The following is a 57260-nucleotide window of genomic DNA, read 5'->3' on the forward strand; positions in this document are numbered from 1 at the left end:
ATGGCACCGCGCTCCGAGTTCGAGAAAACCCGGTCACCAGGTCGACGATGCCACTTCATAGTCGACAGCGAGACCGTAGTGGTCGCTGACGATCTCCGTCCCGACGTCGAACACGCGCCTGCACGACGTCGCCAGCAGTGTCGGCCCTGCGGTTGCGCATCGGACCATGACGTGATCGATGCCGTGGAACGGCCAGTCGGGCTCCTGCCGGTAGGGATTCAACGACGAATACGTCGTCAGCGGTTCGTGAGGGCGGACTGCTTCCCAGGCGTTGCGATAACAGACGCTGAAACCATCGATGACATGCCGACCGGTGAGGAAACGGACGCTGTCGGCATCGGCCTCGGCGTCCAGGTCACCTGCAATGACGACGTGACCGGGTGACTCCTTCACCAACTCCTCCAACTTGCGAGCCACCGCTGCTGCTTGAAGGCAGCGCTCAAGTTCATGGTCGAGCTGATAATCGGGAAAGTGATGTGCCACCCAGATCCGGCCGAGTGGGTGAGGCGCCAGAATCTCGGTGATGAGACACGTGCAGGCGAAATCCCCCGTTCGATCGGTCAGGTTGAGGTCGACCTCGACAACGCGTCCGAAAGGCCAGCGGGAGGCAGTCGTGATCCCTTGGCCTTGGGGTGCGCCCGGTCGGCCCGATTCTCGCTCCTGCCCGTCGGCGATATGGAACTGCTCACCGAGCATCCTCAGCGCTTGATGCGTGCCGGGCGCATGGACCGTTTCCTGCAACGTCAAGATGTCCGGCGCGAGCTGCTCGACGCAATCACGGAACCTGGCCTCGCGCTCCCTCCAGTCGCCCCGGGTTCCCCAAGTGTTGAGTGTCAGGATTCGCATCCACCTATGATGCCCTCCGGCCCAGCACAAGTGACCGCGAGGCAATCACCAAGACCACCGACGGGCTGCTGTTGCGGGCCGGCCCCGACACCGTCGACCTGACAGCCCTCGCCTCCCGGCTGACCGAGCAATACCCCCTCAACGAACGTCCGTTGACGCTCACCTGCGACAGCACCGCCCCCGCACACGCACGCGGAAACCCCGACGAATACGAACGGCTGCTGCGCAACCCAACGACAACGCCGGCGACCTGGCCCACCGTCACCGAGGCACCCGACCCCCTCACCCCGGCCGACATCTGGTCCGTACCAGCGTCTTGACTCCCCCTTACTTCACTCCTTAAATCAACAGGCGAACGCTTTCACCTCCACCTCGGTCGGCCCCTTTCGTGCCCGACCGCCCAGGAAGGACTGAGACGTGACCTCCCATCGCCTGCTTCGCAGATGTCTGCTCGCCGCTCTGTCCGCCACGCTGGTCGCCTCCGCCGCGACGGGCGTGGCTCGCGCGGAACCATCGGATGTCGCCGCCGCCGCGGTGACGTTCTCCGACACCTTCGACGGCGCTGCGGGTAGCGCGGTCAACTCGTCGAGGTGGACGCTGGAGACCGGTGACAACGTCAACAATCATGAGCGCCAGTACTACACATCCGGTACCAACAACGCCGCCCTGGACGGCCAGGGCCACCTGGTGATCACGGCAAAGAAGGAGAACCCGGCCAACTACCAGTGCTGGTACGGCACATGCCAGTACACCTCGGCCCGGCTGAACACCTCGGGGAAGTTCAGCGCCCAGTACGGGCACGTCGAGGCGCGGATGAAGATCCCGCGTGGCCAGGGCATGTGGCCGGCCTTCTGGATGCTCGGCACGGACATCGGGTCGGTCGGCTGGCCCAACTCGGGTGAGATCGACGTGATGGAGAACGTCGGCTTCGAGCCCTCCACGGTCCACGGCACCCTCCACGGCCCCGGATACTCCGGGTCGGCCGGTGTAGGCGCCGGCTACTCGCTGCCCGGCGGTCAGGCCTTCGCGGACGCGTTCCACACCTTCGCAGTCGACTGGGCGCCCAACTCGATCAAGTGGTCGGTCGACGGCGTCGTCTACCAGACACGCACACCCGCCGACGTGAGTGGCAAGACCTGGGCCTTCAACAAGCCGTTCTTCCTGATCCTCAACCTGGCGGTCGGCGGCTACTGGCCGGGCGACCCCAACAGTTCCACGGCCTTCCCCGCCCAACTGGTGGTGGACTCGGTGACGGTGACCACGGGCGACGCGCCCACCGGCGGCGCGATCAGGGGCCTCGCGGGCAAGTGTGTCGACGTCGCCGCGGCGAACTCCGCCAACGGCACCCCCGTACAGCTCTACGACTGCAACGGCACCTCGGCCCAGAACTGGACCGTCGGCTCCGACGGCACGATCCGCGCGCTCGGCAAATGCCTGGACGTGACCGGCGGAGGCACCGCGGACGGCACCACGGTCCAGCTCTACGACTGCAACGGGACGGCCGCGCAGAAATGGGCGGTCAGCTCAGCGAACGACATCGTCAACCCACAGGCCAACAAGTGCCTGGACGTGACCGGCAACAGTTCGGCCAACGGCACTCGGCTTCAGATCTGGACCTGCTCGGGCGGCGCCAACCAGAAATGGACCGTGGGCTGACCCGCGCCCGGTGACGCTCCGCCACCGCTTGCCAAGATCTGCGCCAGAGGCGCAACACGTCCGTGGCTACGCGGATCGCGATCCACACCTGGTGGGGTCCCCGCGGTGCGATCGGCCGATCGCAGACGCCGCATCGATGCACGGCGATGACTCCCCACCGCCGTGCATCGAGGTGCGCCGGTAGGGGGAGATCTCCGCGGCGTGCCGGACCGCGGAGGTCAAGCCTGCATCCATGTACAGCCCGATCAGCCCGATCAGCCCGATCAGCCCGATCAGCCCGACGCCGACCATCCGCCCGACGCGGCGACCGCGCCTGAGGGCATGCTCAGTCCTGCTCCTCGACGATGCGCTTCAGCACGCTCGTCGCTCCCATGCCGTTGGGCCAGCCGGAGTAGAACGCCAGGTGCAGCAGGGCCTCCCGCAGCTCCTCGTCGGTGACGCCGTTCTGGCGGGCATAGCCGAGGTGGAACTGCAGCTGGTCCATCTTCCCGAGCGCGGTCAGCGCGGAGATGGTGACGAGGCTGCGGTCGCGCTTGGACAGGCCCTCGCGCTCCCAGACCTCGTCGAAGAGGACCCGGTCGGTGTAATGGACCATCCCCGGAGCGAAGTCGCCGAACGCGTTCTTCCCGCCGGTCCATCCGGTGCCTGTGTTCTCAGCCATGATCTCTCCCTGCCTGCGTCGACGTCCGTCGGCCGCTCTCCGAAGGTGCGATGTCAATGACACCGCCGCACCTGCAGGGCGAGGGAGTCCCTGGTGAAGGACGTACTGGCAGGGCATCCCTCACCGGCGCTCAGCGCCTTAGCGTGGGACACATGGACGCCAGGAACGAAGCACGGGAATTCCGCGTGTCCCGTCGAGCGAACCTCACTCCCGAGCGGGCCGCACCACCGGTCTCCGGGCACCGGAGCATGGCGGGCCTGCGCCGCGGCGAGGTGGCGATGCTCGCGGACATGAGCCGGGAGTGCTGCGCCAAGATCGAGCGCGGCCACCTGGCCGGCGTCTCCGATGCCGTGCTGGAGTCGGTGGCCCGGCCGCTGCGGCTGGACGACGCCGAGCGCGAGCACCTCTTCGACGTCGCCCGGGCTGTCAATGGCGCGGCCCGGCCCGTGCGCAGGCGCAGGCCGAAGAAGCGGGTGCCCAGGGACCGCCTGACTCGTGCGCTGGACACCATCGACCACGGGCCGACGTCCACCACGCGGCCACCCGATCACGATCCAAGAGGGATGACCATGCACACCAGAACACTCGGACAAGGCCTGGAGGTCTCCGCGATCGGGCTCGGCGCGATGGGCATGTCCCAGAGCTACGGGCCCAACCCCGGCAGCCGCGACGACATGATCGCGGTACTGCGCTCCGCGGTCGACGAGAAAGTGACCTTCTTCGACACCGCCGAGGTCTACGGACCCTACGTGAACGAGGAGCTGGTCGGCGAGGCGCTGGAGCCGGTCCGCGACCAGGTCGTGATCGCCACCAAGTTCGGATGGGACATCCAGAACGGCCGGAGCGTCGGCCTCAACAGCCGTCCCGCGCAGATCCGCCGCGTCGCGGAGGAGTCCCTGAAGCGGCTCCGTACCGACGCGATCGACCTGTTCTACCAGCACCGCGTCGACCCCGATGTACCGATCGAGGACGTCGCCGGGACGGTCGGCGAGCTGATCGCCGAGGGGAAAGTCAGGCACTTCGGGCTCTCCGAGGCTTCGGCCGCCACGATCCGCGCCGCACACGCCGTCCACCCGGTGACCGCGGTCCAGAGCGAGTACTCACTCTGGACCCGGGATCCCGAGGCCGAGGTGCTGCCCACGCTCGCCGAGCTCGGCATCGGGTTCGTGCCGTTCAGCCCCCTCGGCAAGGGCTTCCTCACCGGCACCGTCGACACATCCACGACCTTCGCCGACGGAGACATCCGCCGCCGGGTCCCGCGCTTCGAAGAGGAGAACAGGGCCGCGAACCAGGCTCTCGTCGACCACGTCCGGCAGCTCGCCGGCGTGAAGGGTGCGACGCCGGGTCAGATCGCCCTGGCCTGGCTGCTCGCGCAGCAGCCGTGGATCGTGCCCATCCCCGGCACCCGCCGCACGGCCCGAATCCAGGAGAACAACGCCGCCACGGCCCTCGCGCTGTCCGCGGACGAGGTCGCCGACCTCGACAGCCTGGCCCAGCGGGTCGGCGTCAGCGGCGACCGCTACAACGCCGAGCACATGGCCTATGTCAACCGCTAGGGCGGACGCTCGGAAACAGAAGGAAAGAACGAAATGACTGTCAACGGATTTGACCAGATCTTCCCGCTCGGGGAGAAGAACGACGCCTTCGCACAGTACTTCATCGGCCAGAGCTACCTGGCACCGCTCGCCTCGGGGAGCGTCCCCGTCAGCAATGTCTCCTTCGAGCCGGGCTGCCGCAACAACTGGCACATCCACCACGGCACGGGCGGTGGCGGAGACCAGATCCTGCTGTGCACGGCGGGCAGCGGCTGGTACCAGGCCGAAGGCGCGGACCCCGTCAGCATGGAGCCGGGAACGGTGATCCGTGTTCCGGCGGGCACGAAGCACTGGCACGGCGCGAAGGCCGACTCGTGGTTCTCCCACGTCGCCCTCATCACCCCGGGCGAAGACGTCAGCAACGAATGGCTCGAGCCCGTCACCGACGAGGCGTACGGCGAGCTGCCGAGGAACGGAGCGAACGCATGACCATCCTGGACGAGACCTACACCCTCTCCAACAGCGTCGAGATCCCCAAGCTGGGGCTCGGCACCTGGTTCATCGACGACGTTAAGGCGGCTGCCGCGGTCCGCGCAGCCGTGGAGATCGGCTACCGCAACATCGACACCGCGCAGGCCTACGGCAATGAGCGCGGCGTCGGCGAAGGCGTGCGCACCGCCGGCGTGCCCCGCGACGAGCTGTTCGTCTCGACCAAACTCGCAGCGGAGATCAAGGACTACGACCAGGCGGCCGACGCGATCGACAGGTCACTGGAGAAACTCGGGATCGAGTACATCGACCTGATGCTCATCCACAGTCCGCAGCCCTGGGACGATTTCCGCGGCGGCGACTACGCCAAGGGCAACCGCGAAGCATGGCGCGCGCTCGAAGAGGCGCATCAGGCCGGCACGATCCGCTCCATCGGGGTGTCCAACTTCCAGCAGCAGGACCTGGAGAACATCCTGCAGGGCGCGACCGTCGTGCCGCACGTGAACCAGTTGCTCGTCCACGCCGGCAACACTCCCTCAGAACTCCTGGCCTACTGCGAGGGCAAGCAGATCCTCGTCGAGGCATACTCGCCGATCGCGCACGGAGCCATCCTGCAGAACGCCGAGGTCCAGGCGATGGCAGAGAAGTACGGTGTGTCCGTCCCGCAGCTGTGCATCCGATACACCCTGCAGCTGGGCACGGTGTCGCTGCCCAAGACGGCGAACCCCGAGCACATGCGCTCCAATGCCGCGGTCGACTTCGAGATCTCCGGCGCTGACATGGACGCCCTGCGCAACCTGCGCGACGTGGACTACGGCGAACACAGCGCGTTCCCCGTCTACAGCGGCAAGTGACGCCGGACGAGCGCCGCCCATGAGTCACACCACGGCGGGGATGAGGTGGGGCAGTGTGCTTCGAACCCGGTGACGCGGACCGTGCCGACGGAGATCATCGACAGCGCGCGGAGAGCGGCGGCACGGGACGCGGCACTTCGGGGAACGGCGTCCTGACCACTTGAACCGGCGCCGCCGGTATCCGCTCAAGAACCCCGCCCGCGAAGACGTCGTAGAGCGGCAGCGTCTCCAGATGGACGTAGCCGATGTGACAGTCGCAGACCGCCAGAGGGCATGCCCGGGGCGCGAGCGCCGCGCGCCAGGAACCGTCGTACAGGTTGCCCAGCTCGGCCGGGACGAAGTGACAGCGGCGCACCGTGCCCTCGCCGTCCACCGAGACGACCGAGGAACCGGTCCGGCAGGGCAGTCCGGCCGAGCGGTGCGGGTGCCTGCTGTACGGGAAGAGGGGGTCGACGGCCGTCCAGGCCGCGGCCTCCTCGTCCGTGTACGTGCGGCCCTCCGCCGCGTTCACCCACAGGTACACCTCGGACGGCAGCGCCTTGCGCAGTGCGCGGGCCTGCGCCAGATGCTCCGGGAAGCCGACCACGCCGACGCTGAACCGCACACCCTGCCGCGCCAACTCCCGCGTCTTGCCGAGGAACCGCTCGTAGGGCGTCTGTCCCGGGTGGAACGTGCACCACAGGGCCAGCGTGTCCAGGTCGGCGTCGGCGAGCCACTCGGTGCGGCAGCTCAGATTGGTCTGGATGGCGACGCGTGCGACGTGCTCGTGGTGCGAGAGCTCGACCATCGCTCTGCGATACCAGGAGCGCACCAGCCCTTCGCCCCACGGCGTGAACAGGACGGACAACCGGTCCTCGTGCTGCCCGGCCGCCCAGCCGGTGAACCGTTCCAGAGCCGCGCGGTCCGCCCGCAACTGCGCCGTGGAGTCGCGGCGCTTGGCGAACGGGCAGTACGGACAGTCGTAGTCGCACGAGGACAGCGGCCCCCGGTACAGGAGTGTCAGATCCATCGGCCGTTCACCTCGGTTCGTAGGCGGCCATCGCGGCGCGCACCTCGGGGGAGAACAGCTCAGGACCGAGCGCGTCCGAGTGCGCCAGCCCCTCCGGCGTCAGCCGCAGCCGCGCCCCGTCGTCGTACGGCTCCAGCCAGCCGCGCGCGGCGAACACGGCGAGTTCGGCCGGGAAGTCGTCGAACGGGCCCGCGTCGAACCGCATCCGGTAGTCGTTCAGCGGCATGCCCTCGGCCTGCAGCAGCGACTGCAGCAGATGACGGCGGCGCGCCTCTCGCCCGTCGACGCGGCGCCCGTGCCGCGCCCGCGCGAACTCCTCGGACGGGGTGGCCGTGTAGTCGTCGATGATCGCGCGGATCTCCCGCATGTCGACGGCGTACTCGAAGGAGTAGTGCAGCGACGAGGTGTACGAGCGGGCGCCGCAGCCCAGGCCGATCATGCCGTCGGTCTGGCAGGCGTAGTCGTCCGGGCCTTGCACGGGGGCGTCCGCGCGCCGGAACATACGCATCGACACCTGCTCGTAGCCGTGCTCCATTAGGTGGTCGCGGCCTTGGCGGTACAGGCGAAGGCGCTGTTCGTCCCAGGCCTCGTCGGTGAGAGGGGCGGCGCTGCGGCCCAGGCCGGTCAGCGGCCGGACGTAGAGCGGGTAGAGGTACAGCTCCTCGGGACGCCAGGCGAGCGCCGCGTCGAGGGAGGTGCGCCAGCTCGCCGGGGTCTGGCCGTCGATGCCGTAGATCAGGTCGATGTTCAGGACCGGGATGTCCGTGTCCCGGATGCGGGTGAGTGCCGCCTCCACGTCCGCGCGGCGCTGCGGCCGGACAGCGGCGCGGGCCTCCGCGTCGACGAAACTCTGCACGCCGATGCTGAGGCGGGTCGTGCCGCGCTCGGCGAGGACCGCGAGCCGGTCCGCGGTGGCCGTCGCGGGGGAGGTCTCCACGGACAGTGGCACCGCCCTGAGGTCCGCGCCCGTCCGGAGCTCCGCGATGTCGCAGAGTCGTGCCAGCTCGTCCGCGTCGAGGAAGGTGGGGGTGCCGCCGCCGAACGCCGCGTTGGCGAACCGCACGTCCGGACCGTCGCCGAGCGCCTCGCGCACCGCCACGGCCTGGCGCTCCAGGGCGTCCAGATAGCGACCCGTCAGTTCGTCCGGGGCGCCGATGCGCGTGAACAGATTGCAGAAGCCGCAGCGGACCTCGCAGAACGGTATGTGGAGATAGAGGGAGAGTGCGCCCTTGGGCTCGTCGCGCCACAGGTCGCGCAGCGCGGGACGCTCGGGCAGCGGCCGGTAGGCGGTCTTGTGCGGGTACGCGTAGACGTAACTCTGGTACGGGCGTGAGGTGTTGACGGGGCCGGGCCCGATGTGTCCGGCCGCTTCGGCGGTGGTGGCGGTCATGCGGTCGGCTCCAGGAAGAAGTGGGCGTAGGGCACGGTCCAGACCGCTTCGTGGCCGAGGCGGTGGCCGGTGTAGCCGTCGTCCCCGTAGGTCGTGCCGTGGTCGGAGCAGACGATGGCGAAGCAGCGGCGGCGCGCGCTCATCGCCGCGAACAGCCGCCCCACGTGCCGGTCGATGTACTCCAGAGCGGCGGCATGGGTCTCGCGGGTGTCGCCCGACGCGCGCGCGCCGCCCGGCAGGTGGAACCAGTTGGGCTGGTGCAGAGCCGCCGCGTTCACGAACAGGAACAGCTTTCGCTCGTGCGGGAGTTCGGCGACGACCCGCTCCGCGCGCGCGACCTGCATTTCGAACGACGTGGGTGAGGCGACCCCGAACTCGGGCTCCCAGTGACTCTCCTGGAACAGGCCCGGCAGGACGTTCCCCAGGGCGCCCTGTCGGTTGAAGAAGCCGACGCCGCCGACGCACACGGTCCGGTAGCCGGCGGCGGCCAGACCCGACACCAGGTCCGGGGTGTCGAAGACATAGGTGCGGCCCGCCGTGGTCTCACTGCCCGCGAACCGCGCCGCGAACAGCCGCGGGTGCGGGCCGGGCGTCGCGGGGGTCGGCAGGAAACCGGCGAACATCGCTTGGTGGGAGGCGTACGTGAAGCTGCCCGGCGCATGCCGCTTCTCCCAGGCGCCGCCCGGCAGATGACGTGCCAGATGGGGGATGCGGCCCGCCGCGGCCAGCTCGACCGCCACGTCGTGGCGCAGCGTGTCGAGGGTGAGCAGCAGGAGGTCGTCGCGGCCCACGACCTCGTTCATGTCGGGATCGGCCGTCGCGCCGCTCGTGTCGGTCGCAGCAGTCGGTGCAGTCGGTGCAGTCGGTGCAGTCGGTGCAGTCGGTGCGGCCGGTGCGGCCGGTGCGGTCGGCGGTGGCGAGGTGGTGTCAGGTACGGGCATCGGGGGTCCTTGCGAGCGGGTGTGCGGCGGCGGGAGCCCACCGGTGCGGAGCGCCGAAAACGGCCGGGGCCCGCGCGGGGTGCTCCGTGTCGGGGAAATGACGGAGCACGGCGGCGACCTGGGCCGCGTAGGTGTCCTCTCCCTCGGCGCCGCTGCCGGGCAGCCCGGTCAGGCGCGGCAGCAGATCGCCGAAGGCGTTGACCTCGCCGACGGTGAAGCGCCGCCAGCCCACGGAGGGCAGCAGGTCGACGCCGACGCAGAGGGTGCGGGGGAAGCAAGCGGCGGCGCGTTCGCACAGGTCGAGGGCGTGCGCCCAGGACGCGCCCGCGGCGTGCCGGGCGGCGGCCCACTCGCCGCGCAGCCCGCCGAGATGGAGGTTCGTGAGAGGGGTCCGGCTGGTGCGCACGACGGCGTGCGTGGCGCGGCCGGCGACCACGACGACGCGCAGGTCGGCCGCGCGTCCGTGCAGCGACGCCTTCGGCAGCCAGCGTTCGATGTGCAGCCCGTCCGGGGCCAGCGCGTCCACGATCGCCGCGATGACGCACTCGCGCGTGTAGCGCCGTACCCGCAGGGAGTTGTGCAGTGCGCCGTCCGCCAGTTCCACGGATGTGGTGGCGCGGATCCGGCCGGGTCCGGCCGTCTCCACGGCGAGTACGCCGGAGGCCGAGGAGCCGTGGGCCGGTTTGACGAACACCCGGGGCATCCTGTGCTCCGCCATCAGCGCCCGCACGTCGTCCCAGCCGCGCACCTCGGCGGCGCCGCCGGACGTGGGGGAGGCCGGGACGGCCACCCCCGCGTCGGCGAGGACACGATGGCAGCTGCGCTTGTCGAAGAGCACGGCGACGTCGTCGGGATCGTCGAGCCGGACTCCACCGTCGAGCGAACGCACGGCGGCCAGGAACCGCCGGTACCACCGGGCGCCGCCTTCGACGCGCGTCGGATCGGACACACCCCGCAGAATGCGCTCGACCTCCTTGTCCTCGCCCGCCGAGTCGATCCGCACGATCTCGTCGTCGGCGAACGAGGCCCCGCCGTCGCGCAGTACGTCGCGCCACGCGACCACGCGCGGCGCCGGCAGTCCGGCGTCCCGTACGGCGGCCGTGAACAGGTCCACCCGGCGGTTCCCGGGGTTGCCGACGACCGCGAGACGCAACGGGGCGGGGTGGGGTGCGGACACGGCCGCCGTGTCCCGCGCGCCGTCCGGCCCCGCCGGTGTGGGCCGCCCGGTCATTCGCCGACCGAGACGTACCGCCACACGGTGTCCCCGTCCTGGTCCTCGTCCGCGTCGTCGGCGTCGAGGTCGACCTCGACGCCCGCGGGCACCAGGGAGTCCAGGAAACGCTGACGCAGCCCGTCACTCAGGTAGTTGTGACGCAGGTCGAGCTTGCTCAGGTGCGTGAGCGGCTGGCCGGCGAGGAGCGCGGTGGCGCCGTCGTCGGTGAGGACGCCCATCGACAGGTCGAGCGTGTCGAGCCGGGCCACCACCGGGGCGGCGGCCACGGCCGCCGCGATCTCGTCCTGGATCTCGCTGTTGCACAGGGCCAGGTGCTTCAGCGACGGCAGCCGACTGCCCGTCAGGAGGGGCTCGACGTCGGCGACGGTGGAGTCACCGCCATAGTCCGAGGTGCCCAGCCACAGGGCAAGACGGGTCAGGGCGGGCAGGTCGCTCGCCGCGATGCCGCGCACCACCTCGGCGGGCAGACCGCCCGTCTCCACGGTCAGGGAGCGCAACCGCTCGTGGCGCACCGCGGGGAACGCCAGGCTGGTGCCGCCGCGCACCGCGAACTCCGTCAGCTCCGGGAACCCGTTCAGCAGCGGGGTCACGTCGCCCTGCGTGATCCAGGAGATCTCGCACTCCTCGAAGACCATGTCGCCCAGGAACAGCGCGCGCAACGCCGTCAGCCGGTCCCGCGCCTCGAGGAGCGCAGCGACGATCTCCTCCGGCCCGTTCTCGTACGGGTCGCTCCACGAGCCGACCACGATCGCCTTGACGCGGCCGAGGTCCACCGCCTTGGCGAACCGGGCGAACGCCTCCGGCCACGCCTCCTCGCTGTCGTACGACTCGACGGAGATCCGCCACGCGACGGAGTCTGCGGCGGGCAGCGTCGCCGCCTGCTTCGCGTCCGCCGCCGGAAAGTCGAAGGTGGGCAGGCCGTACAGCTCCTGCAAGTGGTTCCCGATGGCCATGTCCGCCCCGTTCCCGATCTGTTCGCGCCGTCCGCGATCTCCGCTGGAACTGAAGTTGTACCAACCGGCACTGACAACGGCCGCCCCGGGGGCGCCCGGCCGCCGTTGTCAGACCCTGCGCCTACCGTCGGCAACGACGCGGTCGCACTCGGCGGACCGCGGGACGGGAGAACCATGTACCGGCAGGGAGACGTGCTGATAGTGCCGCTCGCGGAGGGTGCGGTGCCCCCGCACGTCGCGGACGCCCCGGACGAGCCGCGGGACGCCCGCGGGCGCCTGGTGCTCGCGCTGGGCGAGGTCACGGGCCACGCCCACGCGGTCGTCGGCCCCGGCCGGCTGGTGCGTGAGCCGGGCCCGTTCGGGCCGCTGCTCCTCCAACTGCCCGACGGCGGACGGGTGGTGCACGAGGAGCACGCGGCGATACCGCTGCCCAAGGGCTGGTTCCGAGTGATCCGGCAGCGCGAGTACGTGCCGGGTTCGGTGCGGATCGTGGCGGACTGAGCGGTCGGGACGCGGCGGGGCGGGACAAGTACAGGTACAGGACGACGAGTGAGCGCGGACGGGGAGATGCGGGGGATGAGCGACACGATGAGGGCACAGCAGATGACGTCAACGGCGGGGACGGGCGCACCGGTCGGGGCGGGGGCGCAGGAGGATTCGGGGAACGCCGCGGCGGACCTGGCGCACTGGCGGGCGGTCGCCGCCGCCACCGGACCCGCCGACCGGGAAGCGGCCGAGGCCGGTGTGCGGCGCGCCTATCGCCGGGTGGGGCTTGCCGAGCCCACGCGCATCCTGTGGGCGGACTCGCCACGCGCTGCCGTGGTGCTGCTCGTGCAGCTGGCCGAGGCGGGAGAACAGGGCGCATGTGTAAGGGATTTGGTGCGTAACGGGCCTTGGGCACAGGCCCGTGAGCGGTTGCACACGCGGCTCGGCCCCGGCGGCTGGGGCGCGCACTGGAGCGCCACGGGAGGCCGCCTGTGGGACACCACGCAGATGCTGGTCGACCGCATCAGAACGGGCATCGTGGAGGAACTGGCCGCGCCGTCCCGCACGGTCGCGGGCGCCCGGGACCGGAGGAGCGAGACGGCGATCCGGCTGATGCTCCTGGACGCGGTGCTCGGCCAGCACGAGGCCGCTTGGCTGAGCGCTTTCGGTTCGTCCGGCGCGGGGCCGGACTCCCGCCTCGACGGGTTGGCGCAGGTCGCCCGGTCGGCCGGCTGGTGGTGGCCGTACGAGCGGGTGGCCGTGGTCTGCGAGCGGCCCACGGAGCTGCACCGCGACGAGGCCGGCCGCCTCGACAGCGCCACCGGACCCGCCCTGGCCTTCCCCGACGGATTCGCGCTGCACGCCTGGCGCGGCATGCCGGTGCCCGCCGACTTCCTGGCCGGGCTCGCCGGGCTGACCCCGCAGCGCATCCGCGACGAGGCGAACGCGGAACTGCGCCGTGTGATGCTGGAGCACTTCGGCTACGACCGCTATCTGACGGAGTCCGGCGCGGAGCCCGTGCACCGGGACGCCACCGGTGTCCTGTGGCGGGTCCAGCTCCCCGGCGACGAGGACGTGGTGATGGTCGAGGTCGTCAACTCCACCCCGGAGCCCGACGGCACCCACCGCACCTACTGGCTGCGCGTGCCGCCGCGCACCAGAACCGCGCGCGAGGGCGTCGCCTGGACGTTCGGGCTACAAGCCGACGCGTACGAGCCGCAGCGCGAGACGTGAGCGGCGGGCGGAAGAGGGGAGGGTCGAACCTTCTGGTGCCACTGGCGAGCCGCGCTACCTGTCAGTCCATTCGTCACTGTTCCACAGGACGGGCATGGCTCCGACGGGTTCGAACCGGATGTCCGGGTCGTTGCTGTGGACCAGGGCGAAGAAGCGGTGGTGTCGTACCGAGGCCCTGCGGGCCTGGGCGGCGATGATCTCCAACACGATGTGGGCCGTTCTGGGCCACGCGGCGGCGAAGCGTTCGTAATCCGTGAAGGCCAACACGAGTCCGGCGCCTTGGAGGGTGTCGTCGTAGCCGCCGTAGCAGGCGACGTCGCCGAGGCAGTCGTTGAGGGCGTCCAGGTTGCGGCCGTAGTAGTCGGGGAAATGGAGCGCGGCGGCGATCGCACGGTGCATCTCCTGTTCCGTGGTCCACTGGCCTGCCGCGAGGTGCACGACGCGGAAACCGAGTCCTTCAAGCTCTGTCACGGCCTGTGTGAGGAGTCGTCGGCGCCAGAAGAGAGTGACGAACGTGTCGTGCATGTACTCGATGCCGGGGAACCGGTGGGTTGCGGTGGTTGACGCCGCATCGTGCGCCACGTCGCCTCTATAGGCGTCGAGGAGACGGAAGAACTCGTCGACGGGAGTTGAGCCGTCGGGGGTGCTGTGCTCGATGGTGGCTGCCCAACCGAGCGCGCTGCTGCCGTCGAGGCGTGTCGCGAGCCATTGGCTGAAGGCTCCGCCGGGCCAGAAGTCGCAGGGCTCTTCGATGGAGTGCGCGCCGAGGGCTACCTGGTAGCCGATCAGCATGGACTGCAGATGATGCAGCGACCCTCCGAGCAGCCAAACACCGGGCCGCAGGCGGATCTGGTCAAGGAAGTCGTACACATCTGAGCAGTCCTGCCAGTGCTTGGCAGTGATGTCTCGGCTGTCTCCGGTCGGCATGAAGTGACTCTACGGTGCGAACGGGTGCCGTCGTCTTCGAAGGGGTGGGTTCTTTGCGATCAAGTGCGCGCCTGGCAGGCAGGGTTGATGCGGTTTCTTCCAGGGCCGCGATCTCCTCGTCGGAGGCGCCGGGTCTCAGGGCCGCGTACGACGGCGGGGCGTACTCGGCCAGCCATGCCACGATCTGGCCCCACACCCGGGTGACTCGTGCAGCTGCCGGTGTGTCAGTAGTCATGAGCGTCACGCTGGCATTGCACCCCGACCCATCACACAGCGGGGCCCGCACGGTGGTGAGTGGCTAGGTCCGTCCTGGCCTTGCATCATGACCGCACTCCGCAACGGAAGGAGGATCAGAGCTGGTGGGAACGAGCGGTATGTGTCTGTCGGGCTGCGCCAGGACGGCGTGGGACGATCGCGGGTGGGTCGCTGACGTGGGTGAGCGCCACGAGGGCGGTGTGGTCGGGGGAGAGGGAGCAGGCGGGGTCGGTGCGGGCGGCATCGCCGGTGAGTGCGAAGGCCTGGCAGCGGCAGCCGCCGAAGTCTTCGGTCTTGCGGTCGCAGGTGCGGCACGGCGTAGGCATCCACTCTGTGCCGCGGTAGCGGGTGAAGGCGGGGGAGTCCTCCCAGATCCATCTCAGGGAGTGGTCCCGCACGTTCGGCGCGTCGAGGTCGGGGATGGATGCCGCGGCGGGGCAGGGCAGTACCGTGCCGTCGGGTGTGACGGTGAGGGAAACCGCTCCCCAGCCGCCCATGCACGGCTTGGGCGTTCCGGTGAAGTAGTCGGGTTCCACCCAGGTGATGTCCAGTGCGGTGTCGGCTCGCTCGTGCCAGTGCGCGATTGTCGTGCGGGCGCGGGCGAGTTGGCCGCGGGTGGGCATGAGGGCGGTCCGGTTGAGCAGGCCCCAGCCGTAGAACTGGGTGTTCGCGAGTTCGATCCGGTCGGCTTCCCAGGCCACGGCGAGTCGCAGGAGGTCGTCGAGTGCGTCGAGGTTGTGCCGGTGCAGGACCACGTTGATGCCGAGCGGCAGGCCGCGTTCCCTGACCAGGCGGGCGGCTGCGCGCTTGGCCTCGAAGGAGCGGCGGCCGCCGATCTCGTCGGACGTGACGGGGTCGGCGTGTTGGACGGAGAGCTGCACGCTGTGCAGGCCGGCGTCGACCAGTGCGTCGAGCCGCTTCGCCGTCAGGCCGACGCCGCTGGTCACCAACTGCGTGTACAGGCCTACGCGGACGGCAGCCTGGGTGATGTCCTCCAGGTCCCGGCGGAGCAGGGGCTCGCCGCCGGACAGGTGGGTGTGCAGCACGCCGAGCTCTGCCGCCTGGGCGAAGACAGCGGCCCACTGCTCGTCCGCCAGCTCGTGGGAGCGGCGGGTCAGCTCGAGCGGGTTGGAGCAGTAGCCGCAGTGCAGAGGGCAGGAGTGGGTGAGCTCGGACAGCAGCGCCCACGGCGGTGCAGGGGTGTTCATCGCAGGCAGCCTTCCGTGCGCAGCCGTTCCAGGAACGAGGCGATCTCACGTTGTGCGCGCCCCGCGCCGGCCTCGGCAGTGAACGTTTCGGCGATCTCCGCCACGGTCCGCCGGCCGTCGCAGCGCTCCAGCACGGCGCGGCCCGTGCCGTGCAGCACGATGACGCGCTCGGGCAGCAGCAGGACGTCGACCCGCCGCGTGGGGTCGTGGCGCAGCACCGCGGCCGAGTGCACTCGCGGGCGCCAGGGCCCGGAGCCGTTCATCGGACGTCCTCCGGCCCGGTCCCGGCCCCTTGCACGCTGTCGAGCAGGCTCCACAGCACCTCGCACTTGAAGGAGACGGCGTCCAGGGCTTGTTGCTGCTGTTCACGTGTGGTGGCCCACTGTGTGACCCAGGACAGTGCCTCACTGCCGTCCCTGCGCCCCTGAGGGACACGGCTTTGGAAGTAGGCCAGACCGTCCGCCTCGATCCATGGGTAGTGGACGGGGAAAGTGTCGAGCCGGGTCAGCATGATGGAGGGCGCGCACAGTTCCGTCAGGGACGAGGCGACCGCCTCGAGGGCGCTCTTGTTGCGGCAGAAGTTGACATAGCCGTCCACGGCCAGGCGCACCCCGGGCAACAGGTGCCGGTGCGAGGTGAGTTCCTCGCGGGAGAGGCCGACGGCGTCGCCGAGGCGCAGCCAGCGTTCGAGTCCGCCTTCGCCGTCCGTGGTTCCGTCGTGGTCCTGGATGCGCCGGATCCAGGAGCGCCGGTGGGCGGGCGAGGGCAGCTTGCTGAGAATCAGTGCGTCCTTGACGGGGATGCCGCACTGGTAGTAAAAGCGGTTGGCGACCCAGGTGCGCAGTTCGGCAGGGCCCAGTTCACCGCGGTGCATGCGCTGGTTGAACGGGTGCCGGTCGTGGTACCGCGCCGCGACCAGGCTGCGCAGGCGCAGCTCCAGTCCGGCCGCGTCCCAGGGCTGAGCATCCGGCCCGCGATCGCTCGACGGAAGGCCGGTAGCGCGTAGGGCGGTCGTGGTCACAGCGTCACCACCATTCTTTCCTCGGCTACGCGCAGACCGAGAGCCGCGAGCCGGTCGTGTGCGCGGGCCTGCGGATCGCCCAGCGCGTTGGTGTTGTTGAGGTGGGTGTACAGGATCTGTGCGTGGGTGTGGCGAAGGCGGGGTGCCGTGCCTCCGGGTCCTTCGATGGGCAGGTGTCCCATCTCGGAGGCTGTGCGCTGTGAGATGCCGGTGCGCCGGGGCTCGTCCTCGTCGAGGAACGTGCCGTCGAGCAGGACGCAGTCGGATCCGGCGACCGCGTCGTCGAGGCGGTCGCTCCAGGCGGCGATCGCCGGAGCGTACAGGGCGCTCGTGCCCGTTGCGGGGTCGCGCACCTTCAGTGCGGAACTCCAGGCCGGGTGGGATGCCTCGTCGGCCGCGTAGCGCGGTCGTTTGTCCGACAGTGGCACGGTGCTCACCTCCAGGCCCGCGATCTCGGCCGGTCGGCCGACACCGGCCGCAGGGAGGTCGTGCCAGGCCAGTGTGGTGTAGGGGGAGAGGATGCCGGTGAGGGGCAGTCGTGCGGTGAGTGCCTTGTATACGGGTTCGGTGCACCAGATGTCGATGCGGGCGGCCTCGCGCAGCCGCAACAGGCCCAGGGTGTGGTCGAGTTCGGCGTCGGTGAGTACGACGCGGACCACGGGGGTGCGGCCGTGACCGGCGGCCGGCCGCAGGCTGGGATGGCTTTCCAGTTGCTCGGCGACGTCGGGGGAGGCGTTGGCGAGGAACCAGGTGTCGGGCCGGGGGCCGTGGAAGGCGAGGGAGTCGTGCAGGCGTCGGCGCGAGGGGTGCCGGCGTGCCCCGGCGCAACCGGGGCACGCACAGTTCCACTGGGGGAGGCCGCCGCCCGCTGCGGTTCCGAGGACGCGCAGCAGCACGGCGGGCGCCTACTTCTTGGTCAGGGCGTAGGCGGTGATCTCCATCGCCGTGTCGACGACGGTGAAGTCCGGTGCCTGCCAGCCGGTGGGCTCGGCGGGCTGTGCCTGGGTCTCGGGTGTGGGGAGGGTCTGCTCCTGCATGGTGACTGCCTTTCTGTGGAGTGAATGCCGGTTGTCCCGGCCGGTGCCGGGCGGCTTCGGGGTGTGCGCGCCGTGGTCGGGGGCTACTTGCAGAAGGGCGCCTTGCCCATGGCGGACTCGATGCCGCCCAGGAGGAGCTTCTGGAATTCGGCGGCGCCGGGGAAGGAGCCGTCGGTGGTGAAGTCCTTGGCGTCGTGGCCGAGGGTGGTGAGCCAGGCGCGGCCGCCGTCGTAGTACTGGCACCAGGCGACGGGATGGTTGTTGCCGTGGCCGGGGTGGTTGTAGTTGCCGGTCACGCCTTTGGCCAGGGTGGACTCGTCGACCTTTGCCAGGACGCGCACCTTGGTGGGGGCGGGCACGAGGTTGTACCACTCGTCGGAGATGGACCAGGTGGGTGGCAGCTTCTTGGTGGAGGTGTCCTTGCGGTTGACCGTGTGTACGGTGCCGGGCTGGTTGGCGCCGTGGTCGTAGAAGTTCGCGTTGCCCAGCAGGCCCTCGTACCAGGGCCAGTTGTACTCGGTGCCGAAGGCGTTGTGGACGCCGACGAAGCCGCCGCCGCCGCGGATGTACTGGCGCAGTGAGGTCTGGGCGGCGTCGTCGAGGGCGTCGCGGCTCGTGGAGTAGAAGATGACCGCGTTGTATTTGAACAGGGTTGCCGGTGAGGCGAGTTGGCCGGCGTCCTCGGTGTAGTCGACCTGGAAGCCGTTGTCGGATCCCATTTTGAGCAGGCCCTTTTGGACGGTGTTGGCGTCGGTCAGGGGCGGGTTCATGCCGGGCGTCAGGGCGGGGCCGAGGTTGGCGTGGCGCGGTCCCGCGGTGCGGGTGTAGAGCAGCACCTTGTAGCCCTTGGACGTGTCGAAGTTGCCCCAGCCGTGGTAGCAGCGTGCGTCGGTGCCCCGGCACACGCCGTAGTCCGGGTCGCCGAGTTCCTCGGCGCCCTGGCCGATGCGGCCCTGGGCGACACTGAGGGTGCCGGTGGCGAGCAGGGCGATGGTGATGCCGAGTGTGCCGGCGGCGCCGCTCAGGGCTGCGGTCAGGGGGCGGATGCGGCGTCTTTGGCCAACAGGTGTCGTCATGTCGGTGTCCTCGCGAAGCGTGGTGGCGGGGTGAGGTGCTGCCGGGGTCCGTGCCTGCCGGAGGCGGCCCTCGGGGCGGGGGAGGGGCCCGTCACGTGACGACGATCTTGCCGGTGCTCTGCGGGGCGACCGGGTCGTTGTAGAAGTACTCGCCCGGGGTGTTGAAGGTGTAGGTGAAGGATCGGCCCGGCATGAGCAGCCCGGTGTCGAACTCGGCCTCGAAGAACGAGACGGCGCCGTGCGCGGACTTGTTGTCGGCCGGGTTGGTGAAGGTGACCGTGGTGCCCTTGGCGATGTTCAGGTGCTGGGGTGCCATGGCGTTCTGGGACACGAGGCTCTCAGTGGTGCCCGGAGCGTTCTTGGTGCTGTCCCAGGTCCGGCCCAGGGTGATGGTGTTGTTCGCGGTGTCGCCGCTGACGGCGGCGGCGCGGATCTGGTTGCGCCGGGAGGGCGGGGTCGGCGCGGCGGCGGGCTTGACCTTGCCGCCGAGTTTGAAGGCCCAGAGGTGGTCGCCCTTGGGGATGTCCGGGTAGGGCAGTCCGTTGCCGCCGGCGAGGACGGCGAGGTACTGCTCGCCGTCGATCTCGTAGGTGAGCGGGCTGGTGTTGACGCCGGCACCGCACTGCCACGTCCACAGTTCACTGCCGTCGCGGTCGTCGAGCGCGGTGAGTACGCCGTCGGGCCGGCCCTGGAAGAGGAGGCCGCCGGCGGTGCTGAGGATGCCGTTGCCGTGGGCGAGGGACCAGTCGCCCTCCTGGCGCCAGGCGACGGTGTTGGTACGGGGGTCGACGGCGGCGAGGCCTCCGGCGAAGTACTCGCCCAGCGGGCGGGCGGTGTTGACGCGGCCCCCGTGGGTGTTGGAGTACGCGGAGTTGATCAGTCCGTAGCCGACGTAGACCAGACCGGTGCGGTGGCTGAAGGAGGGGAAGGACCAGTCGGCGCCGCCGCCCGCGCCGGGGAAGATGATCGTGGCGCGGTCCCAGTGCGCCTCGAACAGACCACCGGTGGGATAGAAGGGGACGGGCCGGGTGGCCTTGTCCAGGCGGGGTTCGGTGTCGACGAAGGGCTCGCCGCCGGGGAACGGCTGGGTGGGGGAGGTCTTCTGCGCGGCGTGCTGGGGGACCGGGCGCTCCTCCATGCCGTGGATCGGCTTCCCGTCGGCCCGGTCCAGGATGTAGTACATGCCGGTCTTGCTGCCGTAGACCACGACGCGCTTCTTCTTGCCCTTGATCAGCACGTCGGCCAGGACGGGGGACATGACCCCGTCGTAGTCCCAGATGTCGTGGTGCACGGACTGGAAGTGCCAGCGCCGCTTGCCGGTCTTGGCGTCCATGGCGACCAGGCAGTTGGCGAAGAGGTTGTCGCCGCCGCGGGTGGAGCCGTCGGTGCGAGGGTAGGGGTTGCCGAACGTCCAGTAGACCAGGCCCAGTTCGGGGTCGACGGCCGGGTGGATCCAGCACACCGCGCCGCCGGTCTTCCAGGAGTCGCCCTCCCAGGTGTCGTGGCCGAACTGGCCCGGCCCGGGAGTGCCCCAGAAGGTCCAGGCGACTTCACCGGTGGAGGCCTTGAGGGCGTAGGCGCGGCCGCGGGCGCCGGCGGTGCTGCCCTGGGTACCGATGTAGAGCAGGCCGTCCCAGTAGACGGCGGCGCCGGCCAGGCCGCCCTTGCTGCCGCCGCACTGGCCGCCGGCGGGGTCGCAGTCCGGGTCGCCCTGGTCCTCGACGAGCAGTTCGCGGGTCCAGGCGACGGCGCCGGTCTTCTGGTCGAGGGCGACGACGCTGTTGTCGCCGGTGATGGTGAAGGCCAGGCCGTGGCCGAGCGCCAGGCCGCGCATGTTGGCCGTGTCGGAGCCGACCTTGGTCTTCCATTTGATGCTGCCGGTGCGTCCGTCGACGGCGAAGACGTTCTGCTGGGTGGTGGCGAGGTAGAGGATGCCGTCCTGGGCGATGACGGCGCATTGCTGGTGGGAGGAGGTGGAGCCGCCTTCCAGGTTGATGTGCCAGGCGCCGCCCAGCTTGCGCACGTTGTCGCTGTGGATGCGCTTGAGGGAGGAGTAGTTCTGGTTGCCGAGGTTGCCGCCGGCCTTGGGGAAGTCGCGCCCGGTGGCGGCGTGCGCCTGGGCGGGCACGGGGCGGGCAAGTGTGCCGGAGGCGGAAGCGGCCTGGGCGGGGCCCGCGTTGAGCACGGCGACGGTGCCGGCGGTGGAGGCCGCGGTGGTGGTGAGGAAGCTGCGTCTGTCCATGGTCCCTCTTTCGAGAAGGTGCCTGACGGGCCGTCAGCGGTCGGCGTCGTGTGTCAGGTGGGGAGGGAGGAGAGCGAAACGAATCATGGTCCGCCAGGCGGTTCGGTCGATCCGTTGGATGGTTGCCGTTCGGCGGAAAGCTACGTTAGGGACGGGGCAGGGGTGTGACAAGGGGTCGGCAGCGACTTGTTCAGCCCTGCGGCTTGTCGGTGAGCCGCGCGGGGAGGACGGAGCGGGGCAGCGGGCCCTTGTTGCGCCGCCCCTGGCCGGTCTCCTCCCAGGCGTGGGCGAGGACTCCGACCGACCGGCTGAGGACGAACAGGCCACGCGCAAGCGGCGGTTGAAAGCCCAGCTCGGCGTAGATGACGGCGGTGGCGCCATCGATGTTCATCGGGACGGGCCGGGCCCCTTCCCGGCGGCGTGCAAGAACCGTCTCGACGGTCTGGGCGGCTTGCAGGAAGTCGCCGCCGACGACGCCGTCGGCGACGGCCCGGTCCACCAGACGCAGCAGCGGGTCGCGCCGGGGGTCGCGAGGGTGGAAGCGGTGGCCGAAGCCGGGCAGGTAGCGCGAGCGGCGCTGCCAGGCGTCCATGGTCTGCCGGGCCGCCTCGTCCCAGCCGGCCCCGGCGCCGTGCAGGGTACGGATGTCGGTGAGCATCTCCACGCACTGCTGGCCCGCCCCGCCGTGGGCGTCGCCGAGCATGTTCACCCCGGTGGCGATGGCGTTGTTCAGGCCGACCCCGCAGGTGGCGGCCATGCGGGCGGCGGCGATCGAGGGCGCCTGCGGGCCGTGGTCGACGCCGGCGACGAGGGCTGCTTCAAGGAGGGCCGACTGGCGGGGCAAGGGCAGGTCGCCGCGCAGCAGGAGCCAGATGACATCGACGAAACCGATCTCGCCGATCAGCTGCTGGATGGGCCGGTCGCGCAGCTCGATGCTGCCGGGCTCGATATGGCTGACCGCGGTGGCCCACCACTGCGCCGCCTCGTCGTGGGCGCTGGTCATGAGGCGGTCGCCTCTTCGGCTGTGGCCGCGGCCCAGGTCCGCGCCAGCTCGGCGCGTTCGCCGTTGTGCTCGCCCAGCAGCGGCGGTGGGGAAGGCGGGGCGAAAGCCTCGCCGTCGAAGAGCACGCCGTTGCCCACCACCCGCAGGGCGCGCTCCGGGCGGCCGGGGTGCGGCAAAGTGCTGACGAACCCGCGGTGCTCCAGCTGGGGTTGTTCGAGGGCCTGCGGGACGGTCAGTACGCGGGCCGCGGGCACCCCGGCGGCGTTCAGGTCGCGTTCCCAGTCGGCGGCCGGGCGCAGCGAGAGCGCGGCATTGAGCGCGGTGTTCAGTTCCTCGCGGTGGGACTTGCGGCCCTCCCGCTCGGCGAAGCGGGGATCTGTCACCAGGTGGGGTGCGCCGACGAGACGGCACAGCGTCTCGAACTGCCGTTGCTGGTTGGCGGCGATGTTCAGCGGTCCGTCGAGCGTGCGGAAGGTGCCCGAGGGGGCCGCGGTCGGGTTCTGGTCGCCCAGCGGCTGCGGAGGGATGCCGCTGACCAGATAGTTGGACACCGCCCACCCCATGGTCGACATCGACGCCTCCAGCATGGAGACGTCGAGTCTGGTGCCCTGGCCGGTGCGCTCACGTTGCAGCAGCGCGGAGGTGATGGCGAGCGCGGCCATCAGCCCACCGGTGGTGTCGCACACCGGGAAGCCGATGCGCTGGGGTGCGCTCTCCCGCGTCCCGGTCACGCTCATCATGCCGGTCAGCCCCTGGATGATCTGGTCGTAGGCGGGCGCCTCGCTCATCGGCCCGGTGTGGCCGAATCCGGAGATCGAGCAGTACACGAGCCGGGAGTTGAGCGCGGTCAGCCGTTCCGGATCGAAGCCCATCCGCGCCAGCACACCGGCGCGGAAGTTCTCCAGCAGCACGTCGGCACCCGTCAGAAGAGTCTCGAAGACGGTGCGGTCGGCGGTGTCCTTGAGGTCGAGCTCCAGCGACTTCTTGCCGGCGTTCTGGGCCAGGAAGGAGGCCCCGACGCGGTCCCGGTTGAGCGCCGCGTCGGGGCCGAGGTTGCGTGCGAGATCCCCCTGGCCCGGTCGTTCGATCTTGACGACTTCGGCGCCCAGAAGCATGAGCTGGTAACTGCAGTAGGGTCCGGCCAGCACATTCGTCAGGTCCAGAACGCGTATGCCGTCCAGTGGTCGTCCGTGCATGTACGTCTCCTTCCGGGCGCCGGTACGGCGCGCGTGGGTTAGGTGCGCGGCCCCAGGGGGTGGGTGAATCCCTGGGAGGCGATCCGCGCGGCGACCTCCGCGAGGTCGCGGGCGAACTCCTCGATCGCGCTGTCGGGGATACGGGCGCTGGGACCGCTGAGGGACAGGGAAGCGACCACCACCCCCGACTGGGAACGGATGGGCACGGCCACAGCGGTGAGGCCGATGTCGCGCTCGCCGTGACTGGCCGCGAAACCGTGCTCGGCGGTCTCGTCGGCCCACAGCCGCAGCTGCTCGGCGTGGGCCGCCCCGTGCGGTGAGGCGGCCGCGACGCGCTGCAGCAGTCCGTCGGTGGCGCCGACCAGCAGCACCTTCGACGAGGCGCCCGCCCACAGCGGGAGCTCGTCGCCCACGCGCACGACGTGGCGCAACGGCTGCGGGCTCTCCTGCTGGGCGACGCACACCCTGTGGATGTCGCGCCGGATCATCAGGTTGGCCGTCTCGCCGCGCCGGTCCGACAGCTCCCGTAGCAGCTTCTGGGTGTCGGGGGGCAACTCCCAGCTGGTGTGGGCCAGATGCGCCCAGCGCCACAGGCCGGGACCGGCGGTGTAGCCGCCGGGTGTCGCCCACAGCAGCCCGTACTGCTCCAGGGTCTGCACCAGGCGGACCACCGTCGTCTTGGGCAGACCGGTGGCCTCGACCATGTCCCGCAGCGGGACCGTGGGCTGATCTTCAGTCAGCAGCGACAGGATGTCCAGAGCGCGCCGCACACTGCGTACCCCGCCCGCTCCTTGCTCCGCGTCCATGTCTCCTCCGTGTGTCAGGGGCGAACCGCCGTCCGATCGGTGACGGCGGTAGTGCGCCAGCTTCCAACAGCGGTGCTGTCAGGGGAAATCGGCGTTCTGAACTTCCTTGCGCTGACCTCTTGCCACGGCCTCTCGGCGCCCGTACGTTACACGCCAGTCCACAGAGCAGTCCACGGAAACCGCTACATGGTTTTTCTCTGGAGATGTGATGCTGCAAGACCTCCTCAAAGCAGCCGAGACGACCGATGTGGTCGGCGCCCTGCCTCTCATCGCCGGAACCTGGGGCGGAGAAGGTCCGCCACTGGAACGCACCGGTCCCTACCTCAGACGCACCGTCAGTCAGGCCCCCACTGCCACCGAGGCCGACATCGCCCGGGCCCTGCACCACAGCAACCGGTACGCCGACGCCGTCGCCTCGCTGGCGCCCGCCGCCCGCGCCGACATCCTCCAGGCAGCGTCCCGCGCCGCGACCGTCCACCGTGACCGGCTCGCCCGGCTGCTCGCCCTGGAACTGGGCAAGCCCCTCAAGGACAGCCGCACCGAGATCGACCGGGTCGCCTCCACCTTCGCCGTCTGCGCCGCCGAGGCCCGCCGGATCGACGGCGAGAACCTTCCGGTCGCAGGCTGGGACACCGGCATCGGCAACACGGCCCTGACCTACCGGGCCCCGGCCGGCGTCGCCCTCGCCATCACCCCGTTCAACGCACCGGCCAACCTCCTCGCCCACAAGCTCGGCGCCTCCTTCGCCGCGGGCAACACCACCCTCGTCAAGGCCCCGCCCCAGGCCCCCGCGATCTCCACCGCGATCGTGGCCCTTCTGCTGGAGTCCGGCATGCCGCACCAGGCGGTCCAACTCCTGCACGGCGGCGGGGACATCGGCGCGGCCCTGTGCGCCGCCGAGGAGGTGAGCGTCATCAGCTTCACCGGCAGCGCCGCCACCGGCGCCGCCGTGGCCCGCGCCGCCGGATCCAAACGCCTCGCCCTCGAACTCGGCGGCAACGCCGCCACCGTCGTCTGCGAGGACGCCGACGTCGAGACGGCCGCCGCCCTGTGCGCCAAGAACGGCTACAGCAACAGCGGCCAGAGCTGCGTCTCCGTGCAGCGCGTCTACGTGCACCGCAGCCGCTTCGACACCTTCCTCGACGCCTTCACCGCCGCCGTCGACACCCTCACCATCGGCGACCCCCTCGACGAGGGCACCGACATCGGATCGATGGTCGACGAGAACGCCGCCGAACGCGTCGTGCAATGGTCCAAGGAGGCCGCAGGGCTCGGCGCCAGTGTGGTCCGCGGAGGCACGCGCGACGGTGCCACCGCCGCCCCCACCATCATCGCCGCACCACCCGCACACGCCTCCGTCGTCGTGCACGAGGTGTTCGGCGCACTCGTCGCCGTCATCCCCTACGACGACTTCGACACGGTCGTCGACGCCTGCAACGCCAGCCGCTACGGACTCCAGGCCGGCCTGTTCACCCATGACATCCGCCGGATCCTCACCGCCTGGCGGCGCCTGCAGGTCGGCGCCCTGATCGTCAACGGCTCCTCCAACTACCGCCTCGACCACATCCCGTTCGGCGGTGTCAAGGACTCCGGCTTCGGCCGTGAGGCACCCCGCTGGCTCATCGACGACTACACCGTCGTCAAGACCCTCATGCTGCGCGGCCTGTCCGTCTGGGGCGAGCACCGCGAACTGCCCAAGGAGACCTCGTGAGGACCGTCACCGCTGCCGAAGCCCTCGTCGCCCAGCTCGAGTCCTACGGCGTCGAGTACGTCTTCGGGACCTGCGGGCACACCAACATCGCCCTCCTGGACGCGCTCGGCCCCAGCTCCATCGAGTTCGTCATCGCCCGCCACGAACAGGCCGCCGCCCACGCCGCGGACGGCTACGCCCGCGCCACCGGCCGCCCCGGCGTCCTGCTCACCCACGTCGGGCCCGGCATGATGAACGCCGTCACCGGAGTCGCCACCGCCGCCCTCGACTCCGTGCCCCTGGTCGTCATCACCGGCGACGTCCCCTCCTACTACTACGGCCGCCACCCCCACCAGGAGGTCAACCTCCACGCGGACGCCGACCAGACCGCGATCTACCAGCCGTTCTGCAAGCGCACCTGGCAGGTGCAGCGCGTCCAGGACCTGCCCCGCACCACCGAGCGCGCCTTCTGGACCGCCACCAGCGGCCGCCCCGGCACCGTTCTGATCAACATCCCCATGGACCTGCTCAGCCGACCGGTCACGCCCTACGACGGCAGCCACCCGCTGCCCGAACACCTGGGCGCCACCGGCCTGGACGAGGCGACCGCCGACCGGATCGCCGAGGCACTGCTGCGGGCCGAGCGTCCCCTCCTCTACTTCGGCGGCGGACTGCGCAGCCCCCGCGCCCGCACCGCACTCCTGAACCTGGCCGAGCACCTCGACATCCCCCTGGCCCACTCCCTGATGGGCAAGGGCGCCATCGCCGACCAGCACCCCCTGCTCCTTGGCATGCCTGGCTTCTGGGGCCTGGAGACCACCCACGCACACACCAAGGGCGCCGACCTCGTCCTCGCCCTCGCCACGCGCTTCGCCGAGACCGACGCCAGCTCCTGGGACGCCACCCACACCTGGAACTTCCCGCCCAGCAAACTCATCCAGATCGACATCGACCCCGCCGAGATCGGCCGCAACTACCCGGTCCACATCGGCGCCGTCGCCGACGTCGCACTGGCCCTGGAAGCCGTCGGCGCCGCCGTCCACGCCCGGCAGACCAGCCCCGTCATCCGCCCCGGTCTGCGCGACACCATCGCTGCCGCCCGGCGCAGCGTGTTCGACGCGGCCATGGACGCCGGCCGCAGCGACACCTTCCCGCTGCGCCCCCAGCGCATCCTCACCGACCTGCGCGAGTCGCTCCCCGCCGACGCCGTACTGGTCACCGACGTCGGCTGGAACAAGAACGGCGTCGCCCAGTGCTACGAGCTGCCCGAGCAGGGCCGCTTCATCACCCCCGGCGGCGCCTCCACCATGGGCTTCGGCCCGGCCGCCGCGGTCGGAGTGCAGATAGCCAAGCCCGACAAGGTCGTCGTCGCCCTGATCGGGGACGGCGGCATGAGCGCCCAACTGCCCGCCGTTCCCATGGCCGTCGAACAGGGCGCCCCGGTCATCTTCGTCGTGATGAACAACCGCGCCCATGGCACCATCGCCGACCTGCAGGCCTCCTCCTTCGGCCGCTCCTACGGATGCGAGTTCACCGACGCCGACGGGCAGTCCTACAGCCCCGACTTCGCCCAGTACGGGCAGGCCTGCGGCGCCGACGGTTACAGCGTCACCAGCCCCGCCGAACTGCGCAAGGCGCTGGAGAACGCCATCGAGCGCCGCCGCCCCGCCGTTCTCGACGTACCGATGGTCAACGAACCGGTGCCCACCCCCGGCCACTGGAACATCAAGGACATCTACGCCGGGCACTTCCCGGCCGACACGCTCTGAGCCCCGCGCCCCGCGCCCCGCGCTCGCATCACCCCTGCCCGCCGCGACAGGGCCGGCGGGGGAACGAGTCGCCTCCCCCCACTTCCTGTCCAGCATTCCGCCTGATTACGAGGTGACCGCATGAACCGCTCCGCCCGCCCCCTCGCGCCACGTCCCCTGCTCATCGGGGCCATCGCCCTCGCGGCAGCCGTGACCGCCTGCAGCGCGCCCGGAGAGTCGACCGACACATCGGACTCCGACTCCGGCCCCATCAAGATCGCCGTCGTCGACGCGCGCAGCGGCCAGCTCTCCTCGCTGGGGGAGTGGGAGTACAAGGGAGCCAAGCTCGCCATCGACGAGTGGAACAAGAAGGGCGGCATCAACGGCCGCAAGATCCAGATGAAGTCGTTCGACTCCCAGGGCGACCCCACCACCGGCACCAACCTGGCCCGCAAGATAGCCGGCGAGAAGTACATCGCCATGATCGGTACCGCGGAGAGCGCCGTCACCGTAGCCATGGCCCCGGTGCTCAAGCAGTCCCAGATCCCCAACATCACCTCCGGGCAGGCCGACGCCCTCGTCGCGCAGAAGAGCCCGTTCCTGTTCCTCAACGGGCCCACCAGCACCACCTACGACAGCACCCTCGCCAAGTTCCTCATCCAGGGCCAGAAGTTCAAGAAGATCGCGATGATCACCAACAACGGCTCCTTCGGCAAGGGCGAGCACGACGCCTTCGCCAAGGCCGCCAAGGGCCTCGGTGTCACCCCGGTCTCCGATCAGGTCGTCACCACCGACCAGAAGGACTTCAGCGCCGCCCTCACCAAGATCCGCTCCGCCGGGCCGGACGTCATCTTCATCGGATCCGAAGAGGTCGAGGCCGGCCTCATCGTCAAACAGGCCCGCGACCTGGGCATCGACGCGCCCTTCGCGGGAGCGGCCCCGCAGGGAACCCCGGTCTTCATCGACACCGCCGGAAAGAAGGCCGTCGAGGGCACCTTCGTCAGCTCCCCCTACCTCAGCAACGAGATCAGCCCCGCCGCCCAGAAGTTCGCCGCCGCCTACAAAGCCGCGTACGGCGAGGAGGCGGAACTGCACGGCGCCAAGGCCTACGACGGCACCAACATCGTGCTCACCGCGCTGAAGAACAGCGACGTCGCCACCGGCAAGAAGCTCGCCGACGCCATCCGCGCCACGCAGTACGACGGTCTCCTCGGCGAGTTCCGCTTCGGCGAGGACGGTGTCGGCATCACCAGGACCACCATCGGCGTCATACGTGACGGCAAGCTCGTCGAACACAAGTGAGGCCGCTGTGCAGGACACCTTCCAAACCCTCGTCAGCGGGCTCAGCCTCGGCGCCGTCTACGCCCTGGTCGCCATGGGCTTCTCGCTCGTCTACCGCACCATGGGGCTGGTCAACTTCGCCCACGCCGACATCGCGATGATCGGCGCGTACGCCGCGTCCACCTTCTACCTCACCTCCAAGCTGCCCTTCGCCGTCGCCATGATCGTGGCCATCCTCGTCACCGGCGCCATCGGCCTGGTCATCGAACGCGTCCTGCGGCCCTTGGAGAACAAGGACTTCGACCTGATGCTGATCGGCACGATCGGCTTCGGCATCGTCCTCCAGGCCGTCGCCATCCTCATCTGGGGCACCACAGGACGCGCCGTCCCCTCACCCCTGGCCTCCGCACCCCTGGACGTCTTCGGCATCCGCATCCGCACCTACGACCTGCTGGTCATGGGCGTCGCCGCACTCGCCGTCGTCGCCCTGAGCTTCTTCCTGTCACGCACCAAGCGCGGCGCCGCCATGCAGGCCGTCGCCATGGACCACGAAGCCGCCACCGCCGTCGGCATCGACGTCGGCCGCAGCAACGCGCTCGCCTTCGCCATCGGCGCGGGCCTCGCCGCCCTCGCCGGCGGCCTGGTCGGCCCCATGCTCTACGTGGACGCCACCCTGGGCGGCGCCCTGGGCATCAAGGGCTTCGCCGCCGCCATGCTCGGCGGCTTCGGCTCCATCAACGGCGCCGTCGTCGGCGGTATCGCCATCGGCGTCCTCGACTCCTACGCCGCCGGCCACTTCCAGGGCTACTCGGTCCTCGTGACGTTCCTGGTGTTCACGGTGGCGATCATGATCCGGCCCACCGGCATCTTCGGCGAAAGGACGGTCAGCCGCGCATGAGAACACGCCTCGCCGGCCTCGCCGCGATCCTGATCGCGGCCTGGGCCCTGCCGTACGGCCTGGGCACCTACACCATCCACGTCGTCAACATCGCCCTCATCTACGCCCTGCTGGCCATCGGCATGGGCCTGGCCATGGGCATCTCCGGCCAGATCAATCTCGCCCAGGTCGCCTTCTTCGGCGTCGGCGCCTACGGCGTCGCCATTCTCACCACCCACTCCGGCCACGGATTCTGGGCGGCCGCCGTCCTCGCCCTGCTCGCCTCCCTCGCCATCGGCCTGTTCGTCGGCATCCCCGCCCTGCGCATGCAGTCGCACTACCTGGGCATCGTCACCCTCGGACTGGCTCTCGGCTTCATCAACTGGATCACCAACGCCCACATCACCGGCGGCGCCGACGGCATCTCCGGCATCCCCGTGCCCACCCTGCCCGGCATCGACCTGTCCAGCGAATACCTCTACTACTACCTCGAAGTCATCGTCTTCGCCCTCGGCCTGCTCTTCGGACTCTTCGTCGTGCACACCTCGCTCGGCCGCCGTCTGCGCGCCATGCGCGACGACTCCCTCGCAGCGGGCGCGATGGGCGCCGAGATCCCGCTGCTGCGCATGACCGCCTTCCTCCTCGCCAGCCTCTACGGCGGACTCGCCGGCATCCTCTACAGCGGCCTCATCCGCTACGTCGCACCCGAGACCTTCTCCATCAGCAACATGTTCATCCTGCTCGCCATGGTCGTCATCGGCGGGCGCCGCTCCCTGGTCGGCTGCGTCATCGGCGCCATCGGACTCACCCTCGTGCGTGAATGGCTCTCCGACTTCTCCACCTACGCCCAACTCGGCTACGGCGTCGTCGTCGTCCTCATGGTCGTCTTCGCCCCCACCGGACTCGCCGGCATCCCCGCCCGGATCCGAGCCCAGTACCGACACCGGCGCGGCCGTCGCGGCACGCGGGCCGAACTCCGCCCCTTCACTCCCTACGAACCCGCACCGATCGCCCCGCAGAGCGCACTGCTGCGCATCGACAACATCAGCAAGCACTTCCGGGGTCTGCGGGCTCTGGACGACGTCTCCCTCACCGTCGACTCGGGCGAGATCCGTGGCATCGTCGGCCCCAACGGCTCCGGCAAGACCACCCTGTTCAATGTCATCAGCGGCTTTTATCGGGCCACTTCGGGCGCGGTCCACTTCGCCGACTCCGACACCACCACCGCCCGCCCGTACGCCCTGTCGCTGGCCGGCATGGCCCGTACCTTCCAGAACCTGCGTCTGTTCGGCCAGCTCACCGTCCGCGAGAACGTCCTGGTGGCCCTCGACCGCTCGCGCACCCGCACCATCTGGCGTTACGCCGTATGGCAGCCCGGCATCATGCGGCAGGAACGCCGCCTGCGCGCCCAGGCGGACGCCATCCTGGAACGCTACGGCCTGACCGACTTCGCCGGCGCGGCCCCCACCTCCCTGCCCTACGGCATCCAGCGCCGCATCGAGATCGCACGGGCCATGGCCGGCAGCCCACGTCTGCTGCTGCTCGACGAACCGGCCGCCGGCCTCAACGGCGAAGAGGTCCAGCAGCTCGTCCGCATCGTCCGCTCCATCCGCGACAGCGGCACCACAGTCATTCTCATCGAGCACAACATGGGTCTGGTCATGTCGCTGTGCGAAAAGATCACGGTGCTCTCCAGCGGCAAGGTCATCGCGGAAGGCACGCCGCAGGAGGTCGTCGCCACCCCCGAGGTCATCGAGGCCTACCTGGGCGACTCCGACCTGAACGACCTCGAGGCGGAGCAGGCCGCGGACACCGGCCGGCCCCGGCTCACCAAGGAGGCCACCTCGTGAACACCACCCCCGGCTCGGCGCCCCGCCTCACCGTAGAAGATCTCAGCGTCCACTACGGGGGCGTCTGCGCGGTGAGCGGCATCGGATTCACCGTGGAACCCGGCCAGTCCGTCGGCGTCATCGGAGCCAACGGCGCCGGCAAGACCTCCACCCTCAAAGCGCTCATGGGGCTCGTGCCGCGCACCAGCGGCCGCATCACGCTGGGCGACACGGACCTGTCCAGGGCCAAGGCCCGCGACATGGTCCGCCACGGGATCGGATACGTCCCCGAGGGACGCCACGTCTTCTCCGGCCTGCCCGTGGAGAAGAACCTTCTGCTCGGAGCCTACGCACGGACCTGGAACAAGGAGGTCCACCAGCAACTCGACGAGATCTACGACCTGTTCCCGGTCCTGGGGGAGATGCGCCACCGGCTCGCCGGCGCCCTCTCCGGCGGCCAGCAGCAGATGCTCGCCATGGGCCGCGCCCTGATGAGCCGGCCTCGCCTGCTGATCCTGGACGAACCGTCGATGGGACTGTCCCCCAAACTCGTCGGCAGCATCCTCGACGTGCTGCTCCGGCTGCGCACCGAGGGCCTGAGCCTGCTGCTGGTGGAACAGAACGCCAAACTCACCTTCGGTGTCACCAGCCACTGCATCGTCATGGAGAACGGCGAGGCCGCCATGGCGGGCAGCTCCGCCGAGCTCAGCCACGACCACCGCGTCCGCGAGGTCTATCTCGGCCTGTAGAGCGCCGAAATCCGAGCACGACGGCTTCACGCGCCAAGCTCGACCTGATATTGATAACGAACTGGTTAGTCCATAGCGTGCGCGCGGAGCTGCCGTGACTCAGAACTCCTATTTGCTGGCCCTCGTCGGTACGGGCATCGAGCAGTCCCTCAGCCCTGAACTTCATGAACGTGAAGCCCGCCGGCACGGCCTCAGGTGCCTCTACCGTCTCCAGGACCTGAACCCGCCCCCCGACGAGGCGGGCGACCGCCTGGGCGAGCACATCGGCCACGCCCGCCTGGTCGGTTTCTCAGGGCTGAACATCACCCACCCCTACAAGCAGCTCGTCATCCCCCACCTCGATCAACTGTCCCCCGCGGCAACCCGGGTGGGCGCGGTCAACACCGTCGTCTTCACCCGGGACGCGGGAGCCGTCGGCCACAACACCGACATCGCGGGCTTCGCAGCGGCATTCACCCGCAACATGCCCGACGCCCGCACCGAGAGCGTCGTGCAACTGGGAGCCGGCGGCGCCGGTGCGGCCGTGGGAAACGCACTGCTCGACCTCGGCGTCCGTCATCTCGTGATCACGGATCCGAACCGGGACCGGGCACACACCCTCGCCAAGGCCCTCAACGAACAGGCCGGCGCCGAGCGGGCACGGGCCTGCACCGCGGCGGAGGCCGACGAGCAACTGTCACACGCCGATGGTCTGGTCAACGCCTCACCCGTAGGCACGGAACACCACCTGCAACTGCCTGTGCCCGCCCGGTCGCTGCATCCCGGTCTCTGGGTCGCGGACGTGAACTACCACCCGCTGTGGACGCCGCTCCTGCACACCGCCCACGCCCTGGGATGCACCGTCCTCCACGGTGGAGGCATGCTCGTCCACCAGGCAGCAGACGCGTTCCGCCTCTTCACCGGACGGGACCCCTCCACCTCCCACATGCTCGCCGACTTCGCCGAGATCACCGCTGACGTCCAGGCCCACACCTGACCCGCCAGAAGGGCCACCTGGACAAGAGCCACCTGGACATAGGCCACTTGGACAAGAAGGGCACGCACCGCATGACGGACCACTGGCATCACGAGACCGATCTCCTTGTCCTCGGCTCCGGCGCGGGCGGGCTCGGCGCGGCAGTCGTCGGTGCCCAGGAAGGCCTCCGCGTCCTCGTACTGGAGAAGACCGAGTGGCTCGGCGGCACCACCGCCTACTCGGCCGGCACCGCCTGGATCCCGGGCCACCGCCACCAGCCCGATCCCGCCGCCGACACCGAAGCGGCCCGCCAGTACCTCGACGCCCTGATCCAAGACCGCGCCCCGCGAGCGCTGCGCGAGAAGTACCTCGCACACGGACCAAAGGTGCTCGATTACCTGGAGAAGCAACTCGGCGTGGGCTTCCGGCACTCCAGGACCGTCGTCGACTACCACCCCGAGATACCCGGCTACGGAGTCGGCCGCGCCCTGGAACCGCACACCTTCGACGGGCGCAGGCTCGGCCGGACACACTTCGCCCGCATCCGGCGCCCGGTCCTGGAGTTCGCCCTCTTCCGCGGCACCCTCATGGTCCGCCGTGCCGAGGCCGACGAACTGCTCGGCATCTTCCGCGGTTCGGCGCGCGGCATCGGCGTGGCCCTGCGCCTCGGTCTGCGATGGGCCGGGGACCGGGCCGCCGGCCGGCCCCGCGGCACCCGCCTCACCATGGGCAACGCCCTCGTCGCACACCTCTACCACCAACTGCTGCGCCGCCGCGGCGAGGTCTGGTTCACCGCCCGCACCACCGAACTGATCACCGATCACACCGGCCGCGTGGTCGGGGCGGCCGTCTCGCACCGGGGCCGCGCCGTCCGGGTAACCGCACGCAGGGGCGTCGTCCTGGCCACGGGCGGATTCCCCGCCGACGCCGCGCTGCGCGCCGCCCATCTGCCCACGCCGACACCGCAGTTCACCCCGGCGGCCGAGAGTGCCACCGGCGACTCGCTGGCCCTCGCCCGCGCGGTGGGCGGCGCCTCGGGCGCCCCGCATGACGACAACGCCCTGTGGTTCCCCAGCTCCATCGGCCGTCGCCGGGACGGCTCCACCGCGGTGTTCCCGCACATCTGGGACCGAGGCAGACCCGGCATCATCGCGGTCGACGCGGCCGGCCGCCGCTTCACCGACGAGTCCGTCTCCTACCACCGCTTCGTGCGCGCCATGTACACCGGACACATCCGCACACCTTCGATACCGGCCTGGCTGGTGACGGACTCTCACACACTGGCGAGATACGGCCTCGGCATGGTCCGCCCGCACACCCTCGGCCCCTTTCTCAAACGTCACATCAGCTCCGGCTACCTGCGCACAGGGCGCACGCTCCAAGATCTCGCTGCCATCACCGGTATCGACGCGCGCGGCCTGGCGGCTACGGTCGCCGACAGCAATCGTGCCGCGTACAAGGGCGCCGAGGATCCGTTCGGCAAAGGGGAGAGCCCTTACGGACGCCAGTACGGGGACCCGGACCACATCCCGAACGTCAACCTCGGCCCGATCGAGAAGGGTCCCTTCTACGCGATCGAGGTCGTTCCCACCCCCTTGGCCACCTCCCTGGGCCTGCGCACGAACACCGATGCGCAAGTCCTCGGCGACGACGACGTACCGGTCCCGGGCCTCTACGCCTGCGGCAACGACGCCCACTCCATGGCGGCATCGGAGTATCCGGGCCCCGGTTGCCAGATCGGTTCCGCACTGGTCTTCGGCTACCTCGCCGCACGCCACGCTGCGCGGAGCGGCGGTGAGAAGGAACCCGTATGAGGTGTGGGCCGCCGGTGAATCCGTACAACCTTCATCCACTCCGCGAAGTCTCCTGTGCGTCACCTGTTCACCCGTGTGTCACCTGTTCGTGTGCGCGGGGGTTCACAGCTCGCCAGAAACTCCGGAGACTTCTCGTGCATCAACGCTTGCGTATCGCTCTCGCCACCGGCGCCGTCGTCGCCCTGACCGGAGGGCTGCTCGTCGGCGCCGCCGGGGCGGGGTCCGCCGCCACGCCGAAGGTGGAGAGCGACTTCAACGGCGACGGCTTCCGCGACGTCGTGGTCTCCGCACCCGGCGCCCGGGTCGCGGGCCTTCCCCGGCCCGGGACCGTCTCCGTGCTGTACGGGTCGGCGAACGGCGCCGGCGCCGCCCGGCACCAGACCCTCGACCAGAACACCCCGGGCATCCCGGGCGTGGCCGAGGCCGGGGACTACTTCGGCACCGCGACCGCCGCCGGCGACTTCAACTCCGACGGGTACGCGGACCTCGCGATCGGCGTCACGAAGGAGGACGTCGGCAGCGACAAGGACAACGGCCTCGTCGAGATCGTGTGGGGCTCGCCGTCCGGGCTGACCGGCGGCGCCGACGTCGTCGACCCGGCACCGACGCAGCACGACCGCTACGGCCAGTCCCTCGCGGCCGGCGACTTCGACGGCGACGGCCGCACCGACCTGGCCGTCGGCACGTCCTCCGGCACCCTGCACGTCTTCTCCAAGGGCATCTCCCGGACCGGCAAGCCCGGCGCCCGGGCCGCCCTCGCTCTGCCCCTGTACTCCAACACCCACGCCGGCATCCTCAACCTCACGGCGGGCAACGTGAACAGGGACGGCCGCACCGACCTCTTCGTCACCGGCCAGAGCCGCAACGTCTCCGGTGGCAAGCACCACGAGGTCAACTACTACCTGCCCGGCGCGAGCGGCGGCCCCAAGGCGTCCTCCGCCAAGCTGATGCCCAGCGGCTCCAACAGCGCGATAGGCGACATCGACGGCGACGGCTACGGCGACATCGCCACCGGCACATGGTGGGCCACGGTCGGCCCGGACAAGCTCCCCGCCGGCAAGGTGGTCGTCACGTACGGCGGGAAGAACGGCCCCTCCTCGCGCACCCAGACCATCACCCAGGCGTCCGGGGCGATCCCCGGCGACCCGGAGAAGTGGGAGAAGTTCGGCGCGGACGTCGCGCTCGGCGACGTCAACGGCGACGGCAAGATGGAGCTGGCGGTCGGCACCCCGCAGGAGAACCTGAGGGTGGCCCCCGGCGGCTCAGGCGTGATCTACGGGGCCGGCACCGTGACCGTGCTGCGCGGCTCGGCGTCCGGCGTCGACACCACGAACTCCGTGCAGTGGATGTGGCAGGGCACCGCCGGCGTCCCCGACAACGGCTGGCGCTCCGGGCGGTTCGGCGGCGAGGTCTACCTGGCCGACCTGAACAAGGACGGGAAGGCCGACCTGCTCTCCGGCGCGCGCGGCGACAACAACTCGGACGGCTCGCTCACCACACTGCCCTCCGACGGCACGGCGATCGGTACGGCCGGCGCTCAGTACATCGGCCCGAAGGACCTCGGCATGGACTGGGTCGGCATCCCGCAGCTCGGTACGGCCGTGAACGGCTCGCGCCCGGTGGACACCGTCTACTGATCTGAGCCGGGCGGCACCGTGGCTCGACCCGGGGCGTGAATGCGGGGGCCACCGCCTTCACCTCCGGGGCCAGCGAGTGCGAGTTGACCCTCCCCTTACGTCAGGCTTGAGGCTGAGTACTGACGAAAGGGCAGGTGGATGAGTTACTCCGTGGGGCAGGTCTCGGCGTTCGCCGGGGTGACGGTGCGGACACTGCACCACTACGACAAGGCGGGGCTGCTCTCGCCCAGTGACCGCAGCCCCGCCGGATACCGGCTCTACGGTGAGGCCGACCTGGTCCGTCTCCAGCAGATCCTCTTCTACCGTGAGCTCGGCTTCCCCCTCGAAGAGATCGCCGCGATCTTCAAGGATCCGCAGGTGAACCCCTTGGAGCGGCTTCAGGCCCGGCAGCGGCAGCTGAGCGAGGAGATAGCCAGGCTGCAGCGGCTGGTCGAGGTGGCGGAACGGGCGATGGAGGTCCAGAGGACCGGGGTGTCCCTGACTCCGCAGGAACGCTTCGAGGTCTTCGGCGAGATCACCTTCGATTTGAGCTACGCCACCGAGGCAGAGCTGAAGTGGGCGCGCTCGGAGGGACAGCGCGAGGCGATGGCGCGCGCGGCCGCTCACACCAAAGAGGACTGGCGCCGGCTCATGGGCGAGGCCGCCGTCTGGCGCGCGGAGTTGCTCGCGGCCTTCGACGAGGGGGAGCCGAGCACCGGCGAGCGGGCCATGGACCTCGCCGAGGAGCACCGCTTGCACATCTCACGATGGTTCACCTCCTGCCCGCCCGACAGGCACCGGCGCATCGCGGACGACTTCGTCGCCGACCCGCGCGCCTTCGCCCTGGTCGTACCGCCGTCGCAGCAACGCCCGGGCCTGGCCGCCTATACGCGCAAGGCGGTGCACGCCAACGCGGCCCGCCACCCAGCCGGCCCCGCCGCTTCCGATTCCGAGGAGAATCGATGAGGATCCTGATCGCCGCGGCCGGATCGCGCGGCGACGTCGCGCCCTACACAGGTCTGGGCGCCGAACTGCGCCGGGCCGGATACGACGTCGCCCTCGCCACCACCGACACCTTCGCACCCCTAGTGCGCGACGCAGGGCTGAAATTTCGCAGCCTCCCCGCCGACACACGAGCGCGCGGCGGCGTCACAGGCAAACGGGAACTGATGCGCACCGCCGCCGCGTTCATCACCGACCTGGGTCAGGGCTTCGCCGACGTGGTGGACGACGGCACGGACCTGCTCCTGCTGTCGACCACCACGGCTCCGCTCGGCTGGCACCTCACCGAGGCCACCGGCACACCGAGCCTCGGGGTGTACCTTCAACCCACCGCACCTACCGGCGACTTCCCGCCCGTCGTCACAGGCTCCCGCTCACTGGGCCGTCTCGCCAACCGGGCAACCGGACGCTTCGCACTGCGGATGGCCGACCGCGTCTACGAACAGGCCGTCGCACAGCTGCGCCACCGCCTCCAGCTACCCCCGGCCTCACCTTCCGCAATGCGTCGACGCCAGGAACAGGCGAACTGGCCCATCGTGCACGGCTTCAGCACGGCCCTGGTGCCCCGCCCCTCCGACTGGCGCCCGGGCCTGGAGATCGTGGGCAACTGGTGGCCCCACCACGCCGCGACCGAGCAACTGCCCACCGAACTCGAGGACTTCCTGACGGCCGGACCCCGGCCCGTCCTCATCGGCTTCGGGAGCATGGCGTCCGGCGACGGGGAACGGCTGAGCGAGATCGCCGTGCGAGCCCTGCGCCGCGCAGGACTGCGCGGCATCCTCCAGGCCGGCAGTGCCCAGCTCGCCGCCGACGGGGACGACGTGCTCACCATCGGGGACGTACCGCACGCCTTGCTGTTTCCACGGCTGGCTGCGGTGGTCCACCATGGCGGGGCCGGCACCTCGGCCGCCGCGTTGCGCGCCGGAGTGCCCGCGGTCACCGTACCGGTCACCGCGGACCAGCCGTTCTGGGCGGGGCGGCTTGCCGCCATCGGCGCCGCCACGGACCCGATCCCCTTCCGATCCCTCACCGCCGAACGGCTTGCCGACTCACTTCACCGAGTAGTGAAACAGCAGGCATACAGTCGAGCCGCCGCAGAGGCGGCGCACCACCTGATGACCGAGGACGGAGCGGGTCAGGCACTCAAGGTCGTCCAGCAACTGACCGAGGGATGACACCGATCCGTTTCTCCCGCGTGGGCGGTGCCAGTTCGCCTGTCATGCCGCCGGCCGCGACGAGCCGTTCGCGCACTTCGTCGGGCCGGTGATCAGCCCAGGAACCGCTACGAAGTCCTCCCCGCCCTCCTCGGGGCCTCGGCTTTGACAAATCGGAGAGCGTCTCCGTATCGTCGAGCGCAATGAAGCGGACGCACTCTCCGCTTTTTCAACGCGTCGGAGAAGCGATCATGACAAGCCGACAGATGCTTCTGTGCATGCAGTTCACCAGCGGCTACGGAGCCGAACCCGGGGCGTGGCGGCTGCCCGGGGCGAACCTGTCCAGCTACACGGACATGGACCAGTTCGTGCGGTACGCGCAGGCAGCCGAGCGCGGCAGGATCCAGCTCCTGTTCTTCGCGGACACCCCGGCCCTGGATGTGGATCTCGACGGTCAGACCGCCTCCACCACCTTCACGCCGTGGCCGCGGAACGCGACGAGGGAAGCCTGAACCCGCTCACGTATCAGCGGCGCTCCCGCCCCCGCGGCGCCCGCCTGACCGCGAAGCTACGAGCGACCACCACCCGACCACCGGGTTCGGGACAGAACGAAGCGACACAGGAACCAAGGAGCGACACAGCGATGCAGACCCTGGGAATCATCGGAAGCGGCGCCATCGGATCCGCGGTGGCCCGGCTGGCGGTGGCGGCGGACATCGAGGTCGTGATCGCCAACTCGCGCGGCCCGCAGAGCCTGGGCGGCCTGGTCGAGGAGCTGGGGCCGCGTGCCCGCGCGGGTACCGTCGATCAGGCCGCGAGCGCCGGGGAGGCGAGCTTGCTCAGCATCCCGATGACCGCGTACCGCGCCCTGCCCGACGGCCTGCTGGAAGGGCGGATCGTGCTGGATACCGGTAACTACTACCCCTACCGCGACGGCCGGGTCGCCGAAATCGACTCCGAGGAGGTCACCACCGCCGAGCTGATCCAGCAACTGCTGCCCGGAGCCCGGCTGGTGAAGGCCTTCAACAACATTTTGGCCCACCACATCCCCCAGCTCGCTCGGCCCGCCGGGGCCCCGGACCGCAGTGCCCTGCCCGTCGCGGGCGACGACTCCGCCGCGAAGGTGCGGGCGGCGGAGCTGGTCGGCCGGCTCGGTTTCGACACCGTGGATGCCGGAACCCTGGCCGAGAGCTGGCGCTTCGATCCCGAGTCCGACGCCTACACCCGGCTCTACTGCGCCGACCCCGCCGTGCCGGTCGAGCAGATTCTCGAGGCCCCCGCCGCGCCGCTGGCGGCCGACAAGCTGCGCGCCGCGCTGCGGACCGGCCGGCGGGTGAAGGTGGCCGAGCGCACCTTCTGAACGCTCTGGGCGCAGGCGATGCCGCGGCGACTTTCACGCCGTACGCGCCGCCCGCCTTGGGCCTGCGTCGGCGGGGCTACGAGGCCCCGGGTGTTGTTCCGTCCACCGATTTCTCCCACCCGGACCGCATGAGGGTACTGAGCCCTTCGGACGAGGACTCGTCGGCCAGGGCGGCGCTGCGGGCCCAGGCCGTCGCCAGGGTGCTGAGGAACAGGTCGCGTGCCCGCACCCATGGATGAGCGCCGCCGTCGCGCTGCGCCGCGCCGAGGAACTCCTCGGTGGTCGTGATGAAGCCCTGACAGGTGATCGTCAGGGGGGACGTGTCTTCGGTCAGCGCGACCCGCAAGGGTTCGGGCAGGCCGTCGAAGGCGGTCACCCACTCACCCAGCGCGTCCAGCCACTGGGCGAGTGCGTCGCTGGAGTCGCTCTCCTCGCGCCGGATGGCGTCGCGACGGGCCTCCAACTCCTCGTTGCGGGCCTGGAGCAGAGCGGCTAGCAGTGCCTCCCGGTTGGGAAAGTGCCGGTAGAGGGTGCCCGCGCCGACACCGGCCCGCTTGGCGATGGCGTCCATGGAACCGGAGATGCCCTGCTCGGCGAAGAACTGCTCCGCGACCTCGAGGATGTGCACGCGGTTGCGTTGCTTGTCCGTCCGTACCCGGCGCCCGTCGGTACCCGCCTCGCTCATGTGCGCTCTCACCTCTCATTGACAAAGCGGAGACTGTCTCCGTATCGTCGCCCTACGAAACGGAGACTATCTCCATATTCGCGCCGCCGCCACTGCCGACGATCGAACGGTATTCGAGGCGGCCCGCACAGCCCCGGTCAGCGCCGCACCGCACGGAGCCGCCCCCGACGAGGCCCCGCGTGAGCGAGACCGCCGGACGGAACGCTCTGCCGCTCCCGCCCCGGTGCTCACGCCGGCGCAGCCCCCTGAACCGAACCGCTCCCTGCACCGCCGACACGCCCGGCCCCGGTGATCCGCACCGAACGCCCAGAAAAGGAACCGCCTTGTCCAGCACCGCCTCCCTCTTCTCCGACCTCGTACGCGCCCGGCACTCGCCCCGACAGTTCCTGCCGACCCCGCTGTCCCCGGCGGACATCCGGGGCGTACTGGAAGACGCGCAGACCGCCCCCTCCAACAGCAACACCCAGCCCTGGACTGTGCACATCGTCTCGGGCGCGGCACGAAACGCGCTGAGCAAGGAACTGCTCAAGGCGTACGAGGACGGCCGGACCTCGCCCGACTTCACCGGCGACTACGGCGACGGCGTCCACCACGAGCGGTCGTTCCAGCACGCCGCCCTCGTCTACGGGGCACGGGGCGTAGCGCGCTCGGACGTGGAAGGCCGGAAGGAAGTGATCCGCGAGAACCTGCGTTTCTACGATGCGCCCCACGTCGCCCTCCTCTTCATGCCTCAACTCGGCGACGGGGTACGCGCAGGCGGTGACATCGGCATGTACGCCCAGAACTTCCTGCTCTCCCTCACCGCCAGGGGCCTGCACGGCATCCCGCAGGCCGTCCTCGGCGTCTACGCCGACACGGTCCGCGAGTCGCTCGGCGTTCCCGGCGACCTCAAGCTGGCGTTCGGCATCGCCTTCGGCACGGGGGATCAGAACTCACCGATGTACGACATCGGCATGGGACGCATTCCGCTGCACCAGAGCGTGGTCCTGCACGACACCCCCGGTGTCCTCGACGAACATCGACCGCTTGCCTGACGATCAGGCCCTGCGAGTCACGTGCCGTTACCAGCGCTGGTGCACCTGGCCGCGGATCTTGTCGTCGTACAGGGCCCGGACGGCGTCGAGCGCCGACTGCGGCAGCGGAGCCAAGGCGGCGGCCCGGGCGTTGCCACGGACCTGCTCAGGGTTGCGGGCGCCGGGGATGACGGAGGTGACGCCCGGCTGCTGGATGATCCAGCGCAGTGCCGTCTGTGCCGGGCTGGCACCTTCGGGCGCCAGTGCGGAGAACTCGGCGGCGGCCTCGACGCCCGTCGCGAAGTCGACGCCCGCGAAGGTCTCTCCCTGGTCGAAGGCTTCGCCGTGCCGGTTGAAGGTGCGATGGTCGTTCGCGGCGAAGACCGTGTCCTTGGTGTACCGGCCGGACAGGAGCCCGCTGGCGAGCGGCACTCGGGCGATGATGCCGACCCCGGCCTGTGCCGCGGCGGGCAGCACCTCCTCCAGGGGCTTGAGCCGGAACGGGTTGAAGATGATCTGTACGCTCGCGGTGCCGGGGCGGGAGATAGCGGTCATCGCCTCCGCGCAGGTCTCCACGCTCACTCCGTACGCCGCGATCCGGCCCTCCTCCACGAGGGTGTCCAGGGCATCGAAGGCGGCGTCGGAGGAGAACACCGGCGTGGGCGGGCAGTGCAGCTGCACCAGGTCCAACCGGTCCACACCGAGATTGCGGCGCGAACGGTCCGTCCAGGCGCGGAAGTTGTCCAGCGTGTACAGCGCCGGGTCCAGCTCCACGCGGCGGCCCATCTTCGTCGCCACCAGGACGTCCGCGTCCGGGCGCCGGCGCAGGTACTGGCCGATGAGCTGCTCGCTGCGGCCGTCCCCGTACACGTCGGCGGTGTCGAAGAAGGTCACCCCGGACTCGACGGCGGCATCCAGCACCTCCAGGGCGTCCTCCTCCTTCACATCGCCCCAGTCGGCCCCCAGTTGCCAGGTGCCCAAGCCGACCACGGACACCTGCTGCTTGCTCCTGCCGAAGGCCCGCTGCTCCATGTTCCCCATCCTCTTCAGTCCTGCTGCTGTACGTATGTGACTGGTGGGCGACGGTTCAGTGCCGAGGCCTCTGCGCCTCCAGCCAGGTCATGGTGCGAGACAGTAACTCACACGTCCAGTAGGGGCGCCGGGCGGCCGATCAGTGGAAGGCGCTGACGGAAGTGACGCGTTCTCGGGGGTGTAGGCCGCCACCGCAACGCCCGTGTGTTTTATGCGTGTTGCCAAGCTGCTGCCGATACTTCGGGGTCTTCCCGAGATCGACTTCGAGGCATAGATTTCCGGCGGCCTGAACATTCATTCAAGTCGAGGGGATCCTTTGACTCTCCATTCGTCCGGAAGAAGGCGCCGCCTGCTCGTGCTCGCGGCCGCCCTCCTGGTCACCGCGGCGACCCCGCAGGTGACCGCATCCGCAGACATCCCGCACAGCGGTGGCGCGAAGGGTGCGACCCGCTCCGCTGACAACGTTGCCACGTCGGTCGTCACCCTGATCACCGGCGACAAGGTCACCATCACCCCCACCGCCGGCGGCGGCCCCGGCACACTCACGGTGCAGGGGCCCGACGGTGAGCCGGGCGCGGCCCGCGTGCTGACGGTGGGCGGAGACACGTATGTCTATCCCGACTCCGCCCGCTCCTACCTGGCCTCCGGTGTGCTGGACGACCAGCTCTTCAACGTCACCCGGTTGGTGGCCGACGGCTACGACGACGCCTCGCTCGACCACCTGCCCCTCATAGTCACCTACGGCGGCAAGGACGCCTCCGCGTCCACACTGCGAAGACGCGCGGTCGCGATGCCCGCCGGTGTCACCGGAGTGAGACCGCTGACCAGCGTCAACGGCGTGGCCCTCGCCGCGGACCGCAAGGACACCGGCGCGCTGTGGAACGAACTCACCGGCACACGTGTCGAGGCCCGAGGAGCCCCCGGCGGCAATGCCGGGTTAGCGGGCGGAGTCGCCAAGGTGTGGCTCGACGGCAAGGTCGAGGCCACCCTCAGCGACTCGGTCGCCCAGATCGGCGCACCCGAGGTGTGGGCGGGTGGCAACACCGGCGACGGCGTCGATGTCGCCGTCCTGGACACCGGCTACGACCAGGCCCATCCCGACCTCGAGGACGTGGTCGAGGACAGCGACAGCTTCGTCCCCGGGCAGGACGTCACCGACCGCAACGGCCACGGCACGCACGTCGCCTCCACCATCGCGGGCAGCGGCGCGGCATCCGACGGCACCGAGAAGGGGGTGGCCCCGGGCGTGGATCTGCACGTCGGCAAGGTCCTCTCCGACGAGGGGTTCGGGTACGACTCGTGGATTCTCGAAGGTATGGAGTGGGCCGCCCGTGACGAAGGCGCCCGTGTCGTCAGCATGAGCCTGGGCAGCAGCGTGAACGCCGACGGTGAGACCGTCCTCGCCGAGGCTGTCAACGCCCTCAGCGCCGAGACCGGCGCGCTGTTCACGATCGCGGCGGGCAACGACGGCCCGGGCGCCCAGACCGTCAGATCGCCCGGCACCGCCGACGCGGCTCTGACCGTCGGCGCGGTCGACTCCTCCGACGCCCTCGCCGACTTCTCCAGCCGCGGGCCCCGCTACGGCGACGACGCCCTCAAACCGGAGATCACGGCACCCGGCGTCGGCATCCTGGCCGCGCGTTCGCAGTACTTCAGCGAAGGCTCCGGCGCCTACATCAGTCTCAGCGGCACCTCCATGGCGACCCCGCACGCGGCGGGCGTCGCGGCGCTGGTGGCCGCCGCCCACCCCGACTGGACCGGCAGCCGCATCAAGGACGCCCTGGTCAGCACCGTGAAGGCCACACCCGACATCTCGGCGGACGACGGCGGCAACGGTCGTGTGAACGCCGCGAAGGCCGCCACCGCGCCCCTCACCGCGACCGGCACGGTCGACGCCGGCATCCACTCGCCCGGCGACGCCACGGGCAGTGTGGAAAAGACGGTGACCTGGACCAACACCGGCAACGAGGCCGTCACCGTCGACCTCGCCGTGGACGCACCGGGCGTACCCGCGGGCGTCTTCACCGTCTCCGACGACCGCCTGGAAGTCCCCGCGCACGGCACGGCGAGCGTCACCGTCACCACCGACCCGGCCAAGGCGGGCCAACTCAAGCGCTGGACCGGCAGGTTGACCGCGTCCGCCGAAGGAGCCGTGCTGACCCGGACGCTCCTCGGCGTCAGCACCCGCCAGCAGCTCTTCCACGTCCGCAGCACGATCACCGGACGCTCCGGCGAACCCGCCGCGGGCGCCCTCACCTTCTTCCGCGAAGGCGACGAGTACGCGGGCTACCAGCTCTTCGACGGAGGCAGCTCGGACGAGCTCCTGCCGCCCGGCCGCTACACCGTCTACGCCGACTTCCGCGTCGAGGGCACCCACGGCGCCTCCTCGGCCGGATACGCCCGCGTGGTCATCCCGCAGGTGGACATCACAGGCGCCACCGACCTGGTCCTCGACGGCACCGAGCTGCGGGAGATCTCCGCGGTCACACCGCGCAGCACCGAGAACTCCTCCCGGCGCCTGGACTACTACCGCGCGTTCGACGACGGCACCTCCGTCCTGGACAGCACCCTGATCGGGGACGGCTGGGACAGCATGTGGACAGCCCCCACCCCGAAGGCGAGCGACGGAGAGCAGTACGTCACCGCCCGCTGGCGCAACCAGGAACCGCTGCTGACGGTCACCTCCGGCAAGCAGAGGTTCGACGACCTGTGGATCATGCCGGGGTCCTCGAAGCTCCCCGAGGACGACTACGACCTCGATCTCATCCACCCAGGTGACGGCCTGGCAGAGGACTACGAGGACATCGACGCCGCCGGCAAGGCCGCCGTCGTGCCCTGGGACTCCGACGACGAGGACACCGCGGACGACCAGATCAGAGCCGCGCAGAAGGCCGGCGTCAGACTGCTGCTGTTCGTCAACGACCTCGACGGACGCCTGCGCGAGGCCATCATCAAATCGTCCATCGAAGTGGTGGGCCTGTCCCGCACCGAGGGCGAGAAACTCCTCGCACGCGTCGACGCCAGCCCCACGAAAAGCGTCCCGCTGAAAGCCGTGTCCCGCCCCGACACCGACTACCTCTACGACCTCGTCCACACCTGGAAAGGCCGCACACCGACGAACCTCGTCTACGCCCCCAGGGACGGCCAACTGGCCCGCGTCAACACCACGTACAACAACCCCACCGGCCGCGAGATCTACGAGAACCGCTACGACGGCCACCCCTGGACCGCCTACCGGGTCGGCAGCAACCGGCTCAGCACCGCGGGCGCGCACCGCACCGACTACGTCAGCACGGACAAGTCCTTCTCATGGAGCGAGGAGGGCGAGCTCCAGTCGCTGGCGTACAGCGCCTCCGGGGCCGTCACCTATCCGGCGGGCGGAACCACGGACGTGGAGTGGTTCGGGCCCGTCGTCAGACCGCGCATCAACGGCAGTGTCGCGGCGCCCACCCGCACGGAGAACCAGATCGACGTCACCCTGCCCTCGTGGGGCGACTCGGGCGGCGATCACGTCAACTGGACGCCGTTCGGCAGCAGCGACACGACCCAGGAGACCACGCTGTACCGCGACAGAACCCTGGTCGCCGAAGGCGGCGCCGGACTGACGGCGACCGTGCCGGCGAAGAAGAACACCTACCGGCTGGTGCACGAGGCGAAACGGACCGCCACGGCCGCCTTCCCCTACTCGACCGCCACCCGCACCGAGTGGACCTTCACCTCGGCCCAGCCCCGCGACAAGGAGGACAGCGCACCACTCCCGCTGGTCCAGATCGACTACGCGCTCCCCACATCCGCCGACGGCAAGGCGGCGGGCGACGCTTCGCTGCTCATCACGCCGGCACACCTGGACGGCGCCTCGAACGCGGCGCTGCGCACCTCCAAGGTCCAGCTGTCCTACGACGACGGCGCGACCTGGACCACGGCCCGGCTCAGCGGCTGGGGCAACGGCAGGGTGAGCGTCGCCCTGCACGCCCCCGCCTCGGCCCAGTACCTCACGCTGCGCGTGCAGGCCGGAGACAGCCGCGGCAACACCGTGACGCAGACCGTCGTACGCGCCGCGGGCATCACCGGGTGACCCCGGAATGAAGTGCGCCGCCGGCGGCCGCTTCGGTGCCGCCGGCGGTTCGGAGCCGCACGTTCGCGCGAGCCATCGCTGGGATCGCACGCGCGACTTCGTCGCACCGGGCCGGTGCTCGCCTCAGGACTGGTTCCCATGCACGCGGCCGTCCGGGGCCAGTAGGCGGTCCGGGGCGCCGGGTAGTAGGAGAGACTCTGTGTACGTCGCAGCCATACGGCGTACCAGCCACCCCTGGAGTTGACGCATGCCCTTCGACATAGCCGCGATCCGCGCACAGATCCCCGCGCTCGCGTCCGGCTCCGCCCGGTTCGACGCGCCGGGCGGTACGCAGACGCCGCAACCGGTCATCGACGCCATGGTCGCGGCGCTGACCGCCCCTCTCGCCAACCGCGGACACACCACCGAGGGCGAGCGCAACACGGAGCGCGTCGTGGCCGGTGCGCGCGCCGCCCTGGGCGACCTGCTCGGAACCGCGCCCGAAACCGTGGTCTTCGGCCGCAGCGCCACGCAGCTCACCTACGACCTGTCGCGGACGCTGGCCAAGACCTGGGCTCCCGGCGACGAGGTCGTGGTGACCCGGCTCGACCACGACTCCAACATCCGGCCGTGGGTGCAGGCCGCGGAGTCGGCCGGCGCGGTCGTGCGGTGGGCGGACTTCGACCCGTCGACGAGCGAGCTGCGCCCCGAGCACATCGAGGCGCAGCTGTCCGGGCGCACCCGGCTCGTCGCCGTCACGGCCGCTTCCAACCTCACCGGCGCGCGTCCCGACCTGCCCGCCATCGCCGCCCTCGTCCACGGGACGGGCGCCCTGTTCCACGTCGACGCCGTGGGCTACGCCTCGCATGCCCTCGTCGACCTGGCCGCGATGGGCGCCGACACGCTCGTCTGCTCGCCGTACAAGTTCCTCGGCCCGCACCTGGGCGTGCTGACCGGTCGGGCCGGACTCCTCGAGTCCCTGCGCCCGGACAAGCTGCTCCCGTCCAGTGACCGGGTGCCCGAGCGCTTCGAACTGGGCACGCTGCCCTACGAGTTGCTGGCCGGCGCGCACGCCGCGGTGGACTTCCTCGCGGACCTCGACCCGGACGCGCGGGGGCGGAGCCGCCGCGAGCGGCTGACCGCCTCGTTCGCGGCCCTGGAGGAGCACGAGCACGCCCTGTCGAAGCGCCTGGAGGACGGACTCGCGGGCCTGGACGGCATCACCGTGCACGGCCGCCCCGCGTCAGCTACCCCGATCCTGCTGTTCACGGTGGAGGGCCACCGCCCGGCCGACATCGCCCGGCACCTGGCCGCCCACGGCGTCGACGCCCCTGCCGGTTCCTTCTACGCCGTGCATGCCGCGGAGGACCTCGGCCTGGGCGCCGAAGGCGGCGTACGGGTCGGGTTCGCTCCCTACACCAGCGAGGAGGACGTGGACCGGCTCGTCGCGGCCCTGCGGCTGCCGGTCGCGGGTTCCCGGGCTGAGTGACGTCCGGGAACCCGCATCAGGCCGGTCGCGGCCGGTGAACCGGTAGGGGCTGGGGGTCAGGTGGTGCTGCAGGAGACGGTCGGCCAGGTGGTGTTGCCGTTGTGCTGGATGGTGACGCCGAAGGTGTTGCCGTTGCCGTTGGGTTTGGCGGTCAGAACCTGGGCGCTGGGGTAGCTGGCGCTGGTGTTCCAGGTGGAGAGGACCTTGGCGGGGGAGGGGACGTTCATGGTGACGGTCCAGTTGCTGGAGCCGCTGACGGCGACGTTGAGGTTGTAGCGGTCGCTCCACGACTGCCCGGCGGTGAGAGCCGCGGTGCACCCGCCACCGCCGTTGCCGCCGCCCCCGTCGGAGCCGCCGTCGGGGGCGACGGCGCGGCCCGTGGTCGGCGAGATCATTCCGGCGCACAGACCGCGCGCGGCCAGCCCCTGGGCGATCCGCGGGATCGCGGCGAGGGTGTTGGCGGGCCAGTCGTGCATCAGGATGACCTGGCCGTTGGTGAGCCGGCCCGCGGCCGCCACGATCGCGTCGGCACTGGTGTTGTTCCAGTCCTGCGAGTCCACGTCCCAGATGATCTCCTTCAGGCCGTACTTGGCCTCGACCGCCTTCACCGTCGCGTTGGTCTCGCCGTACGGCGGCCGGAACAGCTTCGGCGTCCCGCCGCCCGCGCCGGCGATGGCCTGCTGGGTCCGGGAGATCTCCGAGTCGATCTGCGCCTGCCCGAGCGTGGTCAGGTGCGGATGCGTGTAGCTGTGGTTGCCGACCCACATCCCGGCGCTGACCTGCGCCCGCACCTGTGCCGGGTTGGCGGCGGCGTACTGGCCCTGGTTGAACATCGTGGCCCGCAGCCCGTTCTGCTTCAGCGCGTTGAGCAGGGCCGGGGTGGAGCCGGACGGGCCGTCGTCGAAGGTGAGCCCGACGTACCCGGTGCAGGCGGCGGCCTGCGCGGGAGCGCCGGCATGAAGGGTGAGGGTGCTCGCGGCGGCCATGGCGACGACAGCCGATCTCGCGATCAGGGAACGGGCACGCATGGTGTGTGCTCCTTCGGCATCGAGGGGGCGGGGGTCAGGTGGTGCTGCAGGAGACGGTCGGCCAGGTGGTGTTGCCGTTGTGCTGGATGGTGACGCCGAAGGTGTTGCCGTTGCCGTTGGGTTTGGCGGTCAGGACTTGGGCGCTGGGGTAGCTGGCGCTGGTGTTCCAGGTGGAGAGGATCTTGGCGGGGGAGGGGACGTTCATGGTGACGGTCCAGTTGCTGGAGCCGCTGACGGTGACGTTGAGGTTGTAGCGGTCGCTCCACGACTGCCCGGCGGAGAGAGCCGCACTGCACCCGCCGCCACCCCCGCCTCCGCCACCGCCCGAACTCGTCCCGCCCACGTTGATGTTGGAGTTGCCGCTGCTCTGGTAGCCCTCGGTCGCCATGATCATGTAGTAGTTGAAGCTGCCCATCGGCATTCCGGCGCGGGCCCACGCGTCGAAGTGGTTGCCGGTGGTGATGGTGCCGCCCGTCCGCTTCGACTGCCGCACACTCCAGTACTGGTCGAAGGTCTTGGTGCCCTCGACGGACGGTGCGTTGTACCGCGTCGTCTTGTAGATGTCGTACGTACCGCCGTCGGTGGTGACGGTGCCCTTGTACGTGCCCGTGGGCCGGTAGGTCCCCCAGTTGTCGACGATGTAGTACTCGACGAGCGGGTTCGAGGTCCAGCCGTAAAGGGCCAGGTAGGCGTTGCCGGACGGGTTGAACGTCCCGGAGTACGTCACGGTCCTGCGCCCGCCGTTGGCCCAGCCCTTGCCGGCGACGAAGTTTCCCGTGTTGCTCCATGAGGTGCTGTAGCCGCCGCCGGAGCCCAGGTTCATGGAGACCGTGCCGGGGGCGTCGGTCCAGAACGAGTAGTAGTACCCGTTGTTGGTCCCGGTCTGGTTCGTGGTGACGACCGTGTCGGCGTGCGCGCTGCCGGGCAGGGCCAGCGCGGCGACAGCGACCAGCAGTGCGGCGCAGAGACTGCTGACGAGCCACCTGAACCGGTGTACGGGGGTGTCCTTCATGTGTGCCTCCTCCTGTACCTCGTGACGGCGACAGCTTTGATCTGACCCTGCCAACTGTCAAGAGTTTCGGTACGAATCCCGAAACAATTGCCGTCGCAGTTACCAGTGATATACCCGCAAGTAGGCTGTCTCGCGTGGGGCGCAGTCCTGACCCAGAACCCCGTAACAGTCGAAAGTTTCGAAAAAGTTTCGCGCGTTTTCGGACATGCGTTCAGGTGTCCTTCGGCGCCATGAGCGGATGTCGTTCATGCCTCCGCGATGTCCGGCCGGTGGGCGCCCGCGGCGGGCGCCCACGGACACGCGCGGCGGCGCAGATAGGCTCCTGCGATGCGCCTGGTACCCGACGACCCGTTCCCCGAGATCGGCCACCCGTTCACCACCGACGTAAGTGCGGACGGCCGCTGGATCGCCGTCAGTTGCATCACGGGAGGACGCGGCGAGCGGGGCCGGATCGCCGTCTACCGGACGAGTGATCTCGCCCTGTGGGATCAGCTCGTGCTGGAGTACGGCGTCGAAACGCTCGCCTTCCATCCGGTGCTGCCCGTGCTCGCCGTGGGCACGGAGGAGTCCGACGACGAGTTCGACCGCCGCGGCGGGCTCCACCTGTACGAGCCGGAGGTACGGCGCCGCACCGACGTGGTCGTCGCCGGAGCAAGCGTCACCGGTCTGCGCTGGCGGGACGCGTGCCGCCTGGAGGTGATGTTCGCCCGGCCCGTGATCGATGACGATGACGAGGGCCGGGAGACGTACACGCGAGCCGTCGCGGAGCACGACGACTGGGCCGCCATCACGGCCGGCCGGCTGGCGGCGCTCGTCTCCTGGCCACAGGTGCCCGTGGAGATCGACTGGCCCACCGTCGAGGAACCGCGGATCCGCCGGCCCCGGGAACTCCTCGCCGCCACAGCCGCCGAGCGCGGCCTGGTCTGGTCCCACCGGACTGCGACGGCCCTGGTGAAGACAGTGCGGGACGGCCGCGTGCTCGCCGCGGCAAAGAGCGGCGGCCCCCTGCTGGAGTGCTGGTCCCCGGACGGCACCCTGCAGTGGTCCGTGCCGGAACCGGAGGACACCTTCGAGCGCAGCGGCTGCCGCTGGTACGTCACCCCCGACGAGGAGAGCGTCTGGATCACCGTCCTCGTCGGCACCAGTGACCACCGGCGCACCCGGCTGTGCCGGTTCGCCCTCGCCGACGGTGCTCAACTGGCCGAACTCCGGCTCGACTTCCCGGTGGCCCTCGCAGCGCGCACGGACGGCGCCTGGGTGGCCCGGGACTCCAGGGAACTGTTCCCCGACGCACGGTGGCCCCCGTACGAGAGCGTCGTGCTCACACCGTCCGGGCGGCAACTGGCCACCCTGGCGCTGGGGGAGAGCGGCAGTGACTACGACTTCCCGGTGGGGCGCTCGCCCCATCTGCTCTTCCTCTACGGCGTCGGCGAAGCGGATGTGCGGCCGGAGGTGCTGGAGAAGTGGGTCGTGCGCGCCTGCCCCGACGGCGTTGAGCGGCTGTTCCGGTTCGCCTGGGACGACTCTCTCGGCCGTCGCCTGGACGGCGGCCCGGCCGTGTACGTCGACGACGACGCCGGGCCGGGACTGGTCCACACGTGCACGACGACCGACGGCACCCATCTCGTACGCCGCTCCTACCCGGACGGCGCCGTGGTCTGGGCGCACCGCTTCGACGCTCGGATCGCTGGGCTCGATGTGCACGGCGGTCTCGTCCACGCCGTGACCGGGGCCCGCGAGCTGCTCACGCTGCAAGCCGATGCGGGCACGGTGGTACGGCGCAGTCCGCTGGCCCTGGGCGGGCACGTCTACACACCGACCTGCTTGAGCGTGGGCCCGGACGGTGACCTGGTCATCGGCACGGTCGAGGGGCGGCTGATCAGGACGCGGGCGGGCGAGGAGACGCGGCCCGCGCCCGCAGCGTAGGGACCGTGACGTGCACTCCGGCCTCTTGCACGGCCATCCGCTTCCACGCCCCTTCCACACCGTACGAACGCCGAGCGACAGGTCTTGGCGACGCCTACAACAAGTGCTTCAGTTCAGGGGAGCCCGCCAGGTCACCAGTCCCGGCCGGTCCGCCTCCGCGAAACCCACCGCGAACGGCTTGTCGTCGTCGTCCGTCACCAGGTGGATGCTGCATTCCGTCACGCTGTCGCCCGGCGGGACCGTTCGGGCGACCCAGTCGGACGGGCAGCCCGGGATCTTCGTGTCGCGGACGAAGGGGGTCTTGCCCGGTATCTGCCGGCCGCCCTCGGTGAGGAGGCGGACGTGGTCGGCCCGGTCGGCGTAGAGGTCCTTCGGCCCGGTGTTGGTGTAGGTGACCGACACGTAGTACGGGACGCCGCGCCGCTCGTTCTCGTTGAGGTCGAGGTCCAGGCCCGTGAGGTCGGCCGCGTTGCCCCGGCGTACGGAGACCAGCGTGGCGGGCAGTTCGAGGACACCGTCCTCGGGGTCGTCCCACCGGACGCGGACGCTGTCGCCCGGCTCCGCCAGGTGGGCGGACGCCGCCTTGAGGCCGCCATCGACGGGCCAGGTGGCGACCGGGCCGCCCTCGTCGAGGTAGCCGTCGGGGTTGTGCGCCAGCGACAGCACGCCGACGCCCTCGGGCAGCGCGTAGGTCACGCAGGTGTCGTACGAGTCGCCGGGTGTCAGCGCCTTCGGCGCGCTGTCCTCGCAGGGCAGGCCGTCCCCGCCCGGACTGCCGCCGGTGACGTAGACCTCCTCCCCGCGCGTCCAGTCGGTGCCGTTCAGGGCGAGTTCGCTGTCTGCCATGTAGGCGGCGGGGATCTTCTTCCGGCCGGTGTTGGTGACTTCGAAGCTGAGGTAATGGGGGACCATGCCCTTCAGCCCCTTGTCCACGCGTGCCCCCCGCATGTCCTCCTGTGAACCTCGGACCAGGCTCTTGACCGTGATCCTGACCTTGTACGACCGGTGCTGGGTGTCTGTGTGGACGACATCGCGTGCGCCGGTCCGCACCGGCAGGTCCGTCCACGAGGCAGGCCTCTCCGCGGCTCGCTCCACGCTCCCGCCCGCGCCCTGTTGTCCCGCGCACCCGGCGAGAAGGGGGATCGACGCCGCGCCCAGGGCGGCAGTTCTGACGTAGCTGGACAGGCGCATGGATTCCCTTTGCCGCACGGTGATCCGGTTCCACCGGAGGACCGACGTATCGTAAGACGTCATAACGGGGGTGAAGGCGGCGGGTGGGGCCCGGGCGGCCGCGTGCGTTGAGCCGTGGCCGTACACGCTCCGCGCGGGCGCGTTCCGGATTCCGTTGCACCGACCCATGCTGTCGACCGACGGGCCGCCCGGGCTACTTGTGGCCTCCCTACGGCAAGCAGTGATCCAGGTCGCATGCCAATCCCGACGGGACCGCGGTGTCGACCACAGTGCCCACCACCACTGTTGTGACTGAGCGCGGTCGTCGCTGGCCCGGCTGAGCGTACTGCCGGCCCGTGGAGGGGACGTTGATCGTTTGGCTGACAGGGGGTGGTGACATGCGGCAGGATGCGGGCGCATGTCTCTGTCGTCGTGTATTGCCATGCCCGGCCAGATATGGTCCGTGGCCTCGCCCGATCCGTCCGGCCCGCTGTACGTGACCAGTTACGGTGCGAGCCCTTCGGAGACGGTCGTGACGGTGGTCGACCTCGCGGGCTCGGTGGCTTGGCAGCGGACTTTCGCCGGGACGGGACGGCCGCGTTCGCGCCTGTCCACGGACGGCGTGCTCTGGGTCGCATACCCGGATCAGGCAGGCCGGGTCCTGGAGGGCGTCCTTCCGGACGGATCCACCGGCAGGACGGTCGCCCCGGAGTGTGGGCCCGACGACGAGGTCGGCGCGTTCGTCCTGCTCGACGACGGGTTCTGTATCGCCTGGGCCGGCGCCTCCCGCCTGCTACGCGGGTTGGGAACCCAGCAGACTCCCCGGCCGCAGCCTCGCGTAGCCCGGTACACGCAAGAGGGAACGTGTCTGTGGTCGACGCCGATCGTGCTCGGCGCCGTGTCGCATCCGGGTGTGGTCGGGATGGGCGTGGAGACCGGCTGGGAAAAGCGCCCGCTCCGGCCCTGGGTGCCGGAAGAGGTCGGTGTCGATCGCTGGGACCCGCTGCTTGTGTCGGGCGACAGGGTTGCTGCCGGCTTCACCGACACACGAAGCGGGATCGGAAGGACCTTCTTCCTCGACCTGGACAGCGGCGAGATCGTCTCGGTCACTTCTCCCGCGCCTACGGGCCGGAAGGCGATAGCGGGGCCGGGCGAGTTCTTGATCGGTTCCCAGGGATACGGGGCGTTCACAACGAGCCGCTACGACCGGGAGGGTGGCGAGACCGCCCGGTGGGCCAGTCATGGAGCGATGCTCGTCAACGAACAGGGCACCATCTGCGGCCCTGAACTGGAAAATGTTCTGCCGTCGACGTCGCGGTTCCGGCGACTGGCCCAGGGCAACACGCTGGTGGACGGACCCTCGCTGACGGGGTACTACACGTCGTGTCCCGCGATGGACCGCGAGGGCACCACGGTGTTCTGGCGCGACGGCAAACTCCTCGCCGTCGACGCGGATTTGGCGTTGCACGAGTTGTTCGCGATGGGCGACGACCGGAACGTGATGGGCCGCACGCTGCTGTTGGCTGACGGCCGCGTGGTCGTCTCCCTGAACAGTGAGGTGCTCGTCTTCCACAGCCCGCTGGGCCACCTGGCTGAGGGCCCCTGGCCATGCGGGGATGCGAATCTCCGGGGAAATCCCGTGACGGACCACTCCGCCCGGCATGTTGAGCAGCGGACGAACAGGAGCCCCTGACCGGACTGACCGGCAGCCGCGGCTTTAGAAGTACATGGGCCTGCGAGACCTGAGCACCGTGCCTGGCCGGACCGGCCAGGCACGGTGCTCGGACGGCGTCAGCGGCCAGACGCTCCGAGGGCCTGGCCGGCCGCCACGAAACGGTGCTCCGTCGGCTTTCGCACGTCGCGGAGATGGCCGAAGTACTCCGTCTCCGCCGTTCCTGTGAGCACCGCCAGCAACAAGGCCGAGCACCCCATGTCGTGGTGTTCCCACAGGGGTCCGCGGCCCTCGTTGTAGAGCACGGTCCACTCGTCGGGGTGCCGGCCGGGCCGAACCAGCCAGTACAGGAAGGCCCCTGTGCCCTCCTCGAAAGCCCACGGCAGGACCCGCGCCCCCGCTTCCAGCAGGCCGGCAGGCTTCGCTTCGAACTCCCACAAGTCGGCCAACACCTCGTCCCGCTCCGTCGTCTGCGCGCGCAGGTCGCAGTCGCTGTAGGCGGAGTCGGGAACGAGTAGCCAGATCGTGTCGTCGAAGATGCCGTCGCCGTATGCCTCGACGAGCTGCTTGTAGTCAGCCGGCAGACCCGTACCCATGGTGCGTTCGGCCTGTGCCCAGTTCACTGCCGGCCGCGGTTCGACAGGCGGCGGGCAGAGGCGCACGAGGGCTTCGAGAGCGATCATGGAGCGGACGCTACGGGTACTCCGGCCGGTGCCCGTGCGCGGGTGGCCGGCGCGGGAAGGGGGCCCGCCCCCGAGTGAGTGCCTCGGGACGTTCGGAGCCCGGCTCCTCGGTCGCCCGGAGGGATGCCAGGTCTCATCATGGGCAGGCGGGACGGGGGATCGCGGACCGGGCCCCGGAGCGGGAAGGGGTATTACGTGTTCGAGGAGTTCGCCACCAGGACGGTGCGCACCGACGCGGCCTCCGTCTTCGTTCGGTACGGGGGCGAGGGCCCGCCTCTCCTGCTGTTGCACGGCCATCCGCGCACGTCGGCGACCTGGCACCGGGTCGCGCCCGTCCTGGTGCGGCGCGGCTTCACCGTCGTCTGCCCCGACCTCCGCGGTTACGGGCGCTCCCGCGGCCCGGCGCCCGCTTCCGATCATGCACCCCACTCCAAGCGTGCCGTGGCCAAGGACATGGTCGAGGTCATGCAGGCGCTCGGGCACCAGCGCTTCGGGCTCGTCGGCCACGATCGCGGAGCCGCCGTGGCGCTCCGGCTGGTGCTGGACCGCCCCTCCGCGGTGACTCGAGTGTCGTTTATGGACGGTCTGCCCCTGAGCGAGCACCTGACCCGTGCGGATGCCCGGTTCGCCACCGCGTTATGGCACTGGTTCTTCTTCGCCCAGCCGGAGATCCCCGAACGCGTCATCAACGCCGATCCCGACGCCTGGTACCAGGCGACCCCAAGGTCCTGGGGCAGGAGAATCACGACGAGTGGCGGGCCGCCGCCAGGAATCCGGATGTCGTCCGCGCCATGCTGGAGGATTACCGCGCCGGGCTCACCGTGGACCGCCGACACGAGGAGTCCGACCGCGCCCGTGGTGCACGGATCGACTGCCCCGTCCTGGTCCTGTGGTCGCTGCGCGACGACCTTGAGGACCTCTACGGCGACCCGCGCACCATCTGGCGCGACTGGGCCGATGACGTCCGGGATCATGAGGCATGCCCACAGATGCCTGGCACCTCACTCAAGACGTCGACGAATTCCTCGCCTGTGCCGGGGACTTCCTGCGCTCGCGCCCCGCTCTCCACAACACGCCGCTGACGGAGATCGCGAAACTGCGCGTACGCGGGGCCGATGGACGTGACGCCGAAGCCACCGTCTTCGGCCGACTGGAGTCACAAGGAGAGATCTGCGCGATCTTCTATCTCACTCCCCGCGGCCGCCTGAGCCTCACCTCCCTTTCCGTCGAGCAGACTCACGCCCTCGCTGCTCACCTGGCAGGCCTCGGCCACTCGCCGTCCGATGTGATGGGGGAGCACGACACTGCCGACGCCTTCGCCACGTCATGGCAGCGGCACACGGGGGCGACGCCGGCACTCTTC

Annotated in this window: 49 protein-coding genes and 2 pseudogenes (1 of these 51 only partly in view); 27 read left to right on the forward strand and 24 right to left on the reverse strand. The window is 70.2% G+C overall.

The features are described from left to right. Positions 1 to 33: 33 nt before the first annotated feature. Positions 34 to 846, reverse strand: coding sequence for an endonuclease/exonuclease/phosphatase family protein (locus ABD366_RS32785; RefSeq protein WP_324770889.1), 813 nt, complete (start codon positions 844 to 846; stop codon positions 34 to 36). Positions 847 to 923: 77 nt separating this feature from the next. Between ABD366_RS32785 and ABD366_RS32790 the strand changes: the two are divergent. Further along, a pseudogene (locus ABD366_RS32790) lies at positions 924 to 1076 on the forward strand (two-component sensor histidine kinase); the annotation flags it as partial. A 187-nt stretch (positions 1077 to 1263) separates the two neighbouring features. Then, on the forward strand, positions 1264 to 2502 hold the full coding sequence (locus ABD366_RS32795) for a ricin-type beta-trefoil lectin domain protein (RefSeq protein ID WP_324770887.1): 1239 nt from the start codon (positions 1264 to 1266) through the stop codon (positions 2500 to 2502). A 325-nt stretch (positions 2503 to 2827) separates the two neighbouring features. On the opposite strand, the gene ABD366_RS32800 is transcribed toward ABD366_RS32795, so the two are convergent. Next, complete coding sequence (locus ABD366_RS32800; protein ID WP_324770886.1) at positions 2828 to 3163, reverse strand: carboxymuconolactone decarboxylase family protein; 336 nt, start codon at positions 3161 to 3163, stop codon at positions 2828 to 2830. Positions 3164 to 3732: 569 nt separating this feature from the next. On the opposite strand from ABD366_RS32800, the gene ABD366_RS32805 reads away from it, so the two are divergent. The 3 genes from ABD366_RS32805 to ABD366_RS32815 are packed head-to-tail and all read left to right on the forward strand — an operon-like array spanning position 3733 to position 6041. After that, positions 3733 to 4719 carry an aldo/keto reductase gene (locus ABD366_RS32805; RefSeq protein WP_324771037.1) on the forward strand — a complete coding sequence of 329 codons (987 nt, stop codon included), beginning with the start codon at positions 3733 to 3735 and terminating at the stop codon, positions 4717 to 4719. Between the two features lie 33 nt (positions 4720 to 4752). Further along, positions 4753 to 5187 (forward strand): cupin domain-containing protein, encoded by a 435-nt coding sequence (locus ABD366_RS32810; RefSeq protein WP_324770885.1) that lies wholly within the window; start codon positions 4753 to 4755, stop codon positions 5185 to 5187. Further along, complete coding sequence (locus ABD366_RS32815; protein ID WP_324770884.1) at positions 5184 to 6041, forward strand: aldo/keto reductase; 858 nt, start codon at positions 5184 to 5186, stop codon at positions 6039 to 6041. The genes ABD366_RS32810 and ABD366_RS32815 overlap by 4 nt, the downstream gene beginning before the upstream one ends. Before the next feature lie 94 nt (positions 6042 to 6135). Here ABD366_RS32815 and ABD366_RS32820 read toward each other — a convergent pair whose 3' ends face one another. From ABD366_RS32820 to ABD366_RS32840, 5 genes are all read right to left on the reverse strand, one after another. Continuing rightward, the gene (locus ABD366_RS32820; protein ID WP_324770883.1) at positions 6136 to 7050 is read right to left on the reverse strand and encodes an STM4011 family radical SAM protein; all 915 of its coding nucleotides are present in this window, start codon (positions 7048 to 7050) and stop codon (positions 6136 to 6138) included. A gap of 7 nt (positions 7051 to 7057) precedes the next feature. Then, positions 7058 to 8440, reverse strand: a complete 1383-nt coding sequence (locus ABD366_RS32825; RefSeq protein ID WP_324770882.1) for an STM4012 family radical SAM protein — start codon at positions 8438 to 8440, stop codon at positions 7058 to 7060. Further along, entirely contained in the window at positions 8437 to 9243 is an 807-nt protein-coding gene (locus tag ABD366_RS32830) for an STM4013/SEN3800 family hydrolase (protein WP_324770880.1), read from the reverse strand. Before ABD366_RS32830 ends, ABD366_RS32825 begins: the two co-directional genes overlap by 4 nt. Before the next feature lie 124 nt (positions 9244 to 9367). Beyond that, positions 9368 to 10612, reverse strand: a complete 1245-nt coding sequence (locus ABD366_RS32835; RefSeq protein WP_324770879.1) for an STM4014 family protein — start codon at positions 10610 to 10612, stop codon at positions 9368 to 9370. Then, on the reverse strand, positions 10609 to 11568 hold the full coding sequence (locus tag ABD366_RS32840; RefSeq protein WP_324770878.1) for an STM4015 family protein: 960 nt from the start codon (positions 11566 to 11568) through the stop codon (positions 10609 to 10611). Before ABD366_RS32840 ends, ABD366_RS32835 begins: the two co-directional genes overlap by 4 nt. A 174-nt stretch (positions 11569 to 11742) precedes the next feature. On the opposite strand from ABD366_RS32840, the gene ABD366_RS32845 reads away from it, so the two are divergent. Further along, positions 11743 to 12069 (forward strand): hypothetical protein, encoded by a 327-nt coding sequence (locus ABD366_RS32845; protein WP_324770876.1) that lies wholly within the window; start codon positions 11743 to 11745, stop codon positions 12067 to 12069. A 75-nt stretch (positions 12070 to 12144) separates the two neighbouring features. After that, the gene (locus ABD366_RS32850; RefSeq protein WP_324770875.1) at positions 12145 to 13287 is read left to right on the forward strand and encodes a DUF6745 domain-containing protein; all 1143 of its coding nucleotides are present in this window, start codon (positions 12145 to 12147) and stop codon (positions 13285 to 13287) included. A gap of 54 nt (positions 13288 to 13341) precedes the next feature. On the opposite strand, the gene ABD366_RS32855 is transcribed toward ABD366_RS32850, so the two are convergent. From ABD366_RS32855 to ABD366_RS32905, 11 genes are all read right to left on the reverse strand, one after another. Continuing rightward, entirely contained in the window at positions 13342 to 14214 is an 873-nt protein-coding gene (locus ABD366_RS32855; protein WP_324770873.1) for a barstar family protein, read from the reverse strand. 350 nt (positions 14215 to 14564) lie between these two features. After that, on the reverse strand, positions 14565 to 15677 hold the full coding sequence (pqqE, locus tag ABD366_RS32860; RefSeq protein WP_324770872.1) for a pyrroloquinoline quinone biosynthesis protein PqqE: 1113 nt from the start codon (positions 15675 to 15677) through the stop codon (positions 14565 to 14567). Beyond that, positions 15674 to 15940: a pyrroloquinoline quinone biosynthesis peptide chaperone PqqD gene (gene pqqD / locus ABD366_RS32865; RefSeq protein ID WP_324770871.1), complete on the reverse strand. Its 267-nt coding sequence runs from the start codon at positions 15938 to 15940 to the stop codon at positions 15674 to 15676. The genes pqqE and pqqD overlap by 4 nt, the downstream gene beginning before the upstream one ends. Further along, on the reverse strand, positions 15937 to 16617 hold the full coding sequence (gene pqqC / locus ABD366_RS32870; protein WP_324771036.1) for a pyrroloquinoline-quinone synthase PqqC: 681 nt from the start codon (positions 16615 to 16617) through the stop codon (positions 15937 to 15939). The genes pqqD and pqqC overlap by 4 nt, the downstream gene beginning before the upstream one ends. 77 nt (positions 16618 to 16694) lie before the next feature. After that, a complete protein-coding gene (pqqB, locus tag ABD366_RS32875) occupies positions 16695 to 17594 on the reverse strand; it encodes a pyrroloquinoline quinone biosynthesis protein PqqB (protein WP_324770869.1) in 900 nt (299 codons plus the stop codon). 9 nt (positions 17595 to 17603) lie between these two features. Continuing rightward, positions 17604 to 17735, reverse strand: coding sequence for a pyrroloquinoline quinone precursor peptide PqqA (gene pqqA, locus ABD366_RS32880; protein ID WP_324770867.1), 132 nt, complete (start codon positions 17733 to 17735; stop codon positions 17604 to 17606). An 83-nt stretch (positions 17736 to 17818) separates the two neighbouring features. Next, positions 17819 to 18811, reverse strand: a complete 993-nt coding sequence (locus ABD366_RS32885; RefSeq protein ID WP_324770866.1) for a ThuA domain-containing protein — start codon at positions 18809 to 18811, stop codon at positions 17819 to 17821. Between the two features lie 91 nt (positions 18812 to 18902). Further along, a complete protein-coding gene (locus ABD366_RS32890) occupies positions 18903 to 21053 on the reverse strand; it encodes an outer membrane protein assembly factor BamB family protein (protein WP_324770864.1) in 2151 nt (716 codons plus the stop codon). 190 nt (positions 21054 to 21243) lie between these two features. Beyond that, positions 21244 to 22056: a citryl-CoA lyase gene (locus ABD366_RS32895; RefSeq protein ID WP_324770863.1), complete on the reverse strand. Its 813-nt coding sequence runs from the start codon at positions 22054 to 22056 to the stop codon at positions 21244 to 21246. Next, the gene (locus ABD366_RS32900) at positions 22053 to 23252 is read right to left on the reverse strand and encodes a CaiB/BaiF CoA transferase family protein (protein WP_324770862.1); all 1200 of its coding nucleotides are present in this window, start codon (positions 23250 to 23252) and stop codon (positions 22053 to 22055) included. The genes ABD366_RS32895 and ABD366_RS32900 overlap by 4 nt, the downstream gene beginning before the upstream one ends. 38 nt (positions 23253 to 23290) lie before the next feature. After that, the gene (locus ABD366_RS32905) at positions 23291 to 24058 is read right to left on the reverse strand and encodes an IclR family transcriptional regulator (RefSeq protein WP_324770861.1); all 768 of its coding nucleotides are present in this window, start codon (positions 24056 to 24058) and stop codon (positions 23291 to 23293) included. A gap of 208 nt (positions 24059 to 24266) precedes the next feature. Between ABD366_RS32905 and ABD366_RS32910 the strand changes: the two genes are divergently transcribed. From ABD366_RS32910 to ABD366_RS32970, 13 genes are all read left to right on the forward strand, one after another. Next, on the forward strand, positions 24267 to 25769 hold the full coding sequence (locus ABD366_RS32910; protein ID WP_324770859.1) for an aldehyde dehydrogenase family protein: 1503 nt from the start codon (positions 24267 to 24269) through the stop codon (positions 25767 to 25769). After that, on the forward strand, positions 25766 to 27517 hold the full coding sequence (locus tag ABD366_RS32915; protein ID WP_324770858.1) for a thiamine pyrophosphate-binding protein: 1752 nt from the start codon (positions 25766 to 25768) through the stop codon (positions 27515 to 27517). Before ABD366_RS32910 ends, ABD366_RS32915 begins: the two co-directional genes overlap by 4 nt. A 120-nt stretch (positions 27518 to 27637) precedes the next feature. After that, positions 27638 to 28798, forward strand: coding sequence for an ABC transporter substrate-binding protein (locus ABD366_RS32920; RefSeq protein WP_324770856.1), 1161 nt, complete (start codon positions 27638 to 27640; stop codon positions 28796 to 28798). Positions 28799 to 28805: 7 nt separating this feature from the next. Then, positions 28806 to 29675 carry a branched-chain amino acid ABC transporter permease gene (locus ABD366_RS32925; RefSeq protein ID WP_324770854.1) on the forward strand — a complete coding sequence of 290 codons (870 nt, stop codon included), beginning with the start codon at positions 28806 to 28808 and terminating at the stop codon, positions 29673 to 29675. After that, positions 29672 to 31504: a branched-chain amino acid ABC transporter ATP-binding protein/permease gene (locus ABD366_RS32930; RefSeq protein ID WP_324770853.1), complete on the forward strand. Its 1833-nt coding sequence runs from the start codon at positions 29672 to 29674 to the stop codon at positions 31502 to 31504. Before ABD366_RS32925 ends, ABD366_RS32930 begins: the two co-directional genes overlap by 4 nt. Next, positions 31501 to 32232, forward strand: coding sequence for an ABC transporter ATP-binding protein (locus ABD366_RS32935; RefSeq protein ID WP_324770852.1), 732 nt, complete (start codon positions 31501 to 31503; stop codon positions 32230 to 32232). Before ABD366_RS32930 ends, ABD366_RS32935 begins: the two co-directional genes overlap by 4 nt. A 94-nt stretch (positions 32233 to 32326) precedes the next feature. Further along, complete coding sequence (locus ABD366_RS32940) at positions 32327 to 33208, forward strand: shikimate dehydrogenase (RefSeq protein WP_324770850.1); 882 nt, start codon at positions 32327 to 32329, stop codon at positions 33206 to 33208. Between the two features lie 71 nt (positions 33209 to 33279). Beyond that, the gene (locus tag ABD366_RS32945; RefSeq protein ID WP_324770848.1) at positions 33280 to 35001 is read left to right on the forward strand and encodes an FAD-binding protein; all 1722 of its coding nucleotides are present in this window, start codon (positions 33280 to 33282) and stop codon (positions 34999 to 35001) included. A 134-nt stretch (positions 35002 to 35135) separates the two neighbouring features. Further along, complete coding sequence (locus ABD366_RS32950) at positions 35136 to 36638, forward strand: FG-GAP-like repeat-containing protein (protein WP_324770847.1); 1503 nt, start codon at positions 35136 to 35138, stop codon at positions 36636 to 36638. A gap of 138 nt (positions 36639 to 36776) precedes the next feature. Further along, a complete protein-coding gene (locus tag ABD366_RS32955; RefSeq protein WP_324770845.1) occupies positions 36777 to 37583 on the forward strand; it encodes a MerR family transcriptional regulator in 807 nt (268 codons plus the stop codon). Next, on the forward strand, positions 37580 to 38794 hold the full coding sequence (locus ABD366_RS32960; protein ID WP_324770843.1) for a glycosyltransferase: 1215 nt from the start codon (positions 37580 to 37582) through the stop codon (positions 38792 to 38794). Before ABD366_RS32955 ends, ABD366_RS32960 begins: the two co-directional genes overlap by 4 nt. 230 nt (positions 38795 to 39024) lie before the next feature. Beyond that, complete coding sequence (locus tag ABD366_RS32965) at positions 39025 to 39285, forward strand: hypothetical protein (protein WP_324770841.1); 261 nt, start codon at positions 39025 to 39027, stop codon at positions 39283 to 39285. Then, positions 39255 to 40133 (forward strand): NADPH-dependent F420 reductase, encoded by an 879-nt coding sequence (locus tag ABD366_RS32970; protein ID WP_324770840.1) that lies wholly within the window; start codon positions 39255 to 39257, stop codon positions 40131 to 40133. The genes ABD366_RS32965 and ABD366_RS32970 overlap by 31 nt, the downstream gene beginning before the upstream one ends. A 76-nt stretch (positions 40134 to 40209) precedes the next feature. Here ABD366_RS32970 and ABD366_RS32975 read toward each other — a convergent pair whose 3' ends face one another. Then, on the reverse strand, positions 40210 to 40818 hold the full coding sequence (locus tag ABD366_RS32975) for a TetR/AcrR family transcriptional regulator (RefSeq protein WP_324770838.1): 609 nt from the start codon (positions 40816 to 40818) through the stop codon (positions 40210 to 40212). Between the two features lie 323 nt (positions 40819 to 41141). Here ABD366_RS32975 and ABD366_RS32980 point away from each other — a divergent pair, with 323 nt between their 5' ends. Beyond that, positions 41142 to 41852, forward strand: a complete 711-nt coding sequence (locus ABD366_RS32980) for a nitroreductase (RefSeq protein WP_324770837.1) — start codon at positions 41142 to 41144, stop codon at positions 41850 to 41852. A gap of 27 nt (positions 41853 to 41879) precedes the next feature. On the opposite strand, the gene ABD366_RS32985 is transcribed toward ABD366_RS32980, so the two are convergent. After that, positions 41880 to 42863, reverse strand: a complete 984-nt coding sequence (locus tag ABD366_RS32985; protein ID WP_411293759.1) for an aldo/keto reductase — start codon at positions 42861 to 42863, stop codon at positions 41880 to 41882. A 316-nt stretch (positions 42864 to 43179) separates the two neighbouring features. Between ABD366_RS32985 and ABD366_RS32990 the strand changes: the two genes are divergently transcribed. Both ABD366_RS32990 and ABD366_RS32995 read left to right on the forward strand, forming a co-directional pair. After that, on the forward strand, positions 43180 to 46938 hold the full coding sequence (locus tag ABD366_RS32990) for a S8 family serine peptidase (RefSeq protein ID WP_324770834.1): 3759 nt from the start codon (positions 43180 to 43182) through the stop codon (positions 46936 to 46938). Positions 46939 to 47185: 247 nt separating this feature from the next. Continuing rightward, positions 47186 to 48406, forward strand: coding sequence for a cysteine desulfurase-like protein (locus ABD366_RS32995; RefSeq protein WP_324770833.1), 1221 nt, complete (start codon positions 47186 to 47188; stop codon positions 48404 to 48406). Positions 48407 to 48462: 56 nt separating this feature from the next. Here the strand turns inward: ABD366_RS32995 and ABD366_RS33000 are convergent, their stop codons facing one another. Together ABD366_RS33000 and ABD366_RS33005 are read right to left on the reverse strand one after the other, a co-directional pair. Continuing rightward, complete coding sequence (locus tag ABD366_RS33000; protein WP_324770832.1) at positions 48463 to 49434, reverse strand: polysaccharide deacetylase family protein; 972 nt, start codon at positions 49432 to 49434, stop codon at positions 48463 to 48465. A gap of 34 nt (positions 49435 to 49468) precedes the next feature. Next, the gene (locus ABD366_RS33005) at positions 49469 to 50446 is read right to left on the reverse strand and encodes a glycoside hydrolase family 11 protein (RefSeq protein WP_324770831.1); all 978 of its coding nucleotides are present in this window, start codon (positions 50444 to 50446) and stop codon (positions 49469 to 49471) included. 327 nt (positions 50447 to 50773) lie between these two features. Between ABD366_RS33005 and ABD366_RS33010 the strand changes: the two genes are divergently transcribed. Beyond that, positions 50774 to 52372, forward strand: coding sequence for a hypothetical protein (locus ABD366_RS33010; protein WP_324770829.1), 1599 nt, complete (start codon positions 50774 to 50776; stop codon positions 52370 to 52372). Between the two features lie 108 nt (positions 52373 to 52480). Here the strand turns inward: ABD366_RS33010 and ABD366_RS33015 are convergent, their stop codons facing one another. Then, positions 52481 to 53563, reverse strand: a complete 1083-nt coding sequence (locus ABD366_RS33015; RefSeq protein WP_324770827.1) for a hypothetical protein — start codon at positions 53561 to 53563, stop codon at positions 52481 to 52483. A gap of 421 nt (positions 53564 to 53984) precedes the next feature. Here ABD366_RS33015 and ABD366_RS33020 point away from each other — a divergent pair, with 421 nt between their 5' ends. Further along, on the forward strand, positions 53985 to 55235 hold the full coding sequence (locus ABD366_RS33020; RefSeq protein ID WP_324770825.1) for a hypothetical protein: 1251 nt from the start codon (positions 53985 to 53987) through the stop codon (positions 55233 to 55235). A gap of 98 nt (positions 55236 to 55333) precedes the next feature. Here ABD366_RS33020 and ABD366_RS33025 read toward each other — a convergent pair whose 3' ends face one another. Then, complete coding sequence (locus ABD366_RS33025) at positions 55334 to 55897, reverse strand: SMI1/KNR4 family protein (protein WP_324770824.1); 564 nt, start codon at positions 55895 to 55897, stop codon at positions 55334 to 55336. Between the two features lie 138 nt (positions 55898 to 56035). On the opposite strand from ABD366_RS33025, the pseudogene ABD366_RS33030 reads away from it, so the two are divergent. Together ABD366_RS33030 and ABD366_RS33035 are read left to right on the forward strand one after the other, a co-directional pair. After that, positions 56036 to 56668 (forward strand): annotated as a pseudogene (locus tag ABD366_RS33030) (alpha/beta fold hydrolase); the annotation flags it as partial. A 208-nt stretch (positions 56669 to 56876) separates the two neighbouring features. After that, positions 56877 to 57260, forward strand: the 5' portion of a protein-coding gene (locus ABD366_RS33035) for a GNAT family N-acetyltransferase (protein WP_324770823.1). Its footprint extends 504 nt past the window's final position; the window shows 384 of its 888 coding nt (coding positions 1–384); it begins with the start codon at positions 56877 to 56879; the stop codon falls past the right edge of the window.

It is taken from the genome of Streptomyces kunmingensis (assembly GCF_039533535.1).
Lineage (GTDB): Bacteria > Actinomycetota > Actinomycetes > Streptomycetales > Streptomycetaceae > Streptomyces > Streptomyces kunmingensis.

Excerpts from the sequence above, each read along its gene's own strand:
- ABD366_RS32785 (WP_324770889.1), bottom strand. The coding sequence starts at position 846 with ATGCGAATCCTGACACTCAACACTTGGGGAACCCGGGGCGACTGGAGG.
- ABD366_RS32800 (WP_324770886.1), bottom strand. The coding sequence starts at position 3,163 with ATGGCTGAGAACACAGGCACCGGATGGACCGGCGGGAAGAACGCGTTC.
- ABD366_RS32805 (WP_324771037.1), top strand. The coding sequence starts at position 3,733 with ATGCACACCAGAACACTCGGACAAGGCCTGGAGGTCTCCGCGATCGGG.
- ABD366_RS32810 (WP_324770885.1), top strand. The coding sequence starts at position 4,753 with ATGACTGTCAACGGATTTGACCAGATCTTCCCGCTCGGGGAGAAGAAC.
- ABD366_RS32815 (WP_324770884.1), top strand. The coding sequence starts at position 5,184 with ATGACCATCCTGGACGAGACCTACACCCTCTCCAACAGCGTCGAGATC.
- ABD366_RS32820 (WP_324770883.1), bottom strand. The coding sequence starts at position 7,050 with ATGGATCTGACACTCCTGTACCGGGGGCCGCTGTCCTCGTGCGACTAC.
- ABD366_RS32825 (WP_324770882.1), bottom strand. The coding sequence starts at position 8,440 with ATGACCGCCACCACCGCCGAAGCGGCCGGACACATCGGGCCCGGCCCC.
- ABD366_RS32830 (WP_324770880.1), bottom strand. The coding sequence starts at position 9,243 with ATGAACGAGGTCGTGGGCCGCGACGACCTCCTGCTGCTCACCCTCGAC.
- ABD366_RS32835 (WP_324770879.1), bottom strand. The coding sequence starts at position 10,612 with ATGACCGGGCGGCCCACACCGGCGGGGCCGGACGGCGCGCGGGACACG.
- ABD366_RS32840 (WP_324770878.1), bottom strand. The coding sequence starts at position 11,568 with ATGGCCATCGGGAACCACTTGCAGGAGCTGTACGGCCTGCCCACCTTC.
- ABD366_RS32845 (WP_324770876.1), top strand. The coding sequence starts at position 11,743 with ATGTACCGGCAGGGAGACGTGCTGATAGTGCCGCTCGCGGAGGGTGCG.
- ABD366_RS32850 (WP_324770875.1), top strand. The coding sequence starts at position 12,145 with ATGAGCGACACGATGAGGGCACAGCAGATGACGTCAACGGCGGGGACG.
- ABD366_RS32855 (WP_324770873.1), bottom strand. The coding sequence starts at position 14,214 with ATGCCGACCGGAGACAGCCGAGACATCACTGCCAAGCACTGGCAGGAC.
- pqqE (WP_324770872.1), bottom strand. The coding sequence starts at position 15,677 with ATGAACACCCCTGCACCGCCGTGGGCGCTGCTGTCCGAGCTCACCCAC.
- pqqD (WP_324770871.1), bottom strand. The coding sequence starts at position 15,940 with ATGAACGGCTCCGGGCCCTGGCGCCCGCGAGTGCACTCGGCCGCGGTG.
- pqqA (WP_324770867.1), bottom strand. The coding sequence starts at position 17,735 with ATGCAGGAGCAGACCCTCCCCACACCCGAGACCCAGGCACAGCCCGCC.
- ABD366_RS32885 (WP_324770866.1), bottom strand. The coding sequence starts at position 18,811 with ATGACGACACCTGTTGGCCAAAGACGCCGCATCCGCCCCCTGACCGCA.
- ABD366_RS32890 (WP_324770864.1), bottom strand. The coding sequence starts at position 21,053 with ATGGACAGACGCAGCTTCCTCACCACCACCGCGGCCTCCACCGCCGGC.
- ABD366_RS32895 (WP_324770863.1), bottom strand. The coding sequence starts at position 22,056 with ATGACCAGCGCCCACGACGAGGCGGCGCAGTGGTGGGCCACCGCGGTC.
- ABD366_RS32900 (WP_324770862.1), bottom strand. The coding sequence starts at position 23,252 with ATGCACGGACGACCACTGGACGGCATACGCGTTCTGGACCTGACGAAT.
- ABD366_RS32905 (WP_324770861.1), bottom strand. The coding sequence starts at position 24,058 with ATGGACGCGGAGCAAGGAGCGGGCGGGGTACGCAGTGTGCGGCGCGCT.
- ABD366_RS32910 (WP_324770859.1), top strand. The coding sequence starts at position 24,267 with ATGCTGCAAGACCTCCTCAAAGCAGCCGAGACGACCGATGTGGTCGGC.
- ABD366_RS32920 (WP_324770856.1), top strand. The coding sequence starts at position 27,638 with ATGAACCGCTCCGCCCGCCCCCTCGCGCCACGTCCCCTGCTCATCGGG.
- ABD366_RS32930 (WP_324770853.1), top strand. The coding sequence starts at position 29,672 with ATGAGAACACGCCTCGCCGGCCTCGCCGCGATCCTGATCGCGGCCTGG.
- ABD366_RS32945 (WP_324770848.1), top strand. The coding sequence starts at position 33,280 with ATGACGGACCACTGGCATCACGAGACCGATCTCCTTGTCCTCGGCTCC.
- ABD366_RS32955 (WP_324770845.1), top strand. The coding sequence starts at position 36,777 with ATGAGTTACTCCGTGGGGCAGGTCTCGGCGTTCGCCGGGGTGACGGTG.
- ABD366_RS32960 (WP_324770843.1), top strand. The coding sequence starts at position 37,580 with ATGAGGATCCTGATCGCCGCGGCCGGATCGCGCGGCGACGTCGCGCCC.
- ABD366_RS32965 (WP_324770841.1), top strand. The coding sequence starts at position 39,025 with ATGACAAGCCGACAGATGCTTCTGTGCATGCAGTTCACCAGCGGCTAC.
- ABD366_RS32975 (WP_324770838.1), bottom strand. The coding sequence starts at position 40,818 with ATGAGCGAGGCGGGTACCGACGGGCGCCGGGTACGGACGGACAAGCAA.
- ABD366_RS32985 (WP_411293759.1), bottom strand. The coding sequence starts at position 42,863 with ATGGAGCAGCGGGCCTTCGGCAGGAGCAAGCAGCAGGTGTCCGTGGTC.
- ABD366_RS32995 (WP_324770833.1), top strand. The coding sequence starts at position 47,186 with ATGCCCTTCGACATAGCCGCGATCCGCGCACAGATCCCCGCGCTCGCG.
- ABD366_RS33000 (WP_324770832.1), bottom strand. The coding sequence starts at position 49,434 with ATGCGTGCCCGTTCCCTGATCGCGAGATCGGCTGTCGTCGCCATGGCC.
- ABD366_RS33005 (WP_324770831.1), bottom strand. The coding sequence starts at position 50,446 with ATGAAGGACACCCCCGTACACCGGTTCAGGTGGCTCGTCAGCAGTCTC.
- ABD366_RS33010 (WP_324770829.1), top strand. The coding sequence starts at position 50,774 with ATGCGCCTGGTACCCGACGACCCGTTCCCCGAGATCGGCCACCCGTTC.
- ABD366_RS33015 (WP_324770827.1), bottom strand. The coding sequence starts at position 53,563 with ATGCGCCTGTCCAGCTACGTCAGAACTGCCGCCCTGGGCGCGGCGTCG.
- ABD366_RS33020 (WP_324770825.1), top strand. The coding sequence starts at position 53,985 with ATGCCCGGCCAGATATGGTCCGTGGCCTCGCCCGATCCGTCCGGCCCG.
- ABD366_RS33025 (WP_324770824.1), bottom strand. The coding sequence starts at position 55,897 with ATGATCGCTCTCGAAGCCCTCGTGCGCCTCTGCCCGCCGCCTGTCGAA.